This window comes from Kitasatospora sp. NRRL B-11411 (assembly GCF_000721345.1).
Lineage (GTDB): Bacteria > Actinomycetota > Actinomycetes > Streptomycetales > Streptomycetaceae > Kitasatospora > Kitasatospora cineracea.
On the sequence record NZ_JOGH01000101.1, the window covers coordinates 1 to 55,931 of the forward strand.

General features: G+C 75.2%; 51 protein-coding genes, 2 tRNA genes and 1 pseudogene (1 of these 54 running past the window's edge). 27 read left to right on the top strand and 27 right to left on the bottom strand.

Annotation, left to right across the window (positions count from 1 at the left end; translation table 11 throughout):
• Positions 1-180: 180 nt before the first annotated feature.
• Positions 181-1,338, top strand: a complete 1,158-nt coding sequence (locus IH44_RS0130780) for an NAD(P)/FAD-dependent oxidoreductase (protein WP_051817597.1) — start codon at positions 181-183, stop codon at positions 1,336-1,338.
• Between the two features lie 43 nt (positions 1,339-1,381).
• Here the strand turns inward: IH44_RS0130780 and cobM are convergent, their stop codons facing one another.
• From cobM to IH44_RS0130800, 4 genes are all read right to left on the bottom strand, one after another.
• Positions 1,382-2,122 carry a precorrin-4 C(11)-methyltransferase gene (gene cobM, locus IH44_RS0130785; protein ID WP_030463057.1) on the bottom strand — a complete coding sequence of 247 codons (741 nt, stop codon included), beginning with the start codon at positions 2,120-2,122 and terminating at the stop codon, positions 1,382-1,384.
• Complete coding sequence (locus IH44_RS0130790) at positions 2,119-3,471, bottom strand: bifunctional cobalt-precorrin-7 (C(5))-methyltransferase/cobalt-precorrin-6B (C(15))-methyltransferase (RefSeq protein ID WP_051817599.1); 1,353 nt, start codon at positions 3,469-3,471, stop codon at positions 2,119-2,121. Before IH44_RS0130790 ends, cobM begins: the two co-directional genes overlap by 4 nt.
• A gap of 199 nt (positions 3,472-3,670) precedes the next feature.
• Entirely contained in the window at positions 3,671-4,198 is a 528-nt protein-coding gene (locus IH44_RS0130795; RefSeq protein WP_030463059.1) for a hypothetical protein, read from the bottom strand.
• Positions 4,199-4,384: 186 nt separating this feature from the next.
• Positions 4,385-4,831 (bottom strand): MarR family winged helix-turn-helix transcriptional regulator, encoded by a 447-nt coding sequence (locus IH44_RS0130800; RefSeq protein ID WP_232795147.1) that lies wholly within the window; start codon positions 4,829-4,831, stop codon positions 4,385-4,387.
• Between the two features lie 233 nt (positions 4,832-5,064).
• Here IH44_RS0130800 and IH44_RS0130805 point away from each other — a divergent pair, with 233 nt between their 5' ends.
• The 3 genes from IH44_RS0130805 to IH44_RS0130815 all read left to right on the top strand — a co-directional run bounded on the left by IH44_RS0130805 (position 5,065) and on the right by IH44_RS0130815 (position 7,658).
• On the top strand, positions 5,065-6,213 hold the full coding sequence (locus IH44_RS0130805) for a S9 family peptidase (protein WP_051817601.1): 1,149 nt from the start codon (positions 5,065-5,067) through the stop codon (positions 6,211-6,213).
• Between the two features lie 82 nt (positions 6,214-6,295).
• Positions 6,296-6,796 carry a GNAT family N-acetyltransferase gene (locus IH44_RS0130810; protein WP_030463062.1) on the top strand — a complete coding sequence of 167 codons (501 nt, stop codon included), beginning with the start codon at positions 6,296-6,298 and terminating at the stop codon, positions 6,794-6,796.
• A gap of 217 nt (positions 6,797-7,013) precedes the next feature.
• Positions 7,014-7,658 (top strand): hypothetical protein, encoded by a 645-nt coding sequence (locus IH44_RS0130815; RefSeq protein WP_030463063.1) that lies wholly within the window; start codon positions 7,014-7,016, stop codon positions 7,656-7,658.
• Between the two features lie 55 nt (positions 7,659-7,713).
• Here IH44_RS0130815 and IH44_RS0130820 read toward each other — a convergent pair whose 3' ends face one another.
• The 3 genes from IH44_RS0130820 to IH44_RS0130830 all read right to left on the bottom strand — a co-directional run bounded on the left by IH44_RS0130820 (position 7,714) and on the right by IH44_RS0130830 (position 11,810).
• Positions 7,714-10,161, bottom strand: a complete 2,448-nt coding sequence (locus tag IH44_RS0130820; protein ID WP_030463064.1) for a caspase family protein — start codon at positions 10,159-10,161, stop codon at positions 7,714-7,716.
• Positions 10,154-10,663, bottom strand: a complete 510-nt coding sequence (locus IH44_RS43250) for a hypothetical protein (protein ID WP_157852518.1) — start codon at positions 10,661-10,663, stop codon at positions 10,154-10,156. Before IH44_RS43250 ends, IH44_RS0130820 begins: the two co-directional genes overlap by 8 nt.
• 145 nt (positions 10,664-10,808) lie before the next feature.
• Complete coding sequence (locus tag IH44_RS0130830; protein WP_030463066.1) at positions 10,809-11,810, bottom strand: hypothetical protein; 1,002 nt, start codon at positions 11,808-11,810, stop codon at positions 10,809-10,811.
• Positions 11,811-11,858: 48 nt separating this feature from the next.
• On the opposite strand from IH44_RS0130830, the gene IH44_RS0130835 reads away from it, so the two are divergent.
• The 4 genes from IH44_RS0130835 to IH44_RS0130850 all read left to right on the top strand — a co-directional run bounded on the left by IH44_RS0130835 (position 11,859) and on the right by IH44_RS0130850 (position 15,106).
• The gene (locus IH44_RS0130835; RefSeq protein ID WP_030463067.1) at positions 11,859-12,386 is read left to right on the top strand and encodes a hypothetical protein; all 528 of its coding nucleotides are present in this window, start codon (positions 11,859-11,861) and stop codon (positions 12,384-12,386) included.
• A gap of 199 nt (positions 12,387-12,585) precedes the next feature.
• Positions 12,586-12,894: a type VII secretion target gene (locus IH44_RS0130840; protein WP_157852519.1), complete on the top strand. Its 309-nt coding sequence runs from the start codon at positions 12,586-12,588 to the stop codon at positions 12,892-12,894.
• The gene (locus tag IH44_RS0130845; RefSeq protein WP_030463069.1) at positions 12,891-14,531 is read left to right on the top strand and encodes an alpha/beta hydrolase; all 1,641 of its coding nucleotides are present in this window, start codon (positions 12,891-12,893) and stop codon (positions 14,529-14,531) included. The genes IH44_RS0130840 and IH44_RS0130845 overlap by 4 nt, the downstream gene beginning before the upstream one ends.
• 116 nt (positions 14,532-14,647) lie before the next feature.
• Positions 14,648-15,106 carry a hypothetical protein gene (locus IH44_RS0130850; protein ID WP_030463070.1) on the top strand — a complete coding sequence of 153 codons (459 nt, stop codon included), beginning with the start codon at positions 14,648-14,650 and terminating at the stop codon, positions 15,104-15,106.
• Positions 15,107-15,151: 45 nt separating this feature from the next.
• Here IH44_RS0130850 and IH44_RS0130855 read toward each other — a convergent pair whose 3' ends face one another.
• Positions 15,152-16,633 (bottom strand): carboxyl transferase domain-containing protein, encoded by a 1,482-nt coding sequence (locus tag IH44_RS0130855; protein WP_030463071.1) that lies wholly within the window; start codon positions 16,631-16,633, stop codon positions 15,152-15,154.
• A gap of 286 nt (positions 16,634-16,919) precedes the next feature.
• On the opposite strand from IH44_RS0130855, the pseudogene IH44_RS0130860 reads away from it, so the two are divergent.
• Together IH44_RS0130860 and IH44_RS0130865 are read left to right on the top strand one after the other, a co-directional pair.
• Positions 16,920-17,357, top strand: a pseudogene (locus IH44_RS0130860) (Rrf2 family transcriptional regulator); the annotation flags it as partial.
• Positions 17,358-17,697: 340 nt separating this feature from the next.
• Positions 17,698-18,879: a globin domain-containing protein gene (locus IH44_RS0130865; RefSeq protein ID WP_030463073.1), complete on the top strand. Its 1,182-nt coding sequence runs from the start codon at positions 17,698-17,700 to the stop codon at positions 18,877-18,879.
• Positions 18,880-19,006: 127 nt separating this feature from the next.
• Here IH44_RS0130865 and IH44_RS0130870 read toward each other — a convergent pair whose 3' ends face one another.
• From IH44_RS0130870 to IH44_RS0130920, 11 genes are all read right to left on the bottom strand, one after another.
• Entirely contained in the window at positions 19,007-19,969 is a 963-nt protein-coding gene (locus tag IH44_RS0130870) for an alpha-ketoacid dehydrogenase subunit beta (RefSeq protein WP_107066662.1), read from the bottom strand.
• On the bottom strand, positions 19,966-20,934 hold the full coding sequence (locus IH44_RS0130875; protein ID WP_198545070.1) for a thiamine pyrophosphate-dependent dehydrogenase E1 component subunit alpha: 969 nt from the start codon (positions 20,932-20,934) through the stop codon (positions 19,966-19,968). The genes IH44_RS0130870 and IH44_RS0130875 overlap by 4 nt, the downstream gene beginning before the upstream one ends.
• Positions 20,931-21,893: a phytanoyl-CoA dioxygenase family protein gene (locus IH44_RS0130880; protein WP_030463076.1), complete on the bottom strand. Its 963-nt coding sequence runs from the start codon at positions 21,891-21,893 to the stop codon at positions 20,931-20,933. Before IH44_RS0130880 ends, IH44_RS0130875 begins: the two co-directional genes overlap by 4 nt.
• A 17-nt stretch (positions 21,894-21,910) precedes the next feature.
• Positions 21,911-22,912, bottom strand: coding sequence for a VOC family protein (locus tag IH44_RS0130885; RefSeq protein WP_030463077.1), 1,002 nt, complete (start codon positions 22,910-22,912; stop codon positions 21,911-21,913).
• Positions 22,909-24,177, bottom strand: a complete 1,269-nt coding sequence (locus IH44_RS0130890) for a beta-ketoacyl synthase (protein WP_035956921.1) — start codon at positions 24,175-24,177, stop codon at positions 22,909-22,911. The genes IH44_RS0130885 and IH44_RS0130890 overlap by 4 nt, the downstream gene beginning before the upstream one ends.
• On the bottom strand, positions 24,174-25,853 hold the full coding sequence (locus IH44_RS0130895; RefSeq protein WP_030463079.1) for a class I adenylate-forming enzyme family protein: 1,680 nt from the start codon (positions 25,851-25,853) through the stop codon (positions 24,174-24,176). Before IH44_RS0130895 ends, IH44_RS0130890 begins: the two co-directional genes overlap by 4 nt.
• A 114-nt stretch (positions 25,854-25,967) precedes the next feature.
• Entirely contained in the window at positions 25,968-26,459 is a 492-nt protein-coding gene (locus tag IH44_RS0130900; RefSeq protein ID WP_035956924.1) for a hypothetical protein, read from the bottom strand.
• 278 nt (positions 26,460-26,737) lie between these two features.
• Positions 26,738-27,850, bottom strand: coding sequence for a beta-ketoacyl synthase N-terminal-like domain-containing protein (locus IH44_RS0130905; protein WP_198545071.1), 1,113 nt, complete (start codon positions 27,848-27,850; stop codon positions 26,738-26,740).
• A complete protein-coding gene (locus tag IH44_RS0130910; protein WP_030463082.1) occupies positions 27,847-28,146 on the bottom strand; it encodes a hypothetical protein in 300 nt (99 codons plus the stop codon). The genes IH44_RS0130905 and IH44_RS0130910 overlap by 4 nt, the downstream gene beginning before the upstream one ends.
• Positions 28,143-28,412, bottom strand: a complete 270-nt coding sequence (locus IH44_RS0130915) for an acyl carrier protein (RefSeq protein WP_030463083.1) — start codon at positions 28,410-28,412, stop codon at positions 28,143-28,145. The genes IH44_RS0130910 and IH44_RS0130915 overlap by 4 nt, the downstream gene beginning before the upstream one ends.
• A gap of 141 nt (positions 28,413-28,553) precedes the next feature.
• On the bottom strand, positions 28,554-29,909 hold the full coding sequence (locus IH44_RS0130920) for a class I adenylate-forming enzyme family protein (RefSeq protein ID WP_035956928.1): 1,356 nt from the start codon (positions 29,907-29,909) through the stop codon (positions 28,554-28,556).
• A gap of 239 nt (positions 29,910-30,148) precedes the next feature.
• On the opposite strand from IH44_RS0130920, the gene IH44_RS0130925 reads away from it, so the two are divergent.
• The 4 genes from IH44_RS0130925 to IH44_RS0130940 all read left to right on the top strand — a co-directional run bounded on the left by IH44_RS0130925 (position 30,149) and on the right by IH44_RS0130940 (position 34,346).
• Positions 30,149-31,255 (top strand): alpha-hydroxy acid oxidase, encoded by a 1,107-nt coding sequence (locus IH44_RS0130925; RefSeq protein ID WP_030463085.1) that lies wholly within the window; start codon positions 30,149-30,151, stop codon positions 31,253-31,255.
• 69 nt (positions 31,256-31,324) lie between these two features.
• On the top strand, positions 31,325-32,263 hold the full coding sequence (locus IH44_RS0130930) for a methyltransferase domain-containing protein (RefSeq protein WP_030463086.1): 939 nt from the start codon (positions 31,325-31,327) through the stop codon (positions 32,261-32,263).
• Positions 32,263-33,045 carry an alpha/beta hydrolase gene (locus tag IH44_RS0130935; protein WP_232795148.1) on the top strand — a complete coding sequence of 261 codons (783 nt, stop codon included), beginning with the start codon at positions 32,263-32,265 and terminating at the stop codon, positions 33,043-33,045. The genes IH44_RS0130930 and IH44_RS0130935 overlap by 1 nt, the downstream gene beginning before the upstream one ends.
• Positions 33,042-34,346, top strand: coding sequence for a PLP-dependent aminotransferase family protein (locus IH44_RS0130940; RefSeq protein ID WP_030463088.1), 1,305 nt, complete (start codon positions 33,042-33,044; stop codon positions 34,344-34,346). The genes IH44_RS0130935 and IH44_RS0130940 overlap by 4 nt, the downstream gene beginning before the upstream one ends.
• 64 nt (positions 34,347-34,410) lie before the next feature.
• Here IH44_RS0130940 and IH44_RS0130945 read toward each other — a convergent pair whose 3' ends face one another.
• The 3 genes from IH44_RS0130945 to IH44_RS0130955 all read right to left on the bottom strand — a co-directional run bounded on the left by IH44_RS0130945 (position 34,411) and on the right by IH44_RS0130955 (position 37,586).
• On the bottom strand, positions 34,411-35,175 hold the full coding sequence (locus IH44_RS0130945) for an ABC transporter permease (protein ID WP_030463089.1): 765 nt from the start codon (positions 35,173-35,175) through the stop codon (positions 34,411-34,413).
• Between the two features lie 58 nt (positions 35,176-35,233).
• Entirely contained in the window at positions 35,234-36,190 is a 957-nt protein-coding gene (locus IH44_RS0130950; protein WP_198545072.1) for an ATP-binding cassette domain-containing protein, read from the bottom strand.
• A 190-nt stretch (positions 36,191-36,380) separates the two neighbouring features.
• Positions 36,381-37,586 carry a glycosyltransferase gene (locus IH44_RS0130955; protein ID WP_030463091.1) on the bottom strand — a complete coding sequence of 402 codons (1,206 nt, stop codon included), beginning with the start codon at positions 37,584-37,586 and terminating at the stop codon, positions 36,381-36,383.
• A gap of 282 nt (positions 37,587-37,868) precedes the next feature.
• Between IH44_RS0130955 and IH44_RS0130960 the strand changes: the two genes are divergently transcribed.
• From IH44_RS0130960 to IH44_RS0130985, 6 genes are all read left to right on the top strand, one after another.
• On the top strand, positions 37,869-38,801 hold the full coding sequence (locus tag IH44_RS0130960) for a 3-oxoacyl-[acyl-carrier-protein] synthase III C-terminal domain-containing protein (protein WP_030463092.1): 933 nt from the start codon (positions 37,869-37,871) through the stop codon (positions 38,799-38,801).
• A 151-nt stretch (positions 38,802-38,952) separates the two neighbouring features.
• The gene (locus IH44_RS0130965) at positions 38,953-39,345 is read left to right on the top strand and encodes an acyl carrier protein (RefSeq protein WP_081967235.1); all 393 of its coding nucleotides are present in this window, start codon (positions 38,953-38,955) and stop codon (positions 39,343-39,345) included.
• Positions 39,346-39,350: 5 nt separating this feature from the next.
• Positions 39,351-40,238, top strand: a complete 888-nt coding sequence (locus IH44_RS0130970) for a hypothetical protein (RefSeq protein ID WP_051817604.1) — start codon at positions 39,351-39,353, stop codon at positions 40,236-40,238.
• A 125-nt stretch (positions 40,239-40,363) separates the two neighbouring features.
• Entirely contained in the window at positions 40,364-41,245 is an 882-nt protein-coding gene (locus IH44_RS0130975; protein ID WP_030463095.1) for an aminoacyl--tRNA ligase-related protein, read from the top strand.
• A 4-nt stretch (positions 41,246-41,249) separates the two neighbouring features.
• Complete coding sequence (locus IH44_RS0130980) at positions 41,250-42,920, top strand: condensation domain-containing protein (RefSeq protein WP_051817606.1); 1,671 nt, start codon at positions 41,250-41,252, stop codon at positions 42,918-42,920.
• Positions 42,921-43,042: 122 nt separating this feature from the next.
• Positions 43,043-44,032 (top strand): DUF5996 family protein, encoded by a 990-nt coding sequence (locus tag IH44_RS0130985; protein WP_051817611.1) that lies wholly within the window; start codon positions 43,043-43,045, stop codon positions 44,030-44,032.
• Between the two features lie 20 nt (positions 44,033-44,052).
• Here IH44_RS0130985 and IH44_RS0130990 read toward each other — a convergent pair whose 3' ends face one another.
• The 3 genes from IH44_RS0130990 to IH44_RS0131000 all read right to left on the bottom strand — a co-directional run bounded on the left by IH44_RS0130990 (position 44,053) and on the right by IH44_RS0131000 (position 47,887).
• Complete coding sequence (locus tag IH44_RS0130990; RefSeq protein ID WP_081967236.1) at positions 44,053-45,651, bottom strand: glycosyltransferase family 39 protein; 1,599 nt, start codon at positions 45,649-45,651, stop codon at positions 44,053-44,055.
• An 86-nt stretch (positions 45,652-45,737) separates the two neighbouring features.
• Positions 45,738-46,715, bottom strand: coding sequence for an aldo/keto reductase (locus IH44_RS0130995; RefSeq protein ID WP_030463099.1), 978 nt, complete (start codon positions 46,713-46,715; stop codon positions 45,738-45,740).
• A 188-nt stretch (positions 46,716-46,903) separates the two neighbouring features.
• Positions 46,904-47,887, bottom strand: coding sequence for a hypothetical protein (locus IH44_RS0131000; RefSeq protein ID WP_030463100.1), 984 nt, complete (start codon positions 47,885-47,887; stop codon positions 46,904-46,906).
• Positions 47,888-48,539: 652 nt separating this feature from the next.
• Here IH44_RS0131000 and murQ point away from each other — a divergent pair.
• A complete protein-coding gene (gene murQ / locus IH44_RS0131005) occupies positions 48,540-49,520 on the top strand; it encodes an N-acetylmuramic acid 6-phosphate etherase (protein WP_081967239.1) in 981 nt (326 codons plus the stop codon).
• Between the two features lie 7 nt (positions 49,521-49,527).
• On the opposite strand, the gene IH44_RS0131010 is transcribed toward murQ, so the two are convergent.
• Positions 49,528-51,600 carry a SpoIIE family protein phosphatase gene (locus IH44_RS0131010; protein ID WP_035956931.1) on the bottom strand — a complete coding sequence of 691 codons (2,073 nt, stop codon included), beginning with the start codon at positions 51,598-51,600 and terminating at the stop codon, positions 49,528-49,530.
• A 259-nt stretch (positions 51,601-51,859) separates the two neighbouring features.
• Between IH44_RS0131010 and IH44_RS0131015 the strand changes: the two genes are divergently transcribed.
• Positions 51,860-52,474 (top strand): hypothetical protein, encoded by a 615-nt coding sequence (locus tag IH44_RS0131015; RefSeq protein ID WP_030463103.1) that lies wholly within the window; start codon positions 51,860-51,862, stop codon positions 52,472-52,474.
• A 194-nt stretch (positions 52,475-52,668) separates the two neighbouring features.
• Positions 52,669-53,100: a VOC family protein gene (locus IH44_RS0131020; RefSeq protein ID WP_051817613.1), complete on the top strand. Its 432-nt coding sequence runs from the start codon at positions 52,669-52,671 to the stop codon at positions 53,098-53,100.
• A gap of 24 nt (positions 53,101-53,124) precedes the next feature.
• On the opposite strand, the gene IH44_RS0131025 is transcribed toward IH44_RS0131020, so the two are convergent.
• Positions 53,125-53,529: a hypothetical protein gene (locus IH44_RS0131025; RefSeq protein WP_030463105.1), complete on the bottom strand. Its 405-nt coding sequence runs from the start codon at positions 53,527-53,529 to the stop codon at positions 53,125-53,127.
• Between the two features lie 270 nt (positions 53,530-53,799).
• On the opposite strand from IH44_RS0131025, the gene IH44_RS0131030 reads away from it, so the two are divergent.
• From IH44_RS0131030 to IH44_RS0131045, 4 genes are all read left to right on the top strand, one after another.
• The gene (locus IH44_RS0131030; RefSeq protein WP_081967237.1) at positions 53,800-55,551 is read left to right on the top strand and encodes an AMP-binding protein; all 1,752 of its coding nucleotides are present in this window, start codon (positions 53,800-53,802) and stop codon (positions 55,549-55,551) included.
• 89 nt (positions 55,552-55,640) lie between these two features.
• A tRNA-Ala gene (locus IH44_RS0131035) sits at positions 55,641-55,715 on the top strand.
• A gap of 12 nt (positions 55,716-55,727) precedes the next feature.
• A tRNA-Cys gene (locus IH44_RS0131040) sits at positions 55,728-55,801 on the top strand.
• Between the two features lie 54 nt (positions 55,802-55,855).
• On the top strand, positions 55,856-55,931 hold the beginning of the coding sequence (locus IH44_RS0131045) for an SDR family NAD(P)-dependent oxidoreductase (RefSeq protein ID WP_030463107.1). Its footprint extends 1,334 nt past the window's final position; the window shows 76 of its 1,410 coding nt (coding positions 1-76); it begins with the start codon at positions 55,856-55,858; its stop codon lies beyond the right edge, outside the window.

Below are 55,931 nucleotides of genomic sequence, written 5' to 3' on the forward strand. Positions count from 1 at the left end.
GGGCGGTGGGGGTGCGGGGCTCGGCGGTGGAGGCGGTGGAGGCGGCGGGGTGTCGGGCATGGGGGCATCCTACCTGCCGGGTTTACTCGGTTCAAAAGTTGAGTCGTTGCACTTTTGCACTCGTTGTGGTCCTCTGGGGATGCGGCACCGCCGCGCCCCCCATCCGGAAGGAGCCCCACCATGACCACCCCCTCCACTCCCCGCATCGCCGTGGTCGGGGCCGGGCCCGGCGGCCTGACCTGCGCCCGCATCCTGCAGCGCCACGGCATCGCCGTCACCGTGTACGACCACGACCGCGGCCCCGACGCCCGCGACCAGGGCGGCACGCTCGACCTGCACGAGGACAACGGCCAACTCGCCCTGCGCGAAGCCGGACTGCTCGACGACTTCTTCCGCCTCGCCCGCGCCGAAGGACAGGAGATGCGCCAACTCGACGCCCTGACTGGGGAGATCGGCTTCCACCACGTCCCCGAGGCCGGCGAACGCTTCAAGCCCGAGATCGACCGGGGCCAGCTGCGCGACCTCCTGCTGCGCTCGCTCGCACCGGACACCGTCCGCTGGGGCCGCGCCCTGCGCTCCGTGGAGGGCCCCGCCGGCGGCCCCCGCCGCCTGCACTTCGCCGACGGCACCACCGCCGGGGCCGACCTGGTCATCGGGGCCGACGGCGCCTGGTCCAAGGTCCGCCGCGCGCTCTCCCCGGCCACCCCCCAGTACACCGGTGTCGGCTTCCTCGAAGCCTGGTTCCACGACGTCGACCGCCGCCACCCCGACCTCGCCGCCCTCGTCGGCCCCGGCAGCGCCTCCGCCGCCGACGGCGCACGCGGACTGTTCGCCCAGCGCAACAGCGGCGACCACATCCGGGTCTACGTCATCCAGCGCGTCCCCGCCGACTGGATCGCCCGGGCCGGTCACACCGTCCAGGACACCGACGCCCTGCGCGCCCTCCTCCTGGACCGCTACCGCCGGTGGGCGCCCGGCCTGCGCCGACTCCTCACCGACAACGACGGCCCCTACGTCGACCGCCCGATCCACGCCCTGCCCGTCCCGCACACCTGGACGCACGACCCCGCCGTCACCCTGCTCGGCGACGCCGCCCACCTCATGCCCCCGCTCGGCGTCGGCGTCAACCTCGCCATGCTCGACGCCTGCGAACTCGCCCTCGCGATCGCCGGACACGACACCCTCGCCGGGGCCGTCCGCGCCTACGAGGCGACCATGCTGCCCCGGTCCGCCGACATGCAGCGCCTCCTGGACGGCGCCGTCGACGGCCTGCTGTCCGACGAGCCGCACCAGGGCGAGCCGCGCCACAGCGAACCCGAGCCGTCCGGCGTCCGGTGAGCTGGGGGTGGGCCGGGGGCGGGGTGGGGCAGAGCGGGGCGGGTCAGCGGGCCCGGGTGGTCGAGTACAGGTGGCTGTCGCGGAACTCCGTCGCGGCCAGCGTCCGGCCGACGATGATCACGGCGGTGCGCAGCACGCCCGCGGCCTTCACCTGCACGGCGATGTCACCGAGTGTGCCGCGCAGCACCAGCTCGTCCGGGCGGCTGGCCATCGCGACCACCGCGGCCGGGCAGTCCGGCCCGTAGTGCGGCAGCAGCTCCTCGACCACGCTGTCGACGTAACGGGCCGCCAGGTGCAGCACCAGCAGCGCGCCGCTCTTCCCGAGGACGGACAGCTCCTCGCCGGGCGGCATCGGCGTCGCCTGCCGGGCCACCCGGGTCAGGATCACCGTCTGGCCGACCGTCGGCACCGTCAGCTCCCGCTTCAACGCCGCCGCCGCCGCGGCGAACGCGGGCACCCCCGGCACCACCTCGTACGGGATGCCCGCCGCGTCCAGCCGGCGCATCTGCTCGGCCATCGCCGAGAACACCGACGGGTCGCCGGAGTGCAGCCGGGCCACGTCCAGGCCCTCGCCGTGCGCGCGGACGATCTCGGCCAGGATCTGGTCCAGGTCCAGGTTCGCGGTGTCGACCAGCCGGGCGTCCGGCGGGCAGTCCGCCAGCAGCTCCGGCGGGACCAGGCTGCCCGCGTACAGGCACACCCCGCAACGGGCCAGGGTGCGCTGGCCGCGCACCGTGATCAGATCCGCGGCACCCGGACCGGCACCGATGAAATAGACCGTCACTTCGCTCCTCCGCCAACCTCGTCCGCACCGGTAGCCCCGGCACCGGAAACCTCGCCCTTGACGACGCTCCACTGCGTCACCGGCATCGCCTGCCGCCACCCGGTGAACCCGCCCACCGGCACCGCGTGCGCCACCGACAGCTTCACCAACTCGCCGCCGTGGCGCCGGTACCACTGCGTCAGCAGCGCCTCCGACTCCAGCGTCACCGTGTTCGCCACCAGCCGCCCGCCCGGACCGAGCGCCGACCAGCACGCCTCCAGCACCCCCGGCACGGTCAGCCCGCCGCCGACGAACACCGCGTCCGGACGGCCGAGTTCGGCCGCCAGCCCGGCCAGCGCCCCCGGCGCCGCCCCCGTCACCACCCGCAGCCGGGGCACGCCCAGCGCGGCCGCGTTGCGGACGATCCGCTCCGCCCGCACCGGATCGCGCTCCACGCTCGCCGCCCGGCAACTGCGGTGCGCCCGCAGCCACTCGATGCCGATCGACCCCGAACCGCCGCCGACGTCCCACAGCAGCTCGCCCGGCGCGGGCGCGAGCGCCGCCAACGTCGCCGCCCGGACATGACGCTTCGTCAACTGCCCGTCCGACTCGAAGAGTTCGTCCCGCAGGCCGGGAACCAGCTGCTGCCGAGGGGCCTCCGCCGCGACGGCCGGATCGCGGACGCAGTCCACCGCCAGCACGTTCAGCGGATCGCCCGGCGGCAGCGACCAACCCGCCGCCACCCCCTCGCGCACCGCCTCCGCCGCACCGCCCAACTGCTCCAGCACCCGCACCCGGCTCGGCCCGAACCCGCGCTCCACCAGCACCCGCGCCACCCGCGCGGGCGTCGACGCGTCCGCGCTCAGCACCAGCAGCCGGCGCCCCGGGTACAGCGCCGCGTACAACGACTCCACCGGCCGGCCGACCAGCGTCACCACCTCGGTCTCCTCCACCGGCCAGCCCAACCGGGCACACGCCAGCGACACCGACGACGGATGCGGCAGCACCCGCAACGACTCCGCCGGGACCCCGCATTCCAGCAGCGTCCGCCCGATCCCGTGGAACATCGGATCACCACTGGCCAGCACCACCAGCCGCCGCCCCGCGAACCGCTCCAGCAACCCCGGCACCGACGGCCGCAACGGCGACGGCCACGGCACCCGCTCCGCCGTCACCCCCGCTGCCCCTGCTGCCCCTGCCGTTCCCGCGGTCCCTGCCGCTTCCGCGGACTCCGCCGATTGCTCCGGCAGCAGCGCCAACTGACGCGCCCCGCCGAGCACCACCTCCGCCGCGGCCAACGCCTCCCGCGCCACCGCCGAGAGCCCCGGCCAGCCGTCCGCCCCCACCCCGACAACGGTGATCGCAGACACGCACAACTCCTCACGACTCCGGGACAGGGCAGCCGCAGCCTACCCGCAGCCGCCCGCCGTACCCCCCACGAGCTGCGGAGATCCGCCGTGCGACATTGGCCACACCGACGGCGGCCCTCAACGGCAGCCCTCAACGGCGGCCCCCGACGGTGGTACCCGGCGGGGGCAGAACGGAGCGGGGACGGGTGCCGGGCGCGGGTCAGGCCGGAGGCTCGGTCGCGGCCTTGATGCACGCGAAGCTCGCACCGCCGAGGGTGGCCGCCAGCAGCCCCTTGTCGACCCCGCTGCTGTCCCCGGCCGTGTAGGCGTCCAGCGCGGCCGTGACGCCCGCCAACTCCTTCTGGAGGCCCTCCTTGACCGCCGGGACCTTCGCCCGGGCGACATCGGCCGACAACCGGCCCTGCGCCTCCCGGAGCAGGTCCCCGATCTGCTCGGGCTTGTTCCCGTAGCGCCCGGCGATGGTGACCTGGTCCAGCTCCTTCATGATCTCGGCGTGGTCCTCGCAACCGGCCTGGATCGTCAGACCGCCACTGCGGGACGCGGAGGGGGTGGCGTAGGACGTGGACGTGGACGTCGGGGGCGCGGAGGTGGACGGCCGGGCCGCATCCGTCGCCGGGCCGCCCCCGCTGCCGCACCCCGCGGCGGACAGGAGGCCCACGACGGCGACGGCCGCGGCGGCACCCTTCAGGACGTTCGAACGGCGACGGGTCGAAGAACTGCCGATCACGGACGGACACCTTCCCTCGGTCGGTAACGCCTGTGCGCGGCACGGCCACCCGACCCGGGTGCACCCGACGGGAACCGTGCCGCTACTGACTATCCGTCATGTTCCTTGGCAATCCCAGGGGTTGCCCATGGTTGACACTGAAGGGGGAGGGAGGGGGGTGGGGGCGGCGCGGGTGGCGGAGGCGGGTCAGCCGAGGTCGTCGGCGGCGCGGCGCAGTGCGCGGGTGGCGCGGGACAGGAAGGTGCGGAACTGCTCCTGTTCGGCCTCGGTGAACTCGTCGGCCAGGCACTGCTCGACCTCGGTCGCCCGGTCGTCGGCCAACTCCAGGGCGGCCCGGCCGCGATCGGTCAGCCGGGTCTCCAGCACGTTGCGGTGCCAGCGGTGCGGCGCCCGTTCCACCAGCCCGCGCTGGGTCAGGTGCTTGAGCAGGATCGCCATCGCCTGCGGGGTGACCTGGCAGGCCCGGGCGAGCGCGGCCCCGCTGATGCCCGGGCTGTCGGCGAGCACGAACAGCGCCGCGTACTGCGGCACGGTCAGCCCCGCCGGCTCGACCGCGAGGCGTTTCGAGGCCAGCAACTCCTGGCCGGCGCGGTGCAGATCGATGCCGAGGCGGTCACTGACGGGCATTCCCATGCGGCGATGTTACAGGGCGGCCCGCATCAATCATGGTCGTTGACAGTCATCAATACATTGATGACTATGGCTGGTGTTGATGTCGTTGTTGACGCTGGGGGCGGCCGGGCTGCCCAGGCCATTGATTTGTCGATCTATCAGCCTGACTGCCCGTCTGCCCGTCTGCCCGCCCGTCTGCCCGTCTGCCCGACCGACCGCCCAGGACCCGCCACGCCCCGGAGGACCGCGCACCCATGACCGAACTCTCCTTCCTCACCGCCCCCGGCATGTCGGCCGGGTTCATCGCCGAGACCCGCCCGCGCGCCCACGGCGCGGGCATCGACCCGTACGAGTACGACCGGGTCACCGCGCCGATCGACTCCCTGTTGCAGTGGCCGGACGCCTGCCGGGCGGCCGCCCTCGACCACCGCGCCCGGGCCGAACGGGCCGCCGAACGCGGCCGGGTCCGCACCGCCGGGCAGCACCACCGGCTGGCGGCCCGCTGGTTCCACCTCGCCGCGCTGCTCCCGGACCCGGACCGCGAGCGGGCCGCCGCCGTCGCCGTGGAGGCGGACCGTTCGATGGGCGCCGCCCTCGCCCTGCTCGAACCCCGGGCCCGGCGGATCGCCGGCGAGGGCTACGCGGGGTGGCTGCGGCTGCCGCAGCCGCCGGACGCGGCAGGCGGGCGGTTCCCGCTGGTGGTGCTGGTGCCGGGGATGGACTCCTCGAAGGAGGAGTTCCACGGTCCGGCCGACGCGCTGCTCGCCCGCGGGGTGGCCGTGCTGGCCGTCGACGGCCCCGGCCAGGGCGTACTGGCCACCGGCCTGGCGCTCGGCCCGGACCACCGGCACGCGATCGGCCGGGCCCTGGACCACGCCCTGGCCGCCGCCGCCGAGCTGCCCGCCATGCCGTCAGCCGGGCCGTCAGCCGGGCCGGGCGCAGGCGCCGAGGCTGCCGGGGGCGTGATCGATCCGGGGCGGATCGCGGTGCTCGGGCTCAGTCTCGGGGGTTACCTGGCTGCCGCCGTGGCCGCCCACGACCCGCGGGTCCGGGCGGCGGCGCTGGTCAGCGGGCCGTACCGGTTGGACTGGGACGGGGTGGTCCCGTTCGTCACGGCGACCCTTGCCCGGCGCTGCGGCGACGCGTCCGCCGCCCGGGCCTTCGTCGAGCAGCTCGACCTGGCCGCCCTGGCGCCCCGGCTGCGCGGGCTGCCCGTGCTGCTGGTCGAGGGCGGTGCGGACCGCATCCCGGGCGTCACCAACGCCGACGCCCTCACCGCCGACCTGCCGGACGTCGAACTGCTCCACGTCCCGTACGGCAACCACCTGCTCGGCAACGCCCTGCCGGACTGGCTCCCCGACCTGGCCGACTGGCTGGCGGAGACGCTGGAGGCGAGGGCCTAGGCGGCAGAGGCCGGGCGGGGCTCCCGGCCTCGGGGCGGGAACCCGGTACCGCGGTCACCGGGGGCCGGTCGAAGATGGGTGGATGGAGACGCGGCAGGTGACCCTGCGGAAGATGACACCGGCGGAGTACGCGGCGGCCACCGAGCGCCGTGAGGCCGAGACGGCCCGGGAGTTGGGCCGGTTCATGGCTGCGGAGTCGGCGTGGGAACGGGCGCGGGAGGGCACGGCGCAGTTCCTCCCGGACGGGCTCGACACGGACCGCCACCACCTCGTGGTGGCCGAGAACCGGTCGGGCGAGGTGGTGGGGGAGGCGTGGATCGGTCCGGACCCGCGGCGGGCGGCGGACGCGGAGGGTTCGGCCTGGCTGTACGACATCGACGTCCGTGCCGAGTTCCGGCGCCGCGGGTACGGCTCCGCGATCCTCGCCGCCGCCGAGGCGCTGGTGGCCCGGGAGGGCTGGACCGCCCTCGGCCTGAACGTCTTCGGGTCCAACGAGGCGGCCGTCGCCCTGTACCGCCGCAACGGTTACGACGTGGCGTCCATGTCCCTGCGCAAGAACGTCCAACGGGCCCCTGGGGACTGACGGTTGGCGCCGTCCGCCGGGACGATTCCGGTGGGCCGGGCCGCCGTCGTTCCGGAGGAGGACGGGGGCCTGCGTTTTCCTCCGTACGGGTGATCCGGGTCCTTCCTGTGGGGGACGCGTCCGGTCCGGGGTGGCTGCGATCTTTGATTCCGTCCCTACGGAGCGTGCGACAGTGCGCAGGGGATCGGCACAACTACCTTGGGGGAGTGGCAAGTTGATGATGCGTAAGCTGATGGTGGGAGCCGTGGCGGTGGCGGCCCTCGTCGTTCCGGCCGCTTCGGCCTCGGCGGCCTCGGCCGTGTCCGCGACCGGGGTCGGGGCCGGGGCCGGGGCCGGGGCGAGTCTGCGGGGGTGGAGCGGGCTCAGTCCGCAGAGCACCGAGTTGCCCGGGTTCGGCAACCTGACGTTGGCGGTCGACGCCCGGTCCCGGCCCGCGGGCGGGGGTTCGGGGCACGCGACGATCCAGCACGAGTTCTTCGAGCCGGACGGGAGTTGGCAGGGGACGGTGCGGATCGAGGTGGACGTCGACTGCCTGCGGACGGACGCCTCCGCCCGGACCGCGGTCGTCACCGGGACGGTGCGGTCGCTGACCTACACCGTCCCGCCGGGCACGCCCCAGCCGCCCGTCCCGTCGAGCGAGTGGCACCCGGAGACCGGGTTCAGCTTCTTCCTGGACGGAGCGGGCAACGGCGTTGCCGGTGGCGGTAGTTCGGATGATGGCGACGGGCAGGCGCGGGTCGGCTGGTCGGGCGTCCCGGACTTCAACGACCCGACCGCCCCGCCGACGACCGTGAAGTGCGCGGCCTCCGCCCCCGGCTTCTACGTGATCGAGGGAGGCTACCGGCTCCACGCGCGGGGCTGAGAGGTCCGAGAGGGCTGAGAGGTCCGGGAGGCGCTGGAGCCGGTGCGTGCGGGGCTCAGCCGAGGACGGCCAGGCTCACCAGGCCGATGGCGCCCCACGGGATGGCGAGCAGGGCCCACCAGGAGGTGCTGGTGATCAGCGTCAGACCGGGGAACGCCTCCCAGAACGAGCACCAGGCCAGGACGTACGCCGTCCGCAGCACGTGGGCCCGGAGCAGGACCGCGACGGGGACGACCAGGCCCGCGACGACCAGCAGGACGGCGAGGAGGCGGTCCAGGGCGAAGTCCGGCCGGACCCGGTCGGAGTGGCCGGCGTGTTCGAGCCGGACGACCTGGCCCTTCCAGCTCTTGACGTCGATGCTGTCGCCGCTGCGGAGCGAGTCGTAGAGCGTCAGGCCGACGTCGTAACTGCTGTGGGCCGTCCCGTGGGTGACCTTCAGGGTCCAGGTGTCGCTGTCGCCGCTGGAGTGGTGGTTCTTGTCGGTGACCTGGCCGGTCTCGGTGGTGATGCAGTCCGCCGCCGGGGCGGCCGCGGCGGCGCACGGCGGGGCGAACACGTCGGCGGTCGCGTCGGCCCGCAGCAGGACGCCCCAGGTGATGCCGCCCAGCACGGCGGCGAGGCCGCACAGCAGGACCGCCCGCTCGGTGAACCGGCCCCAGCCGGACGACCCGCGCGACAGGTAATCGACGCTGAGGGAGGTGTAGGCCCTGCCGAACCGTTGCCGCCACCGCGCCGCGGACGGTGCCGCGAACGGTGCGGCGGCCCTGGCGGGGCGGGGCGTCGGCGGGACGGTGGTCGGGCCGGGCGCCGGTCGGGTCCGCGACGGCGGGGCGCTCTCCGTCGCCGCGGACGCACCCGTGCCGGTGCCGGTGCCGACGGCGGTGGCGGTCGTGGCGGTGGCTCCCGCCGTCAGCGGGGTCTCGGCGGCGCGCGGTGGCGGCAGGACCGCCGGTGCGGCCGTCATCGCGTTCAACTGCCGCCGCAGCACCCGTAGTTCGCGGGAGATCTGGTCCGCCTCGTGCCGGACGTCGGTCAGCTCCGACTCCAGCGCCCGGGTGTAGTGGGTGGCCTGGACGAGTTGCCGGCGCTGGTGGTCGACCTGGTCGCGCAGGCGGTCGAGTTCCTCCTCGGCCCGCTGCTGCTCCCGGGCGGCGGCCGCCGCGCTCTCCGCCCGGGCCCGGTCGGCGGCTTCCAGCGCGGCGGAGGCCTTCGCCGAGGCCCCGGCAGCCGCGGCGGCGTCGGCGCGTTCGCGCTCCAGGGCGCTGCGCAGCTCGCGGATCTCGCGGGCCTGGGCGTGGTTGCGGGCCAGCAGGGCGGGCACCTCGGCCGGGTCGTTCGCGGCGGCGGCCTCGGCGAGGGTGCGCAGTTCGGCGAGGCGTTCCCGGGCGGGGCGGTCGGGCGCGCAGCCGTGCCGGCCGAGGACGGCGAGGTAGTCGCGCAGCATGTCGGCCGGGACGATCCAGTGGCCGTCGAGGTAGGCGCGGGCCGAGTCGGCGGACAGCGCGAGCGCGGTGGCGAGGGCGTCGGCGTCGAGGCCGTGGCGGCCGGCCCGGGCGAGGGCGTCGGCCATCGCCGTCCGGTACTCGCGCAGGGCCCGGGTGGCGCTCTCCCAGGCGGCGTTGCGGGTGAACGGGAAGAGGTAGGCCGACTTGGTGTTCGACTGGGTCGGCAGCGGCAGGTTGTGGCCGACGAGCCGGCTGCGCAGGTGCGGGAAGAGCGCGCCGAGGCTGAGCAGCGGGGGCCCGCCGAGGACGCCCTCCTCGACGAGCCCGGTCAGGTGCCGGGTGAAGGACGTCGCCGTGCGGTGCTGCTCCTCCAGCGGGACCACGTCCGCGGGGCCCTCGGCGGCAGCCAGGATGTACGTGCCCTCGATGTCGAGGTGCGCGCCGCCGAGCGCCCCGATCCCCGCCCCGCCGGGGCCGGAGAGCGCCCGGGTGGCGCGGCCCGCGTGGCAGCAGTCGAGGATGACGATCCGGACCCGGGCGGGGCAGCCGAGCAGGTTGTCGCGGACCTTCTCGTAGGTCAGGCTGCTGACGTCGGGGTCGGTCGGGTTGGTGTCGGTGAACGTCAGGCAGAGCTGGGCGTTCGGCTGGAGCAGACCGTGCCCCGCGTAGTACAGCAGCAGGACGCCGTCGGTGCTCTCGATCGAGCGGCGCAGCTGCGGGGCCAGCACCTTGATGTTCTGCGGGTCCCGGAAGACCGTCACCTCGTCCTCGGACCAGCCGCAGAGCTCCGGGTCGAGGAGGACGCGCCGCATCCGTTCGAGGCTGTTGGCCACGGCGGGCAGCTGGGTGAAGGCGGGGTCCTGGTAGCTGGACGTGCCGATCAGGATGGCCCGGGAGGTCAGCCCGGCCGGCAGCCCGGGGCCGCCGGGCAGTCCGGGCAGCCCGCGCAGCCCCCGGGGCCCGGCCGGCCCGCCGGGTCCGTCCGGCCCGCTCCATCCGTCCGGCCCGTCCGGCCCGTTCTGCCCGTTCGGTCCGTCCGGCCCGCCTGGTTCAGGCATCCCCTTCGCCGCCCCGTCCCCCGTCGGGCCCCGCGCCGCTGCCCGGCTCCGTCCCGCTGTCCGGCTCCGTCTCGCCGTCGGGCCTCGCGCCGCTGCCCGGTTCCGCACTGCTGCCCGGTTCCGCACTGCCGCCTGGCTCCGTCTCGCCGCCCGGTTCCGTCCCGCCGTCGAGGGCCCGGCGCAGGATCCCCTCGACCTGATCGGGGGCGAGGTTGCTCACCTCCACCGTGGTCGCGCCGTCGCGGGTCACGGTGACCTTCAGGTCCGAGCGGCGGGTGCGTAGCCACACCGTCAGCGACCGGGCCAGGACCCCCGCGGCACCCGTCGCGCCGAGGGCCACCTGCAGGACCTCCACGGCCCCGCCGAGCTCGCCCTCGCCGGGCGGCGGCGTCACCGCCCTCACCAGGCCCCGGAGCTGCTCCTCGCCGCGCAGCCACTCCCACAGGGCGGCCGTCTCGCCGATCGGGTCGGCACCGGACAGCCGTATCTGTGCACCAGTCAACTCGCCCTGCTTTCCCGTCCGTTGTCCTGTCACGCGCATCATGGCAGGAACCCCGGGCGGTCCGCAGCACCTTCGCCCGCCGGCTCTCCCGCCCGCCGGGACGGGTGATGCGAGGTGGTGCGGGGGGCGTCCGCCCGGCTCCCGTCTACCGGGCCGGGTAGGTGGTGAGGTAGCGCAGGGCGGCGGCGAACGCGGTCACCATGCCGTCGAGGTCGACGGCGGCCTTCAGCAGGACGGAACTGCCGTGCCCGCCGCCCTCGTACCCGTAGTACCGCGGGTGGCCCTTCGCCCCCGGCTTCTTCTTGAACCCGTCGCCCTCCGGCTCCGTCACCAGCTCCCGCACACTGGGGCCGGCGTACCGGACGAAGCTGCTGCGGGCGAGCCAGTCCCGGTGCCGGTCCGCGAGGGCCCCGTTGGCGGCGGAGGTGGCCTGCCGGGTCTGGACCATGAGGCGGATCTCGAACGGCGTGCCCGTGCCGTTCCGCGGGTTCAGGCGCTGGATCTCGGCGACGGCGTACCCGTCCTCCGTCGGCCGCCAGGCGCAGACGTTCGGGTTCCCGGCCCGGGAGCGCTGCCTGGCCGCGAAGACCGTGCCGGGCGGGGCGGCCGCCTGCGTGATGCCTGCCAGCCGCCGCAGGCGCAGGGCGTCGCTGAGCGCGTCGGAGGCGCGGTCCGCCGGGCCGGTCAGCTCGGCTTCCACCTGGGTGAACTGCCGGAGGGCCCGGACGGACAGCAGCCGGGCGAGGTCGTCCGTGGAGTGGTTCCAGCCGGCGAGCAGACCGGGGACGGTGAGCCGGCGGGACCAGTGGGCCGGCTGGTTCGGGACGGGGTCGGTGTTCGGGCCCACCAGGTGGCGGTCCGCTGCCGGGACGCCCTTCGACTCCGCCCAGGCGTCGTAGGCCGCGAACTGTCCGCCGTGCACGCCGGCGCCGATCTTCACCTCCAGCACCGCGCGCTCGGCGCCGTCGAGCAGGACCACGAGGTCGGCCCGGCCCCCCGCCACCGGGGCCTCCCGCCGGACCGCCACCGTCCCCGGCGCCAGGCGCAGCGCCGCCCGGAGCGGTTCGGGGTCCAGCTCGGCGAGGAAGCAGAGCAGGTCCGACCAGTCCTCCTCAGTGCGCAGCAGGCGCGTCAGTCCGTAGGCCACGGTCGGACGCTACACGCCGTTGCCCGCCGCCCGGGGCGGGACGGCAGAATGCGGGGAATGGGACTGCCGTTGCTGTACCTCGATGTCGACGGGCCGTTGATTCCGTTCGGCGGGCCGGCCGGGTGGCACGTGGAGCACCTGACGGGGCGTCGGGTGCGGGAGGTGGTGGGGCGGGCGGCGGAGAGGCATCCGTTGTTGGGGCGGCTGGACCCCCGGGTGGGGGCGCGGCTGGCGGGGTTGCGCTGCCGTCCGGTGTGGGCCACCACGTGGGAGCACGAGGCCAACGTGTGCGTCGCGCCGCTGCTCGGACTGCCGCCGTGGCCCGTGCTGGAAGAGCCGGACGGGGCGGGCCCGGCGGGCCTTCCGCCCGGGGTGCACTGGAAGGCGCCGCTGGTGGTGGGGCACGCGGGCGGGGCGGCGTTCGCCTGGGTGGACGACGAGATCGGGACGGCCGACCGGGAGTGGGTGGCCGCCCGGCACCCGGGGCCCGCGCTACTGCTCCGGGTCGACCCCCGGACGGGCCTGACGGACGAGGACCTCACCGCCCTGGAGGAGTGGCTGCGCGCCCCGGTCTGACGGGGCGGCAGCGAGGGGTCGGCCGGTTTCGACGGCCGTCGAGGCATTGAAGTGGCAGGAGGGCGCGGGGAGTTCAGGGGGTGTCCGGACCGGGGTGGACCGGGGCGGGTCCGGTTCGGTGATCTGAGTACTAGTACGAGTACTTCCTATCGCCCTGTAGCCGTATGATCGCTGCTTGTAGTGGCGACCAGGGGGATCGGTGAACGAACGGATCAGCGTGGACCCGGCCGAGCTGAGGGCCTCGGCCGCGGCTGCGCGGAACATCGGCGAGGAACTGCGGCAGCCGGCCGCCGCCGCGACCGGTGCGAGTCGTTCGACCGGGGGCGAGTTGGCGGGGTGGTCGGTCGGGGCGGGGTTGCAGAGCCTCGCGGACGGTTGGGCGCCGACCCTCGACAAGCTGACGGAGCGTCTGGCCTCCACCGCCTCGGCGCTGGAGGCCAGTGCGCAGGGGCACGAGTGGAACGACGGCCGGATCGCCGACGCCTGGCGCAAGCAGGGGCAGCGGTGAGCGGCGACTTCGCGCTGCTGCGGCGCTTCGACCCCGCCGGGCTCCGTGACGCGGCCGAAGGCTGGCGCCGGCTGTCCGCCGCGGCGGAGGACGCCGGCGGCCAGCACCGGCACCGGGTCAACGGGCCGCTGCGAGGGCACTGGCAGGGCAGGGACGCGGACAGCGCGTTCTTCACGATGGAGTCCACCGAGCAGAAGCTGGAAGTCGTGCGGGTGGAGGCCGAGTCGGCTGCGCTCGTGCTGAACACCGTCGCCGACCGGATGGACCAGGCCCGGACGAACCTGTCCAACGCCCTCCAGCGGGCCGCCGAGTGGAACCTGCCGGTGGCGGACGACGGCACGGTCGGCCTCCCGCCGCAGGCGGCACCCGACCGCCACGACCCGGACGCCCGCGACGAGCGACAGAGCCAGCACCTGCTGCGCGACCAGCTCCAGGACCGCATCAACGCCTCGCTCGCCGCCGCCCGCGAGGCCAGCGACCAGGGCGCCCGCGCACTCGGACGACTCGGAGCCGACATCCTCACCCGGCCCCGGGTGTTCGGAGCGGCGGCCGAATCGGCGCAGGACGTCCAGGACGTCGCCAAGGACCTCGGCCTCGCCGCCCCGTACATCCCGGAGAACAAGGACCCCCGGCAGAGCGCCGAGTGGTGGAAGTCGCTGACACCCGAACAGCGGCAGAGCTGCATCGCCCTGCACCCCGAGGAGATCGGCCGCCTCGACGGCCTCCCCTCGACCGTCCGCGACCAGGCCAACCGCCTCGTCCTGGAGCAGCAGCTCGACGCCCTGAAAGCCGGCGACGCGCGGGGATCGGGGATGACGGCCGACGAGTACCACCAGCGCGAGAGCGGCCTCCGCGCGCTGAAGGAGAAACTCGACCAGCGCGACGGGACGGACGAGCAGCACCAACTGCTCCTGCTGGGCCTGGACCCGAGGGGCGACGGCAAGGCCGTCGTGTCCACCGGCAACCCGGACACCGCCGACCACACCGCGGTCCTGGTACCCGGCACCGGCACCACCGTGAAGGAGATGCCCGGCCAGATCGACCGCATCGACCGGCTGCAGGACGCCGCACGAAGGGAACTCAAAGGCACGGAGCGGACGGTCGCGGTGGTGTCCTGGCTCGGCTACGACGCGCCCGAGGTGAACGGCAGTGTCATGACGACGGGCCGGGCCGAGGACGGGGCCGAGGACATGCGCCGCTTCACCGGCGGCCTGCGCGTCTCCGAGGGGGACCACCGCAGCCACCTGACCGTCATCGGGCACAGCTACGGCACCACCGCCGTCGGGGCCGCCGCGGCCGGAGGCCAGGGTCTGCAGGCCGACGACATCGTCGCCATCGCCAGACCCGGCATGACCACGGACCACGCTGCGGACCTGCACACCGACCCCAACCACTTCTGGGCCGGCACCGCGGCCGACGACAACATCCGCCGCGTCACCGATCTGACCCTCGGAACCGATCCGACACGCGGCGGTTTCGGCGGGAACACCATCAGCATCGACACCTCCGGCCACAGCGGCTACTGGGACCCGGACAGCCGGAGCCTGGCCAACCAGGGAAAGATCATCGCCGGACTGTCGCCGGACACCGTCGACAATCGGCCCGACCCCGTCGAAGCCATCGTGCCGGGCCTCTGACGCTCGAACGCCGTCCCCGAAAGAGGCCCCCGATGCGCCGATCGCACACTTCCTCCAGGCGTCGCGTCCTGGCGGGCACCGTCGTCCTGTCCCTGCCACTACTCCTGGGAGCATGCATGAACAGCCCCGATCCGAACGAACCGCTGCCCGTCATGGCCAAGAGCGACGCCCAGGCATGGGCCCGGCAGATGACCGAGTACATGGCCCGGAGTGCCGACGTCGCACTGGACACGGGTAGCGTCACGCCCTTCTTCAGCAACTGCGAGGGCAGGAACGGAGAAGTCGCCGCCGACGGCCGCTACACCCTCGCCTACCACGTCACCAGCGTCCTCTCCCGGGACCAGCAACTCGACGCCATCCGCAAGATCAAGGCGGGCCTGGAGAAGGACGGTTTCACCGTCACCAGCTACCGCGAGACGGTGGAGAACCAGACCGACGTGCTCCTGTACGCCAACCACGACGAGGGCCGCTACTTCATCGACGTCAGCAGCGGTGCCGCCGTCGACCGGCTCATCTACACCGTCGCCACCCGCTGCCTGATGCCGTCCTCCGCGCCCTCCACGGCGCAGCACTAGAAGGCGGCTGCACCGGGCAGGCGGCATAGCCTCGCCGGACGGCGTTCATCGCGGGGGGAGGGGGGAGGTGGGGCCGCCGAGGCGGCGGTTGCGGGTGGCGCGGGCGGCGAGGCGTTCGGGGGTGGGGAGTCGGGTGAGTTCGGCGAGGGTGGCGGTGATCGCGGTGGCGAGGCGGTCGCGGAGGTCGGCGGGGTCGTCGGTCTCGGGGACCACCTGGTCGACCAGGCCGGTGGTGGTCAGGGCGGTGGCGGTGATGCCCTGGGCGCGGGCGAGTTGGGGGGCGTGGTCGCCGTCGCGGTGGACGATCGCGGAGGCGCCCTCGGGCGGCAGCGGGGCCAGCCAGGAGTGTTCGGCGGCGAGCACCCGGTCGGCGGGCAGCAGGGCGAGTGCGCCGCCGCCGCTGCCCTGGCCGAGCAGGACGGCGAGCACGGGGGTGCGCAGCCCGACCAGGGTGGTCAGGCAGTGGGCGATCTCCAGTGCCACGCCGTCGAGTTCGGCCTCGACGGAGAGTTCCGCGCCGGTGGTGTCGACCACGGTGAGCAGCGGCAGCCCGAGTTCCTCGGCGATCTGCGCCTGCCGCCGGACGGCCCGCAGGTCGGCGGCGGTGACCGGCAGCGCGGGCTGGTCGGGCCCCTGGCGCTGCTGGGCGACGACCATGACGGGCTGTCCGCCGATCAGCGCCAGGCCCCGGACGAGGGCGCTGTCGCCGTCCAGCGGGAGGAACAACTCGGCGGTGTGGTGCAGGAGTTCGAGTGCGGAGAGGCGGTCGGGGCGGCGGCTGAGCAGGACCGACTCCCAGGCGTCCGGGGGAGTGGGGGCAGAGGCGGGGACGGGGGAAGGAGCGGAGGCGGGAGCGGCGGCGGGGCGGGCGGTGAGGACGGTGAGGGCGCGGGAGAGGAAGGTGCGCAGCCGCTCGGGCGGGACGATGGCGTCCAGCCGGCCGTGCGCGGCGAGCGTCTCGGCGCGCTGGACGGCGGGCGGCAGCGGTTCGCCGCGCAGTTCCTCGTACACCCGGGGGCCGAGGAAGCCGAGCCGGGCGCCCGGTTCGGCGAGCACCAGGTGGCCGAGGGTGCCCCAGGAGGCGAACACGCCGCCCATGGTGGGGTTGCGCAGGTAGGTCAGGTAGGGGAGTCCGGCGGTGCGGTGGGCGTGCACGGCGGCGGTGACCCGCACCATGCACAGGAACGCGGCCGAGCCCTCCTGCATCCGGGTGCCGCCGGAGACCGGCAGGGCGAGCAGCGGCAGGCGTTCGGCGGTGGCGCGCTCCACGGCGCGGGTGATCCGTTCGGCGGTGGCCACGCCGATCGAGCCGCCGAGGAAGGCGAACTCGCAGGCCACCAGGGCGATCGGCCGCCCGTCCAGCAGGGCCCGGCCGGTGGTCACGGCCTCGTCCAGGCCGGTGCGCTCCCGGGCTCGGGCCAGCGCGTCCCGGTAGCCGGGGTCGGCGTACTCGGCGGTGATCGGCTCGTCCCAGCTGTGCAGACTGCCGGGGTCGACCAGTCGGTCGAGGAGCTGACGTGCCGTCACCGGGGGCCTCCGTCACGGGGAAACGGGAACAAGAACGGGAACAGGAGCGGGAGCAAGGGGGAAGGGCGGCCCGGGCCGGGGCGGGATGGCCGGGCGTCACCGAGGCTAGCGGGGCGGCGGGGCCGGTTGCTGGTGCGCCGCACGAGGGTGAGCAGGATCACCGGCCCGCGACGACGGCGCGCGGGCCGGGGTGAAGGAGGGCTGGGGGTGAAGGGGGCCGGGACGTGACGCACCAGACACCGGTGTAATTGGTATCCAAGATGCGCAATTGATTAGAGTCAGGCCCGTGAGGCTGACCAAGAGCACCGACATCGCGCTGCGCATCGCCATGCGCCTGGCGGTGCTGGACGAGGACCAGACCCCGACCACCCGCGAGGTGGCCGAGGCGGTCGGCGTCCCCTACAACCACGCGGCGAAGGTGGTCAGCCGGCTCCAGCACCTGGGCGTGGTCGAGGCCCGGCGCGGCCGCGGCGGAGGGCTCGCCCTGACCGCCGCCGGGCGCACCGGATCGCTCGGCCGGATCGTCCGGGAACTGGAGGGCGTCGGCGACGTGGTCGGCTGCGAGGACGAGCCGCCCTGTCCTCTGCGCCACTCCTGCCGGCTGCGCGGGGCGTTGCGGCGGGCCCAGGAGGCGTTCTTCGCCACCCTCGACCCGCTGACCGTCAACGACCTGGTCGGCGTGCCGAGCGAGCCCGGCGGTCCGGTCCTGCTCGGACTGCCGGTGTTCGGCGACCCGCCGGGGGCAGAGACGCCGCCGGGGGCGGAGGCGCCGTCGGGGCCGGGCGGACCGGAGGGCCCGTCCGGAGGTCCGGGTGGCCCGCCGGGGCCGGGGCCGTTCGGCCCTTCCTCGCCGTAGCCCGCCCGAGCGAGCATCGAGGCGGGCCCCAGGCGGGCACCAGGCAGTCGCCGGGTGAGCACCAGGCAGGCCCCAGGCGGTCACCAGTAGTTCTCCACCGGTCCCCGATCGGTTCCCGGCCGGTCCCCGGTCGGTTCTCCGTCCGGTTCCGCGTGCCGTTTTTCCATGCCATTAAATGCGCATCTCAGATGCGAGTTTGGAGTTTCGGATGCTGTCCGAGAAGTCCGCGCAGACCGTGCGTGCCACCCTGCCCGTGGTGGGCGCGGCCATCGGGGAGATCACCGGATCGTTCTACGACCGGTTGTTCGCGGCCCACCCCGAGCTGCTGCGCGACCTGTTCAACCGGGGCAACCAGGCCGACGGCAGCCAGCGCCAGGCGCTGGCCGGCTCGATAGCCGCCTTCGCCACCGCGCTGATCGAGCACCCCGACCAGCGGCCGGACGCCATGCTCGCCCGCATCGCCCACAAGCACGCCTCGCTCGGCATCGCCCCCGACCAGTACCAGGTGGTCCACACCCACCTGTTCGCCGCCATCGTCGAGGTGCTCGGCGACGCCGTCACCCCCGAGGTCGCCGCCGCCTGGGACGAGGTGTACTGGCTGATGGCCAACGCCCTGATCGCCATCGAGGCCCGCCTGTACGAGGAGAGCGGCACCCGCGGCGAGCGCCGCCGCTACACGGTGGCCGCCCGCACCGCCGAGACCGCCGACGTCGCCACCTTCCTGCTGCGCCCCGCCGACGGCGGCCCCGTCCCGGCGCACAAGCCCGGCCAGTACGTCTCGGTGCAGGTCGAACTCCCCGACGGCGCCCACCAGATCCGCCAGTACAGCCTGTCCGGGCAGCCCGACGGCGGCCTGCAGATCACCGTCAAGAAGGTCGCCGGCGACCCGGCCGGCGAGGTCTCCAACCACCTGCACCAGCACGTCGACGAGGGCGCCACCCTGCTGGTCGGCGCCCCGTTCGGCGACGTGCAGCTGGCCGACGGCGACCGCCCGGTCGTGCTGGCCTCGGCCGGCATCGGCTGCACCCCGATCGTCGGGATGCTCACCCACCTCGCCGAGACCGGCGCCGCCCGCAAGGTGATCGCCGTGCACGGCGACCAGCAGGAGTCCGCGCACGCCTTCCGCGAGGAGTTCGCGCTGCTGGTCGACAAGCTCCCCGACGCCGAGGCGCACGTCTGGTACGAGCGCCCCGAGGGCGAGTGGCCCGCCGACCGCACCGGCCGGGTCGACCTGACCGGCCTGGACGTCCCCGCCGACGCCGTCGCCTACCTGTGCGGCCCCCTCCCGTTCATGCGCTCCGTCCGCACCCAGCTGCTGGCCGCGGGCGTGCCCGCCGCCGACATCCACTACGAGGTCTTCGGCCCCGACCTGTGGCTCGGCCAGGCCTGACCGCAGGCCCACCCCCGACCGAGCCGTCAACTGCCGTGCGGGAAGCGGCGGATGACCGGGAAGGCCCGGCCCCGGCGGGGCAACGGCCCGGACCCGGAGCGGTGCGCACCGCCCCGGGGCCGGGCCGTCACTTCAGTACGGCCCGGACCGCGTCCCGCAACTGCTCGGCGCCCGGCTGCATCGCCCGGTCCAGGGCCGGGGCGAACGGGAGGACCGCGCCGTCCGGGCGGGTGACCCGGAGCGGCGGGGCGAGCAGGCGGCACTCCTCGGCGGCGACCGCCAGCACCTCGGCGGCGAACCCGGCGAAGCGGTTGGAGTCGTCGGCCACCACCAGCCGGCCGGTGCGGCGCAGCGACGCCACCAGGGCGGACCGGTCCAGCGGGTACAGGGTGCGCGGGTCGAGCACCTCCACCGACGCCTCGTCCGCCAACTCCTCGGCCACCGCGAGCGCCTGGTGCACCAGGTGGCCGACCGCGACCACCGTCACGTCGGTGCCCGGGCGGTGGGTCCGGGCCGCGCCGATCGGCACCGGCGCCAGCGGCGCCGTCACGTCCTCGCGCACGGCCAGCGCGCCCGCCGGGGCGAACAGCACCACCGGGTCGTCGTCCGCGATCGCCGAACTCAGCAGCCCGTACGCGTCGGTGGGCGTCGCGGGCGCCAGCGTCTTGATGCCCACGTGCGCGAACAGGCCGTACGGGTGGTCCGAGTGCTGGCCCGCCCAGCCGCTGCGGGAACCCGAACCCGGCACCACCACGGTCAGCGGCACCCGGGCCTGCCCGCCCGTCATCAGCGAGAACTTGTGCGCCTGGTTGGCGAGTTGCTCGAAGACCAGGAACAGCAGCGACGGGATCTGCAACTCGATCACCGGCCGCATCCCGTTCAGCGCCGCCCCGATCCCGGCCGAGGTGAACGCCTGCTCCGACAGCGGCACGTCCACCACCCGCCCGGCGCCGAAGCGCCGTTGCAGGCCGAGCGTCAGCCCGGCCAGGCCCGCGCCGACGTCCTCGCCGAACACGCACACCGCCGGGTCGGCCTCCAGCGCGTCCGACAGCGCCCGGTTCATCGCCTTGGCGTACGACAACAGCGTCACAGGGCCGCTCCCGACCGGGGCCGCAGCCCGCTCGCGTACAGGTGGTCAGTGGCCGTCGCCGGATCCGGCTCCGCCGAGGCGAGTGCGAACTCGGCGGCGGCGGACAGGAGTTCGGCCACCTCGCGGTCGATGGCGGCCGCCTCCGGCAGGCCGGTCGCCAGCGGGTCGCGCTCGCGCCAGGACGCCACCTCCGCGGCCGTCCGGTACGACAGCCGGAAGCGCCGCTCCATCGTGTGGTGCGCCTCGAACCGGTACGTCAGGCACTCCAGGAACGACGGACCGCCGCCCGCGCGCGCCCGCCGCACCGCCCGTTCGGCCGCCGCCCGGACCGCCTCCACGTCCATCCCGTCCACCGTCTCGGCCGGGATGCCGAACGCCGCCGCCCGGCCGCACGCCGAACCGCCCACCGCCGCGGCGGCCGGCAGCGTCGTCGCGTAGCCGTTGTTCTCGCAGACGAACACCACCGGTGCCCGCCAGATCGACGCCAGGTTCAACGCCTCCAGCAGCACGCCCTGGTTGAGCGCGCCGTCGCCGAAGAACGAGGCCACCACGGTGAGTTCGCCGCGCTGCTGCGCCGCCCAGGCCGAACCGACCGCGATCGGTGCGCCCGCGCCGACGATGCCGTTGGCGCCCAGGACGCCCAGCGAGAAGTCCGCGGCGTGCATCGACCCGCCCCGGCCGCCGTTCAACCCGCCGACCCGGCCCAGCAGTTCGGCCAGCAGCCGGCCCGGGTCGGCGCCCTTGGCCAGCACGTGCCCGTGCCCGCGGTGGGTCGAGGTCAGCTGGTCGGCCGGATCCAGCGCCGCGCACACGCCGACCGCCACCGCCTCCTGCCCGATGTACGGGTGGGTGCCGCCGACGACCAGCCCCGAGCGCACCCACTCCAGGGCGAGCTCCTCGAACGAGCGGATCAGCCGCATCGCCCGGTACCGGCCCGCCGGGTCCGCCAGGTGCGGCAGGCTCACCGACCCGACCGCCCCGGCTCCGACCGCCGAGGCTCCGGCTGTCCCGGCTCCGACCGCCACAGCACCGGGCAGAACTCCGGGTCCGCGTAGTCCGGTCGGCCGTTCGCGTCCCGCCGAACCACCGCGTCGTGGTTGTACACCACCGGCGAGCCGTCCGGCCGCAGGAACGGGCGGTACCGGTTCGACCCGTCCTGCAGGTGCAGCGACACCGCCCGGCGCGGCTGCGCGGACCGGTTCGGGCCGGAGCCGTGGTAGGTGCGGCAGTGGTGGAAGGACACGTGCCCGCGCGGGATCTCCACCGGCACGGTGTGCACCGAACAGCCGTTGAACTCGGCGTTCTCGTGCAGCAGTTGCTCAAGCTCCGAGCGGTCCCGGGCGGCGAAGTGCCGGGTCGAGTCGTCCCCGCCCGGCCGCTCCTCCCAGCGGTGGCTGCCGTCCACCATGGTGATGGTGCCCATCTCCTCCGTGCAGTCGTGGAACGGCAGGAACGCCGTCAGCATCCGCTGCGAGGTGGAGGTCTGCCAGTAGTGCTTGTCGAAGTGCCACGGCACCACGTTGCTCGGCTCGCCCGGCACCGGCGGCTTGTAGATCAGCGTCGACTGGAACAGCCGGACCTCCGCCGCCTGCGCCAGCCGCGCCGCGACCGCGCCCAGCAGCGGCTTGCGCAGGATCCGGCCGATCTCCGCGTGCTCGTAGTGCACGTAGTCGTTGTGCCGCTGCACCGGCCCGTCCGACGGCTTCCAGGACGCCAAGTGCGGCGGCCGCGCCGGGAGTTCGCGGTCCCGCTCGCCCGCGTAGTAGCGCTCGGTGGCGGCCTGCAGCGCGTCCAGCTCGGCGTCGGAGAACAGCCGCCGCGACAGGTACCAGCCGCGCTCCGCGTACTCCAGCACCTCCTCGACGGTCGGCAGCAGCGCCGACTCCTCCTCGGTCAACGCGAACTGCTCGATGACGGTGGTCACTTCCCTCTCCCCTCTGCTCAGCTGTCCGCGGTGGCGCGCTCGCGCTCCACCGCCTCGTACAGGGCCTTGATGTTGGCGGTGCCGAAACTGCCGGCGCCGCGCCGCTCCACCAGCTCCAGGAAGAGCGTCCGGCGCGGGTGGGTGGAGCGGGCGAAGATCTGGAACAGCTCGCCGCCGTGGTCCCGGTCCACCAGCACGTGGGTGTCGCGCAGCTCCGCCACCGGGATGGCCGTCGGGCCGAGCCGGGACTCCAGCGCGTCGTAGTACGCGCCCGGCGTGCTCAGGAACGCCACCCCGCGGGCCGCCAACTCCCGTACCGCGGCGGTGATCGAGCCCGTCGCGTAGGCCAGGTGCTGGACGCCCGCGCCGCCGTGCGCGGTCAGGAAGCCGTCGATCTGGCCGGACGCCCGCGAGGTGTCCGGCTCCAGCAGGGTGAAGGTGACCGTGCCGCACGGGCTCTGCACCACCCGGGAGTCCATCGCCTGGTCGCCGACCTCCACGTACTCGCGGAACACCTCCCGGTGGCCCAGCCCCTCGACCGCCCACCGCACCGAGTCGCCCAACTGCCCGCCCGGCACCACCACCGCCACGTGGTCCAGCGACAACAGCGCACCCCGGCCCGGGAGTTCACCCGGCGGCAGCAGGTCCTCCGGACCGGTGAAGCGCAGCGCCAGGTCGCCGAAACCGGACACCGTGCCCGCCCCGTCCAGCCGCACGGCGCCCGCCGCCACCGCCCGCCCGGCCGCCGCGGCCGCCGACGCCGCGTCGGCGTGCCGCAGCGCGATCACCGCGACGCCGTCGCCGTGCCGCCGCACCCAGCCGGCCACCGGGTGGCCGGCCTCCACCGCCGAGGTCAGCAGCACCCGGACCGACCCCTGGTGCGCCACCACCTGCGCGGTGCCCGGCGCGGCCGCCGCCGGCTCGTACAGCGTGAAGCCCCAGTCGTCGCGCAGCTGCGCGGCGTACTTGTGGGCGTCCTCCACGTACAGTTCGGTGTACGCGATGCCCGGCACGGTCATGAGTCCCCTCCGAGGTGCTTGGCCGTGATGCCCGGCGGACCGAACAGCAGGCTCAGGTTGTGGCCGCCGAACGCGATCGAGTTGGACAGGGCGTGCCGCACGACGCTGTGCTCGGCCGCGCCCCGGACGTGCCGCAACGCGCAGGCCCCGTCCGGCTGTTCGAGGTTCAGGGTGGGCGGGATCAGGCCCTCGGCGACGGCCAGCGCCGACACCGCCGCCTCCACCGCCCCCGAGGCGCCCAGCAGGTGGCCGGTGGCGCCCTTGGTCGAGCTGACGAACGGCTCGTGCCCGCCGAACACCTCGCGCAGCGCCGCCGATTCGGCGACGTCGCCCAGCTTGGTGCCGGTGCCGTGCGCGTTCACGTAGTCCACGGCCGACGGCTCCAGGCCCGCCGAGCGCAGCGCGGCCCGCATCGCCGAGACCGCGCCCGCCCCGTCCGGGCGCGGCATGGTCGGGTGGTGGGCGTCGGTGGCCGCGCCCCAGCCCGCCAGCGAGGCGTACCCGGTCGCGCCGCGGGCCGCCGCGTGCTCGGCGCTCTCCAGCACCAGGACGGCGCTGCCCTCGCCCAGCACGAAGCCGTTGCGGCGGGCGTCGAACGGCCGGGACGCCTGCGTCGGATCCTCCCAACCGGCAGCCAGCGCGCGGGAGTTGTCGAAGGCGGCGGCGATCGTCGGGTGCAGCGGGGCCTCCGCGCCGCCGCACACCACCACGTCCGCCTCGCCGCCGCGGATCAGCCGCAGGCCCTCGGCGATCGCCTGCGCGCCCGCCGCGCAGGCCGTGATCACCGCCGAACTGTAGCCGCGGATGCCGTGCGTGATGGCGATCCGGGCGGCCGCCATGTTCGACAGCATGCCCGGCAGCAGGTACGGGCTGACCGCGGCCCGGCCGCGCTCGCGCCGCCCGGCGGCCTGCTGCTCGTAGCTCTCCAGCCCGCCGCCGCCGGTGCCCAGCACCACCGCCACCCGCTCCGGGTCGGCTTCCTGACGGACCGTCAGTTTCGCGTCGGTGAGGGCGTCCTCGGCGGCGGCCAGCGCCAGCAGCAGGAAGCGGTCGGCGACCCGGGTCTCGGTCGGCGGCAGCACCTCGGTGGCCGGGACGGGCGGGGCGATGCCCGCCACCCGCAGCCAGCCCGCCGCCGGGTGCCCCTCCGGCGGGGCGACCAGGCCGGAACGGCCGGCCGCCAGCGCCCGGAACGCCTCCGGCACGGCCCGGCCCAGCGGCGTCACCCAGCCGATGCCGGTGACCTGCGCGGCGACCGTGCTCATCGGGCGGCCGCCGGGGCCACCGCGGCCAGGTGGCGCTCGCGCAGCAGCACCTTGCGGACCTTGCCGGTCGGCCCGAGCGGGATGTCCGCGTCCTCGACCACCAGCACCGAGCGGACGACGGCGGCGACGTGCGGCTCCAGCGCGGCGAGCACCTCGGCGGTCCGGGCCGCGGTCCGGGCGGCGTCCTGGGCGGCGGTGCGGGCGGCGTCCTCGGCGGTGGTGCGGGCGGCGTCCTGGGCGGTGGTGCTGGCGGCGGCCTGGGCAGCGGCGGCCGGGTCGAGTTGCAGCAGCACGTCCGCGACCGTCCGGTCGCCGTCGCGGAAGGCGACCACGGTGCAGTCGTGCACGTCCGGGCAGGCCGCCAGGACGCGCTCCTCGCTGGCGGCGGTGTGCAGGCGGCGGCCGTCGCCGAGGTCGACGGTGTCGACGGCCCGGTCCACGTGGTAGTAGTAGCCGTCCTCGTCGCGGTACATCAGGTCGCCGGTGAGGAAGTAGTCGCGGACCCGGGTGCGGTGGGTGGTCACCGAGTCGTTCCAGTAGCCGGGCGACAGGGTGGGCGAGCGGGTGCCCAACTCGCCGACCTCGCCGGGGCCGAGCTCGTTGCCGTCCGGGTCGAGGACCGCGCAGTCGACGAAGGCGTGCGGGCGGCCCACGCAGCGGCCGTAGCGCGCGGAGTCGACGGTGTGGGTGATGTGGAAGTGCGAGTGGCCCATCTCGGAGGAGCCCAGGCCGTCGACGAACACCGACCCGGCGGTGCGGACCCGGCCCTGCCGGGTGGCGGTCTCCCGTGAGCCCTGGGCGACCAGGCGGCGGATGTGCGCCTCGTGCGCGCAGTCGCCGGTGTTCCACCACAGGCCGACCGAGGACAGGTCGCGGGCCGAGAGGTCCTGGCGGGCCAGGTCTTGGGCGTCGAAGCTGAGCGCCAGGTTGACCGCGATCAGGGTCGCGGCGTGCGCGGCCGGCAGCGCGCTGAGCACCCGGTCGATGCCCTGCGGGCGGGGCAGCAGCAGGCGGTGCCGGATCGCCGCGTACAGGCTGGCGTGCGTGTGCAGCACCGCCTTCGGCAGGCCGGTGGTGCCCGAGGAGTGGGTGATCGCCACCGGGTCGGTCGGCCAGTGCCGGTACGGCTCGGGCGCCGACTCCGGGTTGCCGTCGGCGAGTTCGGCGGTGTCGGCGAGCAGCGGGATGCCGCAGCCCGGTCCGGCGAGACCCGGCCCGGCGGGGCCCGGATCGCCGAGGGCCGGACCGGCGGGGGCCGCGTCGGCCAGCGCCTTGGCGTGCGCGGTGTCGGCGAGTAGCCCGACCGCGTTCAACCGGCGCAGGTAGCGGGCCGAAGTGTCCGCGTCCAGCGCCGGGTTGAGCAGGGCCGGGATCGCGCCGAGGCGGCTCAGGGCGAGGAAGCACAGCACCTGGTCGGCCGCGGCGGACGCCTGAACGGCGACCGGGTCGCGGCGGCGCACCCCCCGGGCGTGCAGGGCGGCGGCCCGGACCCTTACCGCCAGGTCGAGTTGACGGAGCGTCAGGGCTTGGCCCGCCGGGTGGGCGTCGACGGGGGTGTCGAAGGTCAGGGTCGGCGAGTCCGGGCCGAGGCCCTGCTCGGCGCGGGTGGTCAGGACGTTGCCGGCGCCGACGGAGCTGTCGGCGGACAGCACGGCGCGAAGGGTGCGGAGGCTCATCGTTCCCGTTCTTCTCGTGGTGCGGGAAAGGGGGGAGGGCCCCTCGGCGGGCCGCGGTGCGCGAGGGGGAGTCCGGGGGTACGGGGGATTGCGGGTGCGCGGGGGTGCGGTGGTTCAGGGGGCGAGCAGGACGGCGCCGGCGCGGTCGGGCGGGCCCTGGACGGCGGTGATCACGAGCACCTGCTCGGCGTCGCCGTCCTCGATCAACAGGGCCGCCCGCTCGTGCAGTTCGGGCCCGTCCGGGAAGCCGGGGCCGAGCGCGACGACCGGCCCGTCCAGCTGCCAGCGGGCGGCGACGTGGCCGAGCACGGCGTTCGGGTTCGACTGGAAGAACAGCAGCGGGGCGACCCGCTGCCCGGCCGCGGTGGCCCGGGCCAGCGCGTCCGCCGTACCGGTGTCGCCGCTCGCACTGGCCAGCAGCAGCGCGGTGCGCGGCGCCCCGACGGCGGGCGGCGCACCGTAGCGGGCCCGCAGGCAGCGCTCGGCGGCCTCGGCCACCAGCGGGCTGAACGCGGACTCCACGAACCCCGCGATGGCGGGCAGTTCGTCCTCCGGCCCGTCCGGCCAGCGGGCGGCGGCCAGCACCCGCAGCGGCCCGGCGAGCACGCGGGGCGCCGTCGGCGCAGCCTGCGGTGCCTGCGCAGCCTGCGGTGCCTGCGGTGTCGGATGCGGAGGCGAATGGTCGGGAGCGAGGACGGGGGAGGGTCTCGGGGCGGTCATGCGGGTGCCACCAGGAGTGCGGGCCGGGAGCGCCGGACGGGAACGAGAGGAGACAGGGAACGAGAGGAGCCGGGGAACGAGAGGAGCCGGGGAACGAGAGGAGCCGGGGAACGAGAGGAGACAGGACCGCCGGGACCGGCGGGACCGGTGACCGGGGGGCGGGGTCAGGCGGGGGCCACCAGGAGGGCGGTGTTGGCGCCGCCGAACGCGGCGTTGACGGTGAGGGCCAGGGCGGGGGCCGCCGGGCGGGGGCGGTCGAGCACCAGGTCCAGCGGGCAGTCGGGGTCCGCGGCCTGCCAGCCGGCGTTCACGGGGAGCGATCCGGCGCGCAACGTACCGACGGTGGCGGCGAGTTCGAGCAGGGCGGAAGCCTCCAGGGCGTGGCCGTGCACGGACTTGGTGGAGCTGACCGGCGGGGTGCCGGACGGGAAGACGGCGCGCAGCGCGGCGGCCTCGGCCAGGTCGCCGAGTTTGGAGCCCGCGCCGTTGGCGTTGACGTAGCCGACCGCGTCCGGTCCGGCGCCCGCCCGGGTGAGCGCGCCGTGCACCGCCCGGGCCAGGCCGGTGCCGTCGGGGTGCGGGCGGCAGACGTGGAAGGCGTCCCCGGTCCGGGCCCACCCGGCGATCCGGGCCAGCGCGCGGCCGCCGCGCCGGCGCAGGGCCGGTACCGACTCCAGCACCACGGCGACCGCCGCGTCGCCGAGCAGCATGCCCTTGCGGCCCAGGCTGAACGGGCGGACGGCGCCGTCCCCGGCCAGTGCCCGGCCGGCGTCGAACACCGCGAAGGTGTCCGGCTCGACCAGGTACCCGGCCGCGACCAGCACGCGTTCGCGCCGCCCGGAGGCGATCAGCGCGGCCGCGTCGGCGACCGCGGTGGACGCCGCGACGCACGCCCCCGTGTAGACCCGGGGCCGCAGCCCGGTCCGTTCGGCGACCTCGGCGGCGACCGGTCCGGCCCGCCGGTCGCCGTGCAGGGCGAGCAGCAACTCCTCCTCTGCACAAGGCTGTTCGGGTCCGCCGGGTCCGGAGAGCGCGCCTGCCTCGGCGAGCACCGCGACCAGCTGGTCGGCCAGCCGGGGGGAGCCCGGTCCGGTGGCGGCCCGGTCCGCGCGGTGCGCGGTGGTGCGGAAGCGCTGCACCGGGGCGAAGGCGGCCCGCCCGGCGAGCACGCCGTCGGTCAGGGCGTCGAGCCCGGCGCCGAACGCCGACCGCACACCGATGCCGCCGACCAGGACGGCGCGCCGGGGCGGGCCGTTCCGGAGTGCGGTCGGGGTCATGGCGCGGCGACTCCCGCGCCGTCCTGAGCCTCGGCGTTCAGGACCTCGGCGTTCAGGGCCGCGGCGAGCTGGGCGCCGAGCGCGGCCACCGCGTCGTCCACGGTGCGGATGGCGTCCAGGTGCTCGTCGTCCAGGTCGACCTGCACGCCGTAGGTCTGCTCGGCCTCGGCGATCAGCCAGGTCAGTTCCAGCGAGCCCAGGTGCTCGTCGACCTGCTCGGGGGCGCGGTCGCCGTAGCGGGCGAGCATGGCCAGGGCCTCCGCCCGGCCGAACCGGGTTCCGGCGTCGGTGCTCATCGGGCGGTGCCCACCGCGGACTTGGCGATCCGGGCGGCGACCTCGGCGCTGAACTCGTCGATGGTCATCAGGGCGGTGGACTCCATGTCGTCCAGTTCGAAGCGGATGCCGAACTCCTCCTCGACCTGCACCGCGAGGTCGGCCAGCGCCAGCGACTCCAGGTCGAGGCCGGCCGGGCCGAGGTCGGTCTCCGAAGTGACGTTCGAGACGTCGTAGTTCATCGCGGCCAGCGTGGTCAGGACGAACGAGCGGATCTGTTCCTGCATGGAAGGATCTCCAGCGCAATCGGGAGGGGAAGGAAGGGGTGGTTCCGGGCAGGGCGCGCCGACGGCCGGACGGACGGTGTCTGGAGCCGTCCACCGGGCCGGGCGCACCGCACCGGAAGGGGGGAGGGGAAGCGGGGTGGATCAGCGGGCGGCGTCGGCCTGTCGGCGCAGGGCGGCGGCGTCCCGCAGCAGCTTCCCGGTGGCGGTCCGGGGGAGCTGCGGCATCAGGTGCAGCCGGCGGGGCAGCTTGTAGCCCGCCAGCTCCTTGCCCAGCAGTTCGCGCAACTGCTCGGCGGGGCCGCCCCGTTCGGACGGCGCGGAGGTGACGCCCTCGGCGGTCGCGGCGTACGCCTCGATCGCGCCGTCGGCGAACAGCACCACGGCCTCGACCACACCGGGGAGCCCGGTGAGGGCCTGCTCGACCTCGTTCAGGTCGACCTTGAGGCCGCCGATGGAAATCTGTGAGTCGCGCCGCCCGAGCACGGTCACCAGGCCGGTGCCGTCCTCGATCAGCGCGGCGTCGCGGGTGTGCAGCAGGCCGTCCGACCAGCGGGTCGGGTCGGTCGGCCCCAGGTACGGGGAGTGCTCCCGGGCGATGTGCAGTTCGCCGCCGGCCAGGGACAGCCGCATCCCGTGGACGGGCGCCACCGCGGGGTGGTGGCGGCCGCTCAGGTCGGTGGCGATCACGCCGGTCTCGGTCATCCCGTACATGGTGCCCAGCGGCACCCCGTAGCGGGCGCGGAACGCGGCGGGCAGTTGCGGGCGGACGAGTTCGCCGGCCACCACCATCCGCCGCAGCTGCGGCAGTTCGGGCGGCGCGGCGACCGCGGCCAGCAGTTCGGCGTGGAACGGCACCCCGATCACGGTGGTCGGTGCGCCGCCCTCGGCGATCGCGGCCAGGATGCCGGTCGGGGTCGTCCGCTGCGGCACCACCAGCTCCACGCCCGCGTGCAGGGCGTGCAGCAGCCCGCCGACCAGACCGAGCACGTGCACCGTCGAGGACAGCAGCACGGTGCGCTCGCCGCGGGTCGGGAACTCCGGCAGCCGTGCGTAGCAGTCGAGTTCGCGCAGCAGGTCGGCGGCCGTCCGGGCGATCACCTTGGACGGGCCGGTCGAGCCCGAGCTGAGCTGTACCAGGGCGTGCTCGGCCGGGGCCTCGTCGGCGTCCGGCAGCGGCGTGAACCGCGGTCGGCCGTCGGCGAGTTCGACCAGCACCCCGGGGTGCAGCCGGTCCACCGCGCGGTCCACCTCGGCGGCGGTCAGCCGGTGGTCCAGCAGGACCGCCCGGGCGCCGGAGCGCCAGACGGCCAGCAGGGCCGCGACGAACTCCGCCGACGGCGGCATCCGCAGTGCCGCCGTCCCGTGTTCGCCGAGTCCGGCGGCGGCCAACTGCCGCTGCCGTTCGGCCACCAGGGCCCGCAGGGTGCCCCTGTTCACCGGAGCGCCGAAGCGCAGGCACGGTTCGCCGTCCGGTCCGGCGAGTAACTGCTCGTCCACCCAGTCCGCGGCAACCGTGCCGCCGCGTACCGGGGTTGGGGTAAGCGTCAACGCAACTCCACGCGCTCGTGTGGGAAGCAAGGTTCGGAAGTTGTGATGCTTCAGTGTGGAACCCCCGTCGGTGCCGACCTTTGCACGGGAGCGCATCAAGGGTCAAGGTCTATACCAGTGGCTGGTCGCCCCCTACGCTGTCCCTCGTTTTCGCACGAGTTGACGGATCATCAGGAGGTTCGGACGCGATGGTTCCGCTCACCCTGGCGGAGCACGGCGCGCTGGCCAAGGCCCGACTGCCCGCTGTGATCTGGGACTTCTTCGACGGCGCGGCCGGATCCGAGTGGACCGCCCGGGCCAACCGGGACGCCTGGCAGCGGCACCTGCTGCGCCCGCGCGTCCTGGTGGACGTCTCGGCCCCCGACTGCCGCACCGAGCTGTTCGGCGACCGGCTGGCCGCCCCGTACGGCGTCGCCCCGATGGCCTACCACGGGCTCGCCCACCCCGACGCCGAGTGCGCCACCGCCCGGGCCGCCGCCGCGGCCGGGGCGCTGCTGGTCGCCAGCATCTTCGCCGGGCGCACCCTGGAGCAGATCGCCGAGGCGGCGCCCGACGGGACGCGCTGGCTCCAGCTGTACTGGCTGCGCGACCGCGAGGCGCTGGCCGCACTGGTCGCGCGGGCCGAGGCGGCCGGCTACCGGGCGCTGGTGCTCACCGTCGACGCGCCCAAGGTCGGCCGCCGGCTGCGCGACCTGCGCAACGCCTTCGCGCTGCCGCCCGGCATGACCGCCGCCAACCTGGCGGCCCGGCTCACCAGCGGCGCCGGGCGGGCCGAAGCGGGCCGCTCCGGCATCGAGGAGCACTCCCGGCAGCAGTTCGACCCGACGGTCACCTGGGCCGACCTGGCCTGGCTGCGGCGGCGCACCACGCTGCCGCTGCTGCTCAAGGGCGTGCTCACCGCCGAGGACGCCCGGCTCGCCGTCGAGCACGGCGTGGACGGCCTGGTGGTCTCCAACCACGGCGGCCGCCAGCTCGACGGCACCCCGCCCGCGCCGGACGCCCTGGCCGAGGTGGTCGCCGCCGTCCCGGCCGACCTCCCGGTGCTGGTCGACGGCGGCCTGCGGCACGGCGCCGACCTCGCCAGGGCGCTGGCCCTCGGCGCCCGCGCCGCCCTGATCGGGCGGCCCGTGCTGTGGGGCCTGGCGCACGGCGGCGCGGACGGCGCCCGGGCGGTGCTCGACCTGCTGCGCGAGGAGCTGCTCGACACCATGGTGCTGGCCGGCCGGCCCACCCTCGCGGACCTCGACCGCGGCGCCCTCGCGCCCCGGCCGGGGGCCGCCCCCACGCATCGCTGAGTGGCCGTCGCTCTCCTTATATATAGGGGCCCATGACGGACCACCGACAAACAGAACGGAACGACGCGCATGACGACCACCGAACCCCCCACCGAACCCCCCGTCGAGAGCCCCACCGAACCCCTCGTCGAGAGCCCTGCCGAGAGTCCCGCCGCGGAGCTGTTCGCGGACTGGGACTGGGAGGACCCCGAGGGCCTCGAAGCCCGCACCGACGCGTTCACCGACGACCTCGCCCGGTGCACCTCGATCGAGCTGGTCCGCCCCGAAGTGCCGCACACCCACCAGGACTTCCGCGAACTCGGCGTCACGGGCATCGAGTTCGCCGCGTTCCGCACCCGCCACCCGCAGGGCCTCGGCACCGACCTGGTCGGCCTGCACACCGACGCCGACCCGGACGCCCGCCCGGATGCCCACCCGGACGCCCGCCCGGACGCCGACGGTGTCGTCACCGCCACCCGCCCCGGCCCGGTCTACCGGATCGACGGCAGCAGCCTGTACACCCGCCTCGACATCGCCCGGCCGCTCCCGTTCGCCGACCACAGCGTCGACTGGGTGTACGCCGAGCACCTGATCGAGCACGTCCCGCTCGGCACCGCCGTGACCTGGCTGGCCGAGGTGCGCCGCGTCCTGCGCCCCGGTGGCCTGCTCCGGATCACCACCCCGGACCTGGCCGCGTACGTCACCGGCTACCTCGACGACCGGGAGCAGTTCTTCCGCCGCCACCGCCGCCGCCTGCGCACCATGCGGGTCGGGCCGCCGATGCCGGAGCGCCGGGCCTTCATGCTGAACCAGATCTTCTACCATTTCGGCCACCGCTGGATCTACGACGAGGCCGAACTGCGGTACGTTCTGGACCGCGCCGGTTACGGCGCATTCACCGTCGTACGACGGGAGTTCCAGACCGGCGCCCGACCGGACGTCGCCGCCCTCGACACCGCCTTCCGCAAGGACGAGTCGATCTACCTGGAGGCCGTCGCCCCCGACGCCGCCCCCGGAGGACCGCACTGATGCCGCTGCACCCCCAGGCCGAGGCGATGCGGGCCCGCCGCGCCGCCGCCGGCACCCCGCCGCTGTACACCCGCAGCCTCGCCGAGGCCCGCGCCGCCGACCTCGCCGACCTGCGGGCCGCCACCGGAACGGGCGAAGGAGTCCACCACGTCGGGGAGTTCACCGTCGACGGCCCCGGCGGCCCGCTCGCCCTGCGCCACTACCGGCCCGCCCCCCGCCCGGCGGACGCCGCCCCCGGCCCCGCCCTGCTCTACCTGTACGGCGGCGGCTGGGCGCTCGGCTCCCTCGACACCGGCGACCCGGTCTGCCGTGCCCTGGCCAATGCCACCGGCGCCGACGTGCTCGCCGTCGGCTACCGGCACGCCCCCGAGCACCGCTTCCCCGCCGCCGTCCACGACTGCTGGGCCGCTCTCGACTGGATCGCCCGCCACGCACCCGAGTTGGGCCTCGACCCGGCCCGGATCGCGGTCGGCGGCGACAGCGCCGGCGGCAACCTGGCCGCCGCGCTCACCCTGCTGGCCCGCGAGCGCGGCGGCCCCGCGATCCTGCACCAGCTGCTGGTCTACCCCAACACCGACCACCGCGTCCCGCCCCCCGGGACGGACGACGACCCGGCGCTGTTCAACCGGCACTCGGTCGCCTGGTACTGGGACCACTACCTGGCCGACCCGGCCGACGGCGCGAACCCGCTGGCCTCCCCGCTGCGCGCCCCCTCGCTGGCCGGCCTGCCGCCCGCCACCGTGCTCACCGCCGCCTACCGGGCCGCGGAGCAGCAGCGGTGACCCGGGTGCTGCACCTCGCCGACCTGCACGGCTCGCTGGCCGACCCGCTGCTGGACGCGATGACCTTCCTCAACGAGGTCACCGGCCGCTACCCCGAGGCGGTCTCCTTCGCCCCCGGCCGCCCGCACGAGGAGTTCTTCGACCCGGCCGACATCCCGAAACACCTGGACACCTACCTGCGCCACCTGCGCGAGGAACGCGGCCTGACGGAGAGCCAGGTCCGCCAGGAGGTGTTCCAGTACGGGCGCACCAAGGGCCTGATCGCCCCGCTGATCGCCCGCGCCCTGGCCGCCGACGAGGGCATCGACGCCGACCCCGAGGCGCTGGTGGTCACCGTCGGCGCCCAGGAGGGCATGCTGCTGGTGCTGCGCGCCCTGTGCGCCGGGCCGGACGACGTGCTGCTGGTCTCCGCGCCCTGCTACGTCGGCGTCACCGGCGCCGCCCGGCTGCTCGACCTCACCGTGCACCCCGTCCCGGAGGCCGGACGCGACAGCGGACTCGACCCCGAGGCGCTGGCCGCGGCCGTCCGCGACCTGCGCGCCGCCGGGAAACGCCCCCGGGCCTGCTACGTCGTCCCCGACTTCGCCAACCCCAGCGGCGCCAGCCTGGACGAGCCGGCCCGCCGCCGGCTGCTGGCGGTGGCCGAGGAGACCGGCGTCCTGCTGATCGAGGACAACCCGTACGGCTTCTTCGGCCGCACCGCCGACCCCCGCCCCACCCTCAAGGCCCTGGACGGCGACCGCGGCAACGTGGTCTACCTCGGCTCCTTCGCCAAGACCTGCTTCCCCGGCGCCCGGGTCGGCTACGTGGTCGCCGACCAGCGGGTGGCCGCCCCGGACGGCCGCGAGGGCCTGCTCGCCGACGAGCTCGCCAAGCTCAAGAGCATGACCACCGTCAACACCTCGGCGCTCAGCCAGGCCGTCATCGGCGGCATGCTGCTGGACGGCGGACTGCGCCTGCGGGACGCCAACGAGCCCGCCCGGCGCTTCTACGCCCGCAACATGGACACCCTGCTGGCCGAGCTGGAGACCGCCTTCCGGGACGTCCCCGGCGTCTCCTGGAACCACCCCGACGGCGGCTTCTTCGCCGTCGTCACGGTGCCGTTCCGGGCCGACGCCCGGGCCCTCGACGCGTGCGCCCGCAAGCACGGCGTGCTGTGGACGCCGATGGACGGCTTCCACCCCGGGGGCGGTGGAGAGTACCAACTGCGGCTCTCCTGCTCCTACCTGACGCCGAATCAGATCGCGGACGGGGTGCGGCGGTTGGCCGCCTTCGTCAAGGAGCAGCTCCCGGCGGGCTGACCCGGACAGCACCGAGCGGGGCCCGGCACGCCTGCCGCCGGGCCCCGCTCGGCCGTGCCTGCCGTCAGCGGATCCGCTGGGCGAACAGCCGCGCCGACCAGGCCACCGCGACGGCCATCAGCAGCGCCGTCAGCAGCAGGCCGCGCCACACCTCGGGGGCGTCCAGGTGCCCGGCGAACAGGGCGCGCATGCCCTCCACCGCCCAGTAGCAGGGGTTCCAGGACGCGGCGGTGCGCAGCCAGACCGGGGCCAGCGCGATCGGCAGCAGGGTGCCGGAGAGCAGCGCCAGCGGCTGCGCGATGGTGTTGACCACCGGGCCCAGCGCCGCGTCGGTGGGCACCAGCAGGGCCAGCCCGTAGGAGACCGAGGACGCCATCAGGGCCATCAGCGCCAGCATCGCCAGCGCCAGCAGCAGGTCGGCCAGGCCCACGGTCAGGCCGAACGGGATCGCCAGCACGGCGATCAGCACCGACTGGATCAGCAGCGCGGTGGTCTCCCGCAGCGCCCGGCCCAGCAGCAGGGCGACCCGGCTGACCGGCGTCACCCGGGACCGCTCGATGACGCCCGCGTGCAGCTCGCCGAGCAGGGTGAAACCGGTGAACAGGCCGCCCATCAGCGCCAGCGCGGACAGCAGCCCGGGCACGTAGATCCGGTAGGCGTCGGCGGTGCCGTGCGCGCCGGACGCGGCCAGCGCGGAGGTCAGCAGCGGGGCGAACAGCAGCAGGTAGCACAGGGGTTGGAGCAGACCGACGGCGATCCACACGGGGGAGCGGGCCATCAGGAGGAGTTGGCGCTGGTAGACCAGCCAGGTGTCGCGGGCGAGCTTCACGGGGACCTCGGGGGCTTCGGTGGCTTCGGGGGCTTCGGTGCCGGACGGGGGACGGGGGTCAGCTGCTGTGGACCAGCGCGCGGCCGGTCAGGGCCAGGAACACGTCGTCCAGGCTGGGGCGCTGCAACTGGACGTGCTCCGGCTCCAGGCCGGCCGCGGCCAGGGTGCGCAGCAGCTGCGGGATCGCGGTGGCCGCGGAGTCCACGTGCAGGCGCAGCCCGTCCCCGTCCGGCAGTGCCTCCAGGCGCTGCACGCAGGGGAGTTCGGCCAGCTCGCGCTCGGCGCGGTCGGTGGCCCCGGCGTCGGGCAGGCCGATGGTGACGGAGTCGCCGGAGATCTTCCGCTTGAGCTCCTCGGGGGTGCCCTCGGTGACGATGCCGCCGTTGTCGACGATGCCGATCCGGTCGCACAGGGCGTCGGCCTCGTCCAGGTAGTGGGTGGTCAGCAGCACCGTCATGCCCTGCTCGCGCAGGCGGCGGACCTCGGCCCACACCTGGGCGCGGCTGCGCGGGTCGAGCCCGACGGTCGGCTCGTCCAGGAACAGCACGCCGGGCCGGTGGACGACGCCGAGCGCCAGGTCGAGGCGGCGGCGCTGGCCGCCCGAGTACGTCTTGCAGACCCGGTCGCCGAACTCGGTCAGGTCGAAGGCGGCCAGGCCCTGTTCGGCGCGCTGCACGGCCTCGGCCTTGCGGACGCCGTACATCCGGGCCTGCAGGACGAGTTCCTCGCGGGCGGTGGCCTGGTCGGTGGTGCCGCCGCCCTGGGCGACGTAGCCGATCCGGCGGCGGACCTCGCCGGGCTCGGCGCGCAGGTCGGCGCCGGCCACGGTGGCCGCGCCGCCGTCGGGGACGAGCAGGGTGGCGAGCATGCGCAGCGTGGTGGTCTTGCCTGCGCCGTTCGGGCCGAGGAGGCCGTAGATCTCGCCCTCCGCGACGTTCAGGTCGATGCCGCGCACCGCGTCGACGGCGGCGGCGCCGCGGCGGGGCTGGAAGGACTTGCGCAGCCCCTTGGTCACGATCAACCCGGACTCCTGTGGTCGGTGGGTGCGAATGGGTGTGCACGCGTGCGGTCGGGTGCGGTCGGGTGTGCACGCGTGCGGTCGGGTGCGGTCGGGTGCTCGGGAGAGCTTCGGGGGAGGGGAGGGGCGGGGGACGCCGGAGCAGACCCTAGGGCCCGACCCGGCCCGCCGACAATGGTCTGGACCATCAGGCGGGACCGGTCCGGTGCGGTGCGCGCGCGAACCGCTCCAGCCGCTCGGCGGCCGCCACCGCCCCGCCCCCGGCCCGCAGTTGACGGCCCAGCAGCGCGGCCGCGTCCCGGTACCCGGGCCGGTCGAGGACGGCGCGCAGCGCCGCACGCAGCTGGTCGGAGGTGGCGGTGGCGAAGTCGACCCGGACGGCCGCACCCAGTGCGGCCAGCCGTCCGGCGGTCACCGGCTGGTCGTGCCGGATCGGGGCGAGGACCAACGGCCTGCCGTGGACGAGGGACTCGCCCACGGTGTTCATCCCGCCGTGGCACAGTACGGCGTCCACCGCCCCGCGCTCAAGCAGTTCCAGCACCGGAACGCGCGCGCACCCGATCGCGCCCGGCGGCAGCGCGGCCTCCCCGGGGGCGGCCACCACCGCCTGCACGTCCGGGAGTTCGGCCAGCGCGGCCGCCACCCGGTCCAGGAAACCGCCCGCCACCTCGGCGGACAGCGTCCCCATGGTGACCAGCACCCGGCGCCGCGCCGGGTCCAACCGCTCCCACGGGAACGGCGGTTCGGGCCGCTCCGCGAGCAGCGGACCGACCAGCGCGTACGTTGCCGGGACGGCCGCGGCGTCCAGGCCGAGCAGGGCGGCGCTGCCGGTGGCCACCACCAGGCCGGGGGAGAAGCGCGGATCGGTGTACTGCCCGGCGGGCAGCCCGGCCCGCTCCCACAGGCCGCGCAGCACCCCGTCCCGCCAACCGGCCAGCCCGCCGCCGCCGTTGTCGCCACCGCTGCCGTCCAACGGGTCGCCGATCTCCAGCGAGGACGGGGCGAAGCTCGCCCACGGCACGCCCGCGCCGTGCGCGGCCAGCGCGCCCGCCGGGCTGTGCTGGTCGACCAGCACCACGTCCGGCCGCCACTGCGCGACGGCCCGCCGCACCGTGCCCAGGGTGAACCGGGTGTGCGGCACCACGAAGCCCTCCCAGAGCGAGCGCACCGCCGCCGCCCCGCCCACCGCCTGCTCGCGGAACAGCCGGGCGCCGGTCGGATGCACCACCGCGTCCGGCCCGAGCACCGGCCGCAGCGCCGGCTCCGGCCCCACCCAGGACACCTCGTGCCCGCGCGCGGCCCAGGCCAGGGCCAGCGCCCGGGCCGGCAGCAGGTGCCCGGCCAGCGGGGGCACCACGATCAGCAGGCGCAGCGGAACGGCGGGAGCGGACATCGGCGGTTCTCCTCGGAGGCGGAAACGGAAACGGAGCCGGTGTGCGCGCACGGTGCACGCGCACCGGGCGAGACGGGTCGTGAGCGCGCGGACAGGGCGCGACGGGTCGTCAACCGGCCCCGGGCGGGCCGGAATCGGCGGAGGTTCGGGCGGCACCAGCGGAAATCCCGCACGAGTCGTGTGCAAACGAGGGAGGAGTGGTACAGACCACAGGGGGATCCCGGGAAGGAAGCGTCGGCGATCTCTTGTGCGGGCCGGTGAGGCGACGGAATACTAGCCCGCGTGACCGCTCTGGAGGCAGTCGCCGTCCACCTGCCGCCCGTCGCCGAACCGATCGAACTGGTCGGGGAGCGCCTGGGACTGACAGGACGTCAGATCAGCTTGTTCCGCCGGTTCCACGGCCTGGACCAGGTCAGGGTGGACCCCGACGGAGACCTGACCGACCTGCTCACCGCCGCAGCGAAGGCCCTGGCCCCGCTGCGCGGCAACGAACACCGCGTGAAGTACGTGCTGCACGCGCGCAGCCTGCCGATCGCGGCACCCTACCCGCACAACCCGCTGCACGACGCGCTCGGCCGTCTGGGGCTGACGCACGCCCGTGCCCTCACCATCACCCACCACGCCTGCGCCGGCTCGCTGCTGGCCCTGGACGTGGCCGGCCGGCTGCTGGCGGCAGACCCGGACCCCGCGGCGACGGCGCTGATCCTGGCGGGCGAGAAGACCTTCACCCGGGACGCCCGCATCGTCCCGGACACCGCCCTGTTCGGCGAAGGGGCGGCGGCCTGCCTGGTGCGGGCCGGAGGCGAACGCGACCGCGTGCTGTCCTACGCGGTCGACCAGCACGGCGAGTTCGACGGGCGGCTCGCCGAGGACCCGGAGCTGATGCTGGAGTACCAGCGCAGCTACCCGGAACTGATGACGGCCGTGATGGAAGCCGCACTGGAGGAGGCCGGCGAGAGCTGGGACTCGATCCGGCTGCTGCTGCCGCACAACGTCAACCAGATCTCCTGGAAACGGATCTGCCGCCGGACCGGGTACCCGCCCGAACGCGTGGTGCTGGACAACGTCCCGGCGGTGGGGCACAGCTTCGCCGCCGACATCCTGCTCAACCACCACACCGCCACCACCCGCGGCCTGCTCCGCCGCGGCGACCGCTACCTGGTCGCCGCGTCCGGGATCGGCGCGACCTTCGCCGCCATGGTGCTCCAGCACTGACCCGTCCCGCCCTCCGCACACCGGGGGCGGCCGGACGTCCGCCGGGGCCCGGCTGCACCGCGCGCCGACGCTGCCGCGCGCCCACGCCACCCAGTCCACCCGCCCGCACCCGGCCACGCCGCCGGAGTGCCGGCCAGATCAGGGGATCGCCATGACCGACTCCGCCACCGACCTCGCCCTGCCCGAAAACACCGCCACCGGCGCGGTAGCCCTCGCCGACAGCCCGGACGCCCCGGACGCCCCGGACGCCCCGGACGCCACCGGCACCGCCGCCGACGTGGACCCCGAGCTGCGCGGCCGCGCCCTCGACGGGATCCTGCAGCTGCTGCCCCGGGTGCTCAAGCGCGACCTGCCCGAGATCGGCGAGAACGCCTGCCTGTTCGACGAGGTCGGCCTGACCTCCGCCGCCACCCTGGAACTCATCCTCGAACTCGAGGACCACCTCGACGTGCAGATCGACGTCGAGGGCATCGACCAGGACGACCTGCGCTCGGTCGGCACCCTGGCGGGCTTCGTCGCCGGACACGTCATCGCCGAGGACTGACGACCGTGCGCGTCCGCGGACCGCTCCCCGCCACCACCCTGTCGCGCGCCGCCTCCCCGCTGCGCCTGACCGCCGCCCACGCCCTCGACCTGCCCGGCCACTCCCCGCTCGCCGCCGACCCCGACCTGCGCACCTTCACCGCCGACCTGTCCCGCCCGTACGGCGTGCAGCTCGACGAGGACGCGCTGGCCGGGGCCCGCGGGCAGTCGTACGCCGCGCTGGCCGAACGCGCCATCGACGCCCTGACCGACCCGGCCCGCCCGGTCGACCTGCTGCTGCTGGTGTACGCCACGCCCGACGTCCGCCCCGGACAGGCCGTGGCCCTGCACCTCGCCGGGGTCTGCCCGGGCGCGCCGCTGTCCTTCGCGCTCTGCGACGAGGGCGCCGGCGCCGGGTTCAGCGCGCTGCGGATCGCCGACGCGTACGCCCGCACCGCCGGGGCCCGGCGCGCCCTGCTGATCGCCGTCGAACAGGCCGACCTGCACCACCGCCCGCACCGGCCCGCCCGGCTCCCCGACCGGCACTCCGCCGCCGCCCTGCTCTGGGAAGCGGACCCGGAGGCCGGAACGCCCGGCCGCGCGCTGCGGGAACTGCACAGCACACCGGACCTGACGGACCGTCAAGTCGACGTCGCACTCAGGGAGTTGTGCGCCGAACTGCCCGCCGACACGGTGCTGCTGCTCGGCCCCGGCCTGGCCGCCGCCACGCCGCCGCCCGGCCCGCGGACCCGCACCGCCCGCCCCGGCAACCCGTACACCGGCGGCTGGGCCGCCCTCGGCGCGGCCCTCGCCGACCCCGGACTGGCCGGCCGCCCCCTCGCGCTCGCCGACCACGAACCGGAGACCGGCCGTCTCGACCTCGCCCACTGGGCACCCGCGGAACCCGCCCCGTGACCGCCGCCCGGCCGGGCCCACAGCCGGTCCCACAGCCGGGCCCGCCGCCGTTCCCACGCCACCCCGCGCCCTCGCCCCCGCCGCTGCCGCCGACCACCGGCCCCGACCCTGACCGAGGCAGAGCCATGAGCACCCGCCACCCCGACGACGCCACCCCGCTGCCCACCGCCGCGCCCGGCGTCCAACTCCAGCCCGCCGCCTACGAGAAGCTGCTCGGCGCGCTGCGCGAGTCGATCGCCCGGCTGGCCGCCGACGAGCCCTTCGAACGGCTGGTCGTCCCGCCGGTGATCTCCCGCGCCACCATCGAACGGGCCGGCTTCGCCGCCTCCTTCCCGCACCTGCTCGGCACCGTGCACAGCTACACCGGCAGCGCCTCCGAATGGCGCGGCCTCGCCCCGCTGATCGCCGAGTCCGGCCCCTGGCACGCCAGGCAGGAGATCACCGACCTGGTCCTGCTGCCCGCCGCCTGCTACCCCGTCTACGCCACCCTGACCGGGCAGGACCTCGCCGCGCCCGTCCGCTACAGCGTCGAGGCGCAGTGCTTCCGGCAGGAGGCCACCGCCGAACCCGGCCGGCTGCGCAGCTTCAAGATGGCCGAACTCGTCACCGCCGGCACCCCCGCGCACTGCCAGGAGTGGCGCGAGCACTGGCTGCGGCGGGTCGCCGACTGGCTGGAGGGCCTCGGCCTGAAGCCCTCGGTCGAACTCGCCGACGACCCGTTCTTCGGTGGCGGCCGCAAGCTCTACCAAGCCGCCCAGCGCGCCCAGGAGTTGAAGTTCGAGCTGCGCGTCCCGGTGGCCGACGGCCTGCCCCAGGCGATCGCCTCCGCCAACATCCACAAGGACCACTTCGGCGAGGCCTTCGACTTCACCGCCGACGGCGCCACCGGCCACACCGCCTGCACCGCCTTCGGCCTCGACCGGATCGCCCTCGCCCTGCTGCACGCCCACGGCCCCCGCCCCGTCGACTGGCCCCCGCACATCGGCACCGCCCTGAACGGAGACTGACACCGTGTCAGCCGCACCAGCCGGGAACACCCCGGAGCACACCACCCTCACCCTGCACTACCGCTCCACCGCGCCCGAGGCCGAGGGCCCGCTCACCCTCGGCCAGGACAACATGATCCGCTGCCTGCGCCACGACGAACCCTCGCACATGAACAAGCAGGCCACCTGGAGCGTCCCGCCCGGCGCCGAACTCCCGGCCTGCCTCGATGCGTTGCGCACCCTCGCCGAGCGGCACGCCGCGCTGCGCACCGTCTTCCCCGGCCCCGCCGACCGCCACCCCGAGCGCCAACGCGTCCGTGCCGCAGGGGAGTTCACCGTCCAGGTGATCGCGCTCGCGGACGGCGAGGACCCGGCCGCCCGGGCCGAGGCGTACTGCTGGGACGGGCGGCGGCAGGCGTTCGACCTGGCCGCCGAGTTCCCGCTCCGGTTCGCCCTGCTCACCCGGGACGGCGCGCCCGTGCTGCTCGCCGTGGTCATCTGCCACGCCCAACTCGACGGTGTCGCCACCGGGTTGCTGTTCCAGGAGTGGCTGACCCTGGCCGCCGGCGGCACCCTGCCCCCGCCCACCGCGCCCACCCCCGTCGACGTCGCCGAACAGGAGCAGTCCGTCTCCGGGCAGCGCCGCACCAAGGCCGCCCTGCGGCACTGGGAGCACATCCTCGCCGACCGGCCCACCTCGGTGTTCGCCGACGACCGGATCGGCCCCAACGACACCCTGCTGCCCACCCTCGGCGTCCGCTCCACCGCCGGCGCCGCCGCCCTGGAACGCGCCGCCACCCGCACCGGCGCCTCCAACTCGGCCGTCCTGCTGGCCTGTTACGCCGTCCTCGCCGCCCACCGGGCGGCCCGCTCCACCGTGGTGATGGCCGCCCTCTCCGCCAACCGCCACCGCCCCGGCCTCGCCGACCACATCGGCACCCTCGCCCAGGACGCCCTGCTCGCCGTCGACACCGACTGCCCCGACCTGGACACCCTGATCGCCCGCACCCAGGCCCACGCCCTCTCCGGCTACTGGCACGCCACCTTCGACGCCGAACGGATCTGGCAGCTCATCGAGGACGTCGCCGTCCGCCGCGGCGCCCGGTTCGCCCGGCACGTCGTGGTCAACGACCTCAGCGCCACCGTCCCCGCCGAGATCGCCGCCGCCCGCCCGCTCCCGCCCACCGAACCCGACCTCGCCTGGTACCCCGCCGAACCCACCCCCACCCGGCTGATGCTCAACATCTGGCGCACCGCCGGCTGCCTCGAGTTCACCCTGCACACCCACCCCGACGTCCTCGACCGCGAAGAGACCGAACTCTTCGCCCACGCCCTGCTCCGCCTGCTCGACCTCGCCGGCACCCGCAACGTCACCCTCGGCCCCGACAGCGAGATCGCCCCCCTCAGCGGCCTGCCCACCGCCCGCCGCGACAAGGCCCGCTGGCAGCGGGTCGGCACCAACTGGATCGACCTGGACGCCGTCGCCGACCTGCTCCGCACCGCCCTCCCCACCGCCCGCGACATCGAAGTCACCTGGGAACACGACGAGTTGAGAGCCACCATCGACCCCGGCCCCACCCCCCTCACCCCCGCCCAGGCCCACACCGCCGTCATGACCGCCCTCCCCGGCCACGACACCGCCATGGCCCCCCAGCGCTACGTCCTCCCGCACGCCACCGGCACCGGCCGCGACTGAACGGGCCGGAGTCGTCCGGACGGAGCAGCCGGGTTCCGGTCCGGGCGCGTCGTGGCGTCGGGGGTGGGGCGGGGCGGTGAGGATGGGCAGCGATCCCCCTTCCTCTCATGCCGGAGTGCACCATGGAGCTGTTCCCGCCCCTGCCGCTGGAGTCGTGGCGGGACACCAAGGAGACACTGCACCGTTTCGCCCAGGTCGTCGGCAAGATCCGGCTGGCCGGCAGCACCCGCCGCAACCACTGGTGGAACGTCCCCTTCCACCTGACCGGACGCGGCATCACCACCCGCCCCACCGGCCCGACCCGCGGCGGCGACGCGTTCACCGTCGACTTCGACTTCACCGACCACCGCCTGTACGTGCGCACCCTCGACGGCGCCGAGGACTCCTTCCCGCTCACCGGCCGCTCCGTCGCCGACTTCTACCGCGACACCCTGCGCGCCCTGGTCCACCTCGACATCGACGTGCTCCCCGACCACCCCTACCCCTACGACCTGCCCGACGCGCACCGCCCGTTCGCCGACGACCACGAGCACCGCAGCTACGACCCGGCCGCCGTCACCACCTACTGGCACGTCCTCAGCCAGGTCGCCCTGCTGCTGGAGGAGTACGCCGCCGGGTACGCGGGCAAGACCAGCCCCGTCCACCACTTCTGGCACACCTTCGACCTCGCCGTCACCCGCTTCTCCGACCGCGAGGTCCCCCAGCCCGCCGCCGACCCGGTCACCCGCGAGGCGTACTCCCGCGAGGTCATCAGCGCCGGCTTCTGGTTCGGCGACGACAACGTCCCCGCCCCCGCCTTCTACTCCTACACCGCCCCCGAACCGGCCGGCCTCGACACCCGCCCGCTGCACCCCGCCGCCGCCCGCTGGATCCCGAACCGGGGCAGCCACCTCGCCCTGCTGACGTACGACGAGGTGCGCACCGCCACCGACCCGTGGGCCACCGCCCTGGAGTTCCTCGAATCCGCCTACCGGGCCGGCGCCGACCTGGCCGGCTGGGGACGCGACCGCGAGTGCCCCGGCGGCATCACCGACACCGAACTGCGCAGGCTCCCGGGCACGGAGACGGACACGGACACGGACGCGGAGGCAGGCGCGGACCGGGAGCGCTGACGGCAGGGCGGATCAGCGGATCAGTAGAAGTGCCGCAGCCGGGGCCACAGTCGTGACCACGGGGCGGCCGCCCCGGTGCAGAGCAGCACCGGCGCGTGCTGCTCCTCGTTGGCCACGCCCCGGCCGTTGTCCACCACGGCGACCTGCCGGCAGCCGGTGAAGGCCCGTTCGACCTGCGGGTACGGCTCCGGGTGGACCAGCAGAACGGGGCCGGTCGCGGAGTCCGGCGGCGGGCCCCAGTCGTAGAAGGACATGTGGCCCGAGTACGTGGCGGGCAGGCCGTAGCGGTCGCCGTAGTGCACCAGCGCCCCCGCCTCGCCGTAGTCGGTGGCGAACACCACCGCCCGCCCGCGCTGCTCCGGAGGGACCTGCGCCCACCCCGCGCCGACCGCCGCCACCAGCTCGGGCCAGCCCACCTGTTCGGCCGACTCCGGATAGATCCAGGAGACGGCCGCCAACCGGCCGGCGGGCAGCACCGGCAGCGTGATCAGCGAGTTGACCAGCGCCGCGACCAGCAGCAGCCCCACCAGCCGGACCCGACCGCGCCGCGTCCCGCCACCGTCCCCACCACTGCCAGTGCCCGCGGACGCCCACCAGCGCTCCGCGACGGGCCCGCACCCGGCCGCCAGCACCAGCAGCAGCGGCGGCAGCGCGTAGTACGGCTTGCCGCCGAGCAGCAGCACCAGCCCGCACAGCACCAGGTACGCATACCCCAACGGCCGGGCCCAGCGCACCCGTTCGTCCTCGCGCAGGCGGCGGAACCCGGCCAGCCAGATCGGGATCAGCACGGGGGAGAGGTAGACCAGCTGCATCGGGACGAAGGTCAGCCGGTTGGTCAGGCCGTCCTGGTCGCTGATGCCCGAGGCGACGGTGAGCTGCGGCCAGCCGTGCACCGCCTCCCAGTACAGGTTGGGTGCTGCCACCAGCAGCGCCAGCAGCGCCCCGGCCGGCAGCCACCGGCCGCGCAGCACCGCCCGCGGCCCGGGCCCGCCGTCGCCCGGGCCCGGCCCGGCGAGGGCGATCGCGGGCAGCAGTGCGACGGCCAGCAGCAGCACCAGGTCCTTGTTCAGCAGCGCGACCCCGGTCACCGCGCCGATCACCGGCCACCAGCGCCGGTCGCCGGTGCGCAGCAGGCGCAGCACCAGCACGCCGAGCACCGTCCAGACGAACAGGTCGAAGCTCGCCGTGCTCAGCATGTGCCCGAGCGCCAGCACCATCGCCGACACCGCCGCCCCGGCCGCCGCCAGCGCCTGCCCGGCCCGCCGTGCCCCCAACTCCCGTGCGGCGAAGGCGACCAGCGCCACCGTCGCCCCGCACAGCAGCACCGCGACCGCCCGCAGCCCGGCCGGACCGGTACCGAACACCGCCGTGGACAGCCGCGCCAACAGCGGTGTCAGCGGCGGCTGGTCGACGTACCCCCACGCCAAGTGCCGCCCCGCCGCCAGGAAGTACAGCTCGTCGCGGTGGAACCCGTACCGCCCCGCCAGGGCGGCCTCCACCGCCACCACCGCGGCCGCGATCCCCAGCACCGGCCCGACCGCGAAGCGCGGCAGGCCGGCCGCCGGGCCCCCGGCACGTACGACGCCGCCACCGGCGGGCGCGTTCCCCCGAATGCCCATGGCGCGAGTGTGGCAGAGCCCGCCCGCCCCGCCCATCGGGGAGAACCCTGATGCCCCGTCAGGGTCGCTCCGGGACAAGGGGGGCGTCAGGTCCAGGCGGGGAGGCTGCCCTCCTGGTAGCGGGCGCCGAAGCCGCCGGTGGGGAGGACGGCGTCGACGGCGGCGAGGTCGTCGGCGTCGAGGGTGAGCCAGGCGGCCCGGGCGTTCTCGGACATCCGGGTGGCGCTGCGGGTGCCGGGGATCGGGACGATGTGCTCGCCGCGGGCGAGCAGCCAGGCCAGGGCGAGCTGGGGGAGGGTGGCGCCCTTCTCGGTGGCGAGTTCGCGCAGGCGGGCCACCGCGGCCAGGTTCTGCTCGTAGGCGCCGGGCTGCCAGCGCGGGTCGTGGTTGCGCATGTCGCTCGGGTCGTACTGGCCGGCCGGTTTGGTGGCGCCGGTGAGGAAGCCGCGGCCGAGCGGCGAGTACGCGACGAAGCCGATGCCCAGCTCGTCCAGGGTCGGGAAGAGCTGCTCGGCGTCCCGTTCGAACAGCGAGTACTCGGTCTGCAGGACCGACACCGGCTGGACGGCGTGCGCGCGCCGGACCGTCTCCGGGCCCGCCTCGCTCAGCCCGAAGTGGCCGACCTTGCCTGCCTCGATCAGCTCCTTGACGGTGCCGGCCACCTCCTCGATCGGGACGGCCGGGTCCACCCGGTGCTGGTAGAACACGTCCAGCCGGTCGGTGCCCAGGGCGCGCAGGCTGTTCTCGGCGACCTTGCGGATGTTCTCCGGGCGGCTGTCGAAGCCGAAGCCCCGCTCGGTGCGGGCGAAGCCGAACTTGGTGGCCAGCACCACCTCGTCGCGGAAGCCCCGCACCGCCCGGCCCACCAGCTCCTCGTTCGAACCGGTGCCCCAGTTGTACAGCTCCGCGGTGTCGAAGAAGGTCACGCCCAGCTCGTACGCCCGCCGCAGCGCCGCGACACCGGCCCGCTCGTCGCCCGGCCCGTACGCCATGGTCAGGCCCATCGCGCCGTAGCCGATCGCGGAGACGGTCAGGCCCCGGCTGCCGAGTGTCCGTTGCTGCATGAGAAGCCTCCAGTGCGCAGGATCCAGAACCGAACGGTTCGGTTCGGCCCGGTTCGCAGCCTACGCCCGGCCCGGGCCCCCGCCAAACCGGACGGTTCGGTCCTGGCCGATGGCGGGCTCCTACCGGTGGCGGATTCCTACCGGTGGCGGGCTCCTACCGGTGGCGGATTCCTACCGGTGGCGGGCTCCTACCGGTGGACGTCCTGGCGCCGGAACAGCAGCGAGACCGCGCCCAGCCCGAAACCGGCCGCGATCGACACCAGCCCCAGCACCAGCGTCACCCCGACCGGCCGCCGCCCCGCAGCGTCCAGCTCCCCGGCCCCCGCGCCCTCGCCCTCGCCCTCGCCCGGACCCGCTGGCGCGGAGAGCGCGGCCGGCGAACCGGCCGGAACGGGCGGGTCCGAGCCGGCGGCGGGCGACGGCGTCCCCGTCCCCTCGTCGGCACCGGCCGACGACCCCGCCGGGGACGGCAGCGCCGCCACCACCGGATCGGGCGACACCGGGGCGGACGCCGAAGCGCTCGAGGTCGCGGACCTGGACGCGGACGCGGAACCGGACGGGGAGGGCGAGGGCGACGGGGAAGGAGAAGGGGAAGGCGACGGACCGGCGTAGCGGAACACCGCCTGCGGCTGGCTGCGCCCCTCCAGCAGGCCCACGTCGCGCCCCGCGGCGTCGACCAGCCGGTAGCCGGCCACCCCGTTCGTCCCCACCGCGTACCGGCCGCCGGGCAGCGCGGCGTCCAGCCCGATCCGGGCCTGGAAGGTCAGCGTCCCGCGCGGCTCGACGGCGAACGGCCGGGCCGGCGCCAGGCCCCACCCCGTCCCGCTGTGCGTGTCGGAGGGCCGCCAGTCACCGGTGGCCGGGTCCTGCCACTCGACCGAGACGCCGTCCTGCGGCCCGGACGGGTCGTCCAGGTCGGACACCCGCAGGAACAGCGAGTCCACCAGCAGCCGGTAGTGCGACGTCGAAGCGACCGTGACGACCGCCGTGAACCCGCCCCCGCCCGCCACCCGCGACGGGACCCCGGAGATCCCGGTCACCAGGTACCCGTTCCCGGGCCCGGCCCCCTGGCCGCCACCCGGGTCGGCCGAGGCCGACCCGACGGCGGACAGCGCCGGGAACAACACCGCGACGGCCAACAGCACCACCGCACGGACGACGCGCCGCGCCATGAGAACCCCCGAGTCGAAAGGCCCGGCCCGCCATCCCGGTCCCGCCGGTCCCGCACCCACCCGCAGCGTATCCACCCCGGCGGCAACGAAGCCACCATGCCGGGGTCAACTGCCGGAGAACAACCCCCGCCCCCCGCAAGCCCGTTCGCATCGCGCCCCGGTCGGCCCCGCCCCCGCCACGGCGTCCCCGTAGCCCGGTCCCCGTGCACCGGCCCCGTAGCCTGGACCCCGTGCACCGGCCCCGTAGACCTGATCGGCGGCCGCCCCCGCGGGGGCGGGGCGGGGGCGCGGGGGCGCCGCGGGGCGGGGTCGTGGTGGCGGGGGGCGGGGGGGGGACTTCGAGGCGCTGATGGACGCCGCGGCCGCCGCGCTGACCGCCCGGGGCGCCCGCGTGGTGGCCCGGGCGGTGCAGCGGCGGGGCGTCTCGGCGGGCGGGGCGCGCAAGATGGGGCTGCCGCACTCGGAGCGGACCCTGCTGAGCGGCGGCAAGGCCCGCGAGGTGGCCCGGCTCTGCGAGCGGACGGCCGCCGCGGCCGCCGTCTTCGTCCCCGACCTGACCGCCCGCCAGCGCCACGCCCTGACCGCCCTGCTGGGCCGCCCCGCCCTGGGCCTGCCCGAGGCGCTTAGGGTGGGGGCCGTGGCCGACACCCCGATGACGCAGCAGCCCCTGCCCGACGAGCCCGACGAGCCCGGCGAACCGGAGGGGCTGGACGAGCCGGAGGGACTGGACCGGCTGGTGACCGAGGCGCGGCGGGACGGGGGCGCCGGGATCGACCTGCTGCCGACGGTGGAACTGGCCCGGCTGATGAACGCCGAGGACCGGACGGTACCGGAGGCGGTCGCGGAGGAACTGCCCGCGATCGCGGCGGCCGTGGACGCGATCGCCGAACGGATGCGGCGCGGCGGGCGGCTGGTGTACGCCGGGGCGGGGACGGCCGGGCGGCTGGGCGTGCTGGACGCGGGGGAGTGCCCGCCGACGTTCGGTACCGCGCCCGGGCAGGTGGTCGGGCTGATCGCGGGCGGCCCCGGCGCGGTCACCGCCGCCGTCGAGGGCGCCGAGGACGGCCGGGCCGCCGCCGTCGCCGACCTGGACGCGCTGGGCCTGGGCGCCGCCGACACCGTGGTCGGCGTCTCCGCCTCCGGCCGCACCCCGTACGCGCTGGCCGCCGTCGAGCACGCCCGGGCGCTCGGGGCGCTCACCGTCGCGCTGGCCGGCAACCGGGGCTCCGCGCTGGGGGCCGCCGCCGAGCACCGGATCGAGGTGGTCACCGGGCCCGAACTGCTGTCCGGCTCCACCCGGTTGAAGGCCGGGACGGCGCAGAAGCTGGTGCTCAACATGATCTCGACGATCACCATGGTCCGGCTCGGCAAGACCTACGGGGACCTGATGGTCGACCTCCGGGCGAGCAACGACAAGCTGCGGGCCCGGGCCCGCCGGATCGTCGCCCTCGCCACCGAGGCCGAACCCGCCGCCGTGGACGCCGCGTTGGCCGCCACCGGCGGACGGGTCAAGGACGCGATCCTGCTGCTGCTCGCGGACGTGGACGCGCCCCGCGCGGCCGACCTGCTGGCCCGCCACGACGGACGGCTGCGCGACGCCCTCACCAACTCCCGTACCGCCGAAGGGAACTGACGGGCCGTCAGAACTCCTGCTCGGCCCAGATGGTCTTGCCGCGCGGAGTGTGCCGGGTGCCCCAGTTGCGGCAGAGCTGGGCGACCAGCAGCAGGCCGCGGCCGCCCTCGTCGTCGTTGTGGGCCCGGCGCAGGTGCGGGGCGGTGCTGCTGCCGTCGGAGACCTCGCAGATCAGCAGCGAGCCGTCCCGGATCAGCCGCAGCCCGATCGGCGGCAGGCCGTAGCGGACGGCGTTGGTGATCAGCTCGCTGACCACCAACTCGGTGACGAAGGACGCCTCTTCGAGCCCCCACTCGGTGAGCTTCGCGGCCGCCAGCTTGCGGGCCCGGGCCACCTCGGACGGGTCGTGGCGCAGCGCCCAGTCGGCGACGTCCTGGGTGTGCAGGGACTGGGTGCGGGCCAGCAGCAGGGCCACGTCGTCGGACGGGGCGTCCGGGCCGAGGGTCGACGACAGCACCTGGTCGCACAGGTCCTCCAGGGAGCCGGCGGGCGCGGTGAGCGCCGAGCCGAGCCGGTCGAGGCCGAGCCCGGGGTCGCCGCGCAGCTCGGAGGCGCGCAGCAGCCCGTCGGTGTACAGGGCCAGCACGCTCCCCTCCGGGACCTCCAACTCGACGGCCTCGAACGGGAGTCCGCCGAGGCCGAGCGGCGGCCCGGCCGGGAGCTCGGGGAACAGCACGGTGCCGTCCGGGCCGACCAGGGCCGGGCCGGGGTGCCCGGCCCGGGCCAGCGAACAGGTCCGGGTGACCGGGTCGTACACCGCGTACAGGCAGGTCGCGCCGACGCTGCTGCCCGCCCAGGCGGTGCCGCCCTCGGGGAGCTCGTCCAGGTCGACCCGGAGCACCAGGTCGTCCAGGTGGGTGAGGAGTTCGTCCGGCGGCATGTCGATGTCGGCGAGGGTGCGCACCGCCGTCCGCAGCCGCCCCATCGCCGCCGAGGCGGGCACGCCGTGGCCGACCACGTCGCCCACCACCAGGGCCACCCGGGCGCCGGACAGCGGGATCACGTCGAACCAGTCGCCGCCGACACCCTCCCGGCCGCCCGCGGGCAGGTACCGGAAGGCGACCTCGACCGCGGCCTGCCGGGGCGTCCGGCTGGGCAGCAGCGAACGCTGCAACGCCAGCGCGGTGTCCCGCTGCTGGGTGTACTGGCGGGCGTTGTCGATGGACAGCGCGGCGCGCGCCGTCAACTCGGTGGCCAGCAGCAGGTCGTCCTCGTCGAACGGCTCCGGCGAACGGTGCCGCAGGAAGATCGCCACGCCCAGCGTCACCCCGCGCGCGGTCAACGGCACCAGCAGCGCCGAGTGGATGCCGAACTCCTCGGCCCGGCGCTCCCGTTCGGGCTCCTGGGCGATCCACGAACGGATCTCCGGATCCCGGTAGTCCGAACGCAGTGGGCGGCCCGCGGCCAGCACCCGGGCCATCGGCGAATCAGGGACGATCACGTCCCCGCGCCCCGCCGCGACCGCCGACTCCGGACAACCCGGCAGCACCGACCGCTGGGCGACCCGGTAGAACACCAGCCCCGCGCCCGACGGCGGACCGCCCCCGAACACCGAATCCAGCAGGTCGACCCCGACGAAATCGGCGAAGCCGCCGACCGCCACCTCCGCCAACTCCTGGGCGGTGCGCTCCACTTCCAGCGTCGAGCCGATCCGCAGGGCGGCCTCGCCGAGCAGCGCCAGCCGCCGCCGGGCCCGCTCCTCCACGGAACCCGGCGCCAACGCGGGCCCCACCGGCCCCGGCCCGGCCGCCCCGGCCGCCGCCGGACGCAGCGGCTGGGCGGACACCACCCAGGCCGGCTCGCCGCGCGCCGTCCGCACCGGCACCGCGCCCAACTCGACCGCCACCGGCTCCTCCTCGGACCGGCACAGCCGCAGCATCCCGGTGAACGGCTCGTGCCGAACCACCGCCCGCAGCAGGGCGACCGGCGCCTCGCCCGCCAACAGCTCGACCGCCGGCCGCCCCAGCACCCGGCCCGCCCCGAACCCCGTCAACCGCTCGGCCGCCACCGACCAGCCGGTCACCACCCCGCCGCCGTCGACCGTCGCGGTCGCCGCCCGGCCCGTCACCCGAGTCGCCATGTCCGTCCATCCCCTCTCGGAGCAGCAACCACCAGGCCGTCCTTCCCAGCATCGCCGCCCGACCCGACCACCCCAAACCGCCACGCCGGAAAACCCCACACCCCACGACAGCCGGCCCCGGAGCCCGTTGCAGCCGCGCGCGAGGCCGGTGCGGTCGGTGCAACTGCTGCAGCCGTTGCAGCCGCTCCGGAAAACAGTTGGGCCGACCGGTCCGTGCGGTGGAAGGATGCCCGCCCGGGACGGGAGAGGTGGGGCGGGCATGGGACTGGACTACGGCTACGAGGTCATCGTGCCCCCGCAGAACGTCGCCCGGGCACTGGCCCGGCTGGTCGAACTCGCACCCCGGGGCCGCAACGCGCCGCCGCTCCCGGTCACGCTGCCGGGCGGCGAGCGGCTGACCGTACCGTTCACCTCGCACTTCCGGAGCGAACCGGTCGACTGCTCCGCAGGCGGCACGCTCGACCTGGACACCTCGCTGATGATCGGCGTCGACGACGCGGTGCGCGAGTTCCACCTCCGCGACGACCGCGGGATCGACGAGCGGGGAAGGACGCGGGTCGGGTACGTCTACCTGACCGTCCGGTTCTCGCCCCGGGAATACCCGGGCTTCACGTCACTGGAGTTCACGGCGGCCACCTCGGACATGAGCCGGATGTTCGAGCGGTCCGCCAGCGTCAGGAAGGTGTTCACCGACCTCACCGCCGCCGCCGGCGGAGTGTGCTGCCTGCTCGACACCGAGACCGGCAGCTACGACATCTGCTGGCTCAACGGCGAGACGGTCAGCGGCGAGACCGTTCCGGGCAGCCGCTTCCCGGACTTCCGGGCCCTCGTCGCCGCCTGGCGCGAGCCGGCGGACCGGAACGGCAGCACCTGAGCCGCCGGGCCCGTCCGCCCTGTCCGGAAACCGGACGCCGAACCCTTGATCACCGTCGGCCCGGTGGCCAGAATGGGGCCGGAGCCCCGCCCGACCGGAGCCCCGTCCCACCGGCGACCCGGTCGACCGGTGGGTCGTGGACCTCGCCGATCCCCCCGCGCGGGCTCGTGGGCTCGCGGATCTCGGAGGACGCCATGAACCGACCGGCCGCCCCGGAGCAGGACTACGGCCGGGCCTGCCCGACCGGCACCGGCTTCGGGCTGCACCACGTGCAGCTCTCGATCCCGCCCGGCAGCGAGGAGGCGTGCCGGGCCTTCTACGTCGGGATCCTCGGCATGACCGAACTGGCCAAGCCGCCGGTGCTGGCCGCGCGCGGCGGCCTGTGGGTGCGCGCCGACGACCTGGAGATCCACCTGGGCGTGGAAGAGGACTTCCGGGCGGCCCGCAAGGCCCACCCGGGCATCCGGGTGGCGGACCTCGACGGCCTCGCCGCCCGGCTCACCGCCGCCGGTGTCGAAGTGACCTGGGACGGCGCCTTCCCCGGCCACCGCCGGTTCTACGCCTGCGACAACTCCGGCAACCGGCTGGAGTTCCTGCAGCCCGACGGCCCCGCACCGCGCTGGTGAACCCGCCGCCCGGCGGCCGGGGCGTCAGCCGCCGGTGACCGACCGGTGCAGGCCGGCGAAGGCGGCCTCGAGTTCAGCCGCGTCCACCGGGCCGGACTCCATCCGCAGCAGGCAGGTCCCGTCGTCGCCGTTCGGGGTGAGGACGGCGAGCAGGACCAGCCGGGACGGCCCGCGGCGTTCGATCGTGAGGTGGAGCGGGTTGTTGCGGCCCCCGGTCAGCCGGCCGTCGAACACCCGGGCGTGCGGCGCCCGCAGGCCGGCCAGGACCCGCGCGGTGAAGTCCCCGACCTCCGGGTCGTCCAGGGCGGTGGTGAAGTCGGCGCGCAGCGCGGACGCCCAGTCGGCCGTCACCCGCCACTCGCCGCCGCCGAGGTAGGTGAGCTCCACCCGGGCGTCCTCGGTGCCGATGCGGATGGCGCGGTCCCGCATGCCGTTCCTCCTCCGACCCCGGACGCTCCGGCACCCTGCCGGGCCCGTGGGGCCACACCCTAGCGGGCCGGTCCGACCTGACCGACCGGGCCGGTCCGGTCGGCCGGGGCCGGACGTGGCGGCTGGTTGCCGATCACCGGGAGCCGTACGGTACGGGCGGGGAGCCATTCGTTACCCGGGTGGAAACTTCTCCCCCGGCAGGGGTACCGGACGCCCGTGGCCTGGGGAAACATGGGGGCCGTCGGTACCGAGAGACAGAGGAGTCAGGCCATGGGCCCTGCCGAGAACGTTCAGCACCACGAGCGGCAGGACGGCGCGCTGCCCGGCGCGGCCGAGTCGGCGGCGAACTTCCGGGCCGCGCGCGAGGTGCTGTGGCGGTACGCGGAGGACTACGAGGCGGCGTACCGGGAGTTCGCCTGGCCGGAGCTCGGGGAGTTCAACTGGGCGCTGGACCACTTCGACCCGATGGCGCGCGGCAACGACCGGCCCGCGCTGTGGGTGGTCGAGCCGGACGGCACCGAGCGGGTGCACAGCTTCGACGAGCTGGCCCGGCGCTCCGACCGGGTCGCCAACCACCTGCGCGGGCTCGGCCTGGGCCGCGGCGACCGGGTGCTGGTGATGCTCGGCAACGTCAGCGAGCTGTGGGAGGTGATGCTTGGCGCGATCAAGCTGGGCGTGGTGCTGATCCCGGCGACCCTGCTGCTGTCCGCCGAGGACCTCGCCGACCGGCTGGAGCGCGGCGAGGTGCGCGCCGTGATCGCCGCCGCCGAGGTCGCCGACCGGTTCGCCGGACTGCCCGGCGCGCCGCTGCGGATCGCCGTCGGCGGCCCCGCCCCCGAGGGCTGGCAGGACTACGCGCAGGTCGACACCGCCGCCGAGGAGTTCACCCCCGAGGGCGTCACGCTCGCCGCCGACCCGCTGCTGCTGTACTTCACCTCCGGCACCACCTCCAAGCCCAAGCTGGTCGAGCACACCCACGCCTCGTACCCGGTCGGCCACCTGTCCACCATGTACTGGATCGGCCTGCGCCCCGGCGACGTGCACCTCAACATCTCCTCGCCGGGCTGGGCCAAGCACGCCTGGAGCAACCTGTTCGCGCCGTGGAACGCCGGGGCGACCGTCCTGGTCTTCAACTACGGCCGGTTCGACGCCCAGCAGCTGCTCGACGTGATCACCCGCTGCAAGGTCACCACGCTGTGCGCGCCGCCCACCGTGTGGCGGATGCTGATCCAGGCCGACCTGGCCGCGCACCGCACCGAACTGCGCGAACTCGTCGGCGCCGGCGAGCCGTTGAACCCCGAGGTGATCGAACAGGTCCGCGCCGCCTGGGGGTTGACCATCCGCGACGGCTTCGGCCAGACCGAGACCACCTGCCAGATCGGCAACAGCCCCGGCCAACCCGTCAAGCCCGGCTCGATGGGACGCCCGCTGCCCGGCTACCACGTCGCCCTGCTCGACGCGGACGGCAAGCCCGCCGACGAGGGCGAGCTCAGCCTCGAACTGGCCCGCCGCCCGCTCGGCCTGATGCGCGGCTACCGCGGCGACGCCGAACGCACCGCCGACGCCATGCGCGACGGCTACTACCGCACCGGCGACGTCGCCGCCCGGGACGCCGACGGCTACATCACCTACGTCGGCCGCGCCGACGACGTCTTCAAGGCCAGCGACTACCGGATCTCCCCGTTCGAGCTGGAGAGCGTCCTGATCGAGCACCCCGCCGTCGCCGAGGCCGCCGTCGTCCCCTCGCCCGACCCGCTGCGGCTGGCCGTCCCCAAGGCGTACGTGCTGCTGGTCGAGGGGCGCGAGCCGAGCCCCGAACTGGCCCGGGACATCCTGAAGTTCACCCGGGAGAAGCTCAGCGCCTACAAGCGGATCCGCCGCCTGGAGTTCGGCGACCTGCCGAAGACCATCTCCGGCAAGATCCGCCGGGTCGAGCTGCGCACCCACGAGGCGCAGCGCGGCGAGGACCGCAACCCGGACGAGTACTGGGACACCGACTTCCCGGAACTGCGCCAGGGCTGAGGACGGGTAGGGCGGGAGGGCGGTAGAGGAGGGGCGGGCGGAAAAGGGTTTCCGCCCGCCACCGGGGCGCCGATAGGATCACCGCACCTCCCGGGCGTGAGCGCAGAGGCAGACGCGCCGCTATCGCATGGCGGATCACGCCGGTTCGAATCCGGCCCCCGGGAGGCCCGCACGACGGGCCCCGTAGCGCAGAGGCCGACGCGCCGCACTGCACATGCGGAGCACGCCGGTTCGAATCCGGCCGGGCCCACCTCGCCGCCCCCGTACCGCCACCCCCGTACCACCACCCCCGGAGGACCGCCCGATGAGCACGCCCCCGTCGAGCCCCCCGGAGGAGCCGGACGAGGCCGAACTCGCCGCCTTCGAGCGGACGTTGGGAC

Excerpts from the sequence above, each read along its gene's own strand:
- IH44_RS0130780 (WP_051817597.1), top strand. The coding sequence starts at position 181 with ATGACCACCCCCTCCACTCCCCGCATCGCCGTGGTCGGGGCCGGGCCC.
- IH44_RS0130800 (WP_232795147.1), bottom strand. The coding sequence starts at position 4,831 with ATGGGAATGCCCGTCAGTGACCGCCTCGGCATCGATCTGCACCGCGCC.
- IH44_RS0130805 (WP_051817601.1), top strand. The coding sequence starts at position 5,065 with ATGACCGAACTCTCCTTCCTCACCGCCCCCGGCATGTCGGCCGGGTTC.
- IH44_RS0130810 (WP_030463062.1), top strand. The coding sequence starts at position 6,296 with ATGGAGACGCGGCAGGTGACCCTGCGGAAGATGACACCGGCGGAGTAC.
- IH44_RS0130815 (WP_030463063.1), top strand. The coding sequence starts at position 7,014 with ATGATGCGTAAGCTGATGGTGGGAGCCGTGGCGGTGGCGGCCCTCGTC.
- IH44_RS0130820 (WP_030463064.1), bottom strand. The coding sequence starts at position 10,161 with ATGCCTGAACCAGGCGGGCCGGACGGACCGAACGGGCAGAACGGGCCG.
- IH44_RS0130835 (WP_030463067.1), top strand. The coding sequence starts at position 11,859 with ATGCGGGGAATGGGACTGCCGTTGCTGTACCTCGATGTCGACGGGCCG.
- IH44_RS0130850 (WP_030463070.1), top strand. The coding sequence starts at position 14,648 with ATGAACAGCCCCGATCCGAACGAACCGCTGCCCGTCATGGCCAAGAGC.
- IH44_RS0130865 (WP_030463073.1), top strand. The coding sequence starts at position 17,698 with ATGCTGTCCGAGAAGTCCGCGCAGACCGTGCGTGCCACCCTGCCCGTG.
- IH44_RS0130885 (WP_030463077.1), bottom strand. The coding sequence starts at position 22,912 with ATGACCGTGCCGGGCATCGCGTACACCGAACTGTACGTGGAGGACGCC.
- IH44_RS0130890 (WP_035956921.1), bottom strand. The coding sequence starts at position 24,177 with ATGAGCACGGTCGCCGCGCAGGTCACCGGCATCGGCTGGGTGACGCCG.
- IH44_RS0130895 (WP_030463079.1), bottom strand. The coding sequence starts at position 25,853 with ATGAGCCTCCGCACCCTTCGCGCCGTGCTGTCCGCCGACAGCTCCGTC.
- IH44_RS0130905 (WP_198545071.1), bottom strand. The coding sequence starts at position 27,850 with ATGACCCCGACCGCACTCCGGAACGGCCCGCCCCGGCGCGCCGTCCTG.
- IH44_RS0130910 (WP_030463082.1), bottom strand. The coding sequence starts at position 28,146 with ATGAGCACCGACGCCGGAACCCGGTTCGGCCGGGCGGAGGCCCTGGCC.
- IH44_RS0130915 (WP_030463083.1), bottom strand. The coding sequence starts at position 28,412 with ATGCAGGAACAGATCCGCTCGTTCGTCCTGACCACGCTGGCCGCGATG.
- IH44_RS0130925 (WP_030463085.1), top strand. The coding sequence starts at position 30,149 with ATGGTTCCGCTCACCCTGGCGGAGCACGGCGCGCTGGCCAAGGCCCGA.
- IH44_RS0130930 (WP_030463086.1), top strand. The coding sequence starts at position 31,325 with ATGACGACCACCGAACCCCCCACCGAACCCCCCGTCGAGAGCCCCACC.
- IH44_RS0130935 (WP_232795148.1), top strand. The coding sequence starts at position 32,263 with ATGCCGCTGCACCCCCAGGCCGAGGCGATGCGGGCCCGCCGCGCCGCC.
- IH44_RS0130955 (WP_030463091.1), bottom strand. The coding sequence starts at position 37,586 with ATGTCCGCTCCCGCCGTTCCGCTGCGCCTGCTGATCGTGGTGCCCCCG.
- IH44_RS0130965 (WP_081967235.1), top strand. The coding sequence starts at position 38,953 with ATGACCGACTCCGCCACCGACCTCGCCCTGCCCGAAAACACCGCCACC.
- IH44_RS0130975 (WP_030463095.1), top strand. The coding sequence starts at position 40,364 with ATGAGCACCCGCCACCCCGACGACGCCACCCCGCTGCCCACCGCCGCG.
- IH44_RS0130985 (WP_051817611.1), top strand. The coding sequence starts at position 43,043 with ATGGAGCTGTTCCCGCCCCTGCCGCTGGAGTCGTGGCGGGACACCAAG.
- IH44_RS0130990 (WP_081967236.1), bottom strand. The coding sequence starts at position 45,651 with ATGGGCATTCGGGGGAACGCGCCCGCCGGTGGCGGCGTCGTACGTGCC.
- IH44_RS0130995 (WP_030463099.1), bottom strand. The coding sequence starts at position 46,715 with ATGCAGCAACGGACACTCGGCAGCCGGGGCCTGACCGTCTCCGCGATC.
- IH44_RS0131000 (WP_030463100.1), bottom strand. The coding sequence starts at position 47,887 with ATGGCGCGGCGCGTCGTCCGTGCGGTGGTGCTGTTGGCCGTCGCGGTG.
- murQ (WP_081967239.1), top strand. The coding sequence starts at position 48,540 with ATGACGCAGCAGCCCCTGCCCGACGAGCCCGACGAGCCCGGCGAACCG.
- IH44_RS0131010 (WP_035956931.1), bottom strand. The coding sequence starts at position 51,600 with ATGGCGACTCGGGTGACGGGCCGGGCGGCGACCGCGACGGTCGACGGC.
- IH44_RS0131015 (WP_030463103.1), top strand. The coding sequence starts at position 51,860 with ATGGGACTGGACTACGGCTACGAGGTCATCGTGCCCCCGCAGAACGTC.
- IH44_RS0131020 (WP_051817613.1), top strand. The coding sequence starts at position 52,669 with ATGAACCGACCGGCCGCCCCGGAGCAGGACTACGGCCGGGCCTGCCCG.
- IH44_RS0131025 (WP_030463105.1), bottom strand. The coding sequence starts at position 53,529 with ATGCGGGACCGCGCCATCCGCATCGGCACCGAGGACGCCCGGGTGGAG.
- IH44_RS0131030 (WP_081967237.1), top strand. The coding sequence starts at position 53,800 with ATGGGCCCTGCCGAGAACGTTCAGCACCACGAGCGGCAGGACGGCGCG.